We start from the raw sequence: 56,566 nt of genomic DNA, 5'->3' as shown, positions 1-56,566 counted from the left end.
CTTGACGAACGCACTCCAGAATTTACTCATGTTCACTTCCCTTCCTGATCGGCAACGATGCGGTATTCGGCGCTGCGGGCGTGGGCAGTCAACGACTCGCCGCGAGCCAGCACCGAGGCGGTCTTGCCCAGCTCGGAGGCGCCCGCTTCGGAGCAGAAGATGATCGACGAGCGCTTCTGGAAGTCGTAGACCCCCAGCGGCGAGGAAAATCGCGCGGTGCCGGAGGTCGGCAGCACGTGGTTGGGGCCGGCGCAATAATCGCCCAGGGCCTCAGAGGTGTGGCGCCCCATGAAGATCGCGCCAGCGTGACGGATCTGCGACAGCCAGGCTTGCGGGTCGGCCACCGACAACTCCAGGTGCTCCGGGGCGATGCGGTTGGCTACGTCGATGGCTTGTTGCATGTCACGCACCTGGATCAGTGCGCCACGACCGTTGATCGACGTCTGGATGATCTCGGCCCGCTCCATGGTCGGCAGCAGCTTGCTGATGCTCGCCGCCACCCGGTCGAGGAATTCGGCGTCGGGACTGACCAGGATGGCCTGGGCGTCTTCGTCGTGCTCGGCCTGGGAAAACAGGTCCATGGCAATCCAGTCCGGATCGGTCTGGCCGTCGCACACCACGAGGATCTCCGAAGGCCCGGCAATCATGTCGATACCGACCTGGCCAAACACGTGGCGCTTGGCAGTGGCAACGTAGATGTTGCCCGGGCCGACCACCTTGTCGACCCGCGGCACGCTTTCGGTGCCGTAAGCCAATGCGGCAACGGCTTGAGCGCCACCGATGGTGAACACGCGGTCGACGCCGGCGATGCAGGCCGCGGCCAGCACCAGCTCATTGATTTCGCCCCGTGGCGTCGGCACCACCATGACCACCTCGGGCACACCCGCGACCTTGGCTGGAATCGCGTTCATCAGCACCGAAGACGGGTAGGAAGCCTTGCCGCCTGGCACGTACAGGCCCGCGCGATCCAGCGGCGTGACTTTCTGGCCCAGCACCGTGCCATCGGCCTCGGTGTAGCTCCAGGAGTCCTGCTTCTGCTTTTCGTGGTAGCTGCGCACACGGGCGGCGGCGACTTCCAGCGCTTCGCGCTGAGGCACGGAGATGCGGGTGAGCGCCAGCTCCAGACGCTCGCGCGGCAGGATCAGGTCGGCCATGGACTTCACGTCCAGGCCGTCGAACTGGCGGGTAAAGTCCACCAGCGCCGCATCGCCGCGCTCACGCACGGCCTTGATGATGTCCAGCACCCGCTGATTGACCGAGTCGTCAGACACACTTTCCCAGCTCAGCAGATGATCCAGATGATGCGCGAAATCCGGGTCAGCAGCGTTGAGTCGGCGAATTGCAGTCGGTGCGGTCATAGCGAGAGCCTCATAGGAATGGCAAAAACTCAGGCGCCCTAAACTAGCAGTCGTTCCGCTTGGGCACCTGAGAATTCTGGCTATGAGGCGGATAGACGGGCGCGACTTAACGTCGCGCAAGTGAATCAGCCGCGGTGTCGCGACTCCACTGCCTGGCGCAGGGTGTCGATCAACGCCTGGATCCTGGCGTGTTGCATTTTCATCGAAGCCTTGTTGACGATCAGCCGGGAGCTGATCGCCGCAATGAACTCCTGTGGCTCCAGACCGTTGGCCCGCAGCGTGTTGCCGGTATCGACCACGTCGATGATCTTGTCCGCCAGGCCGATCAGCGGTGCCAGTTCCATCGAGCCATACAGCTTGATGATGTCGACCTGGCGGCCTTGCTCGGCGTAGTAGCGCTTGGCAACGTTGACGAACTTGGTGGCGATCCGCAGGCGGCCCTTGGGCTCGATGGCACCGACTTTGCCGGCGGTCATCAGCTTGCATTGGGCGATCTGCAGGTCCAGCGGCTCGTAGAGGCCCTGGCCGCCGTATTCCATCAACACATCTTTACCGGCGACGCCCAGGTCAGCGGCACCATGCTCGACGTAGGTCGGCACATCGGTGGCGCGCACGATGAGCAAGCGCACATCGGCCTGGGTCGTGGGGATGATCAGCTTGCGGCTCTTGTCCGGATTCTCGGTTGGCACGATGCCCGCTTCAGCCAGAAGCGGCAGGGTGTCGTCGAGGATGCGGCCCTTGGACAGTGCGATGGTCAACATGGGAAACGTCAGTCCTTATCAGGCAACGATGCCCGGTCGCAAACGGCGCCGGACACAGATCGAGCCCGTAACAGGCTCGACTTCAACAAATCTGTGGGCACCTCCCTGTGCCCTTGACGCAACGACTAGCCCGGTACGCGGCGGATCTTCGCGCCGAGCATCTGCAGCTTCTCTTCGATGCACTCGTAACCACGGTCTATGTGGTAGATGCGATCGATCAGCGTATCGCCTTCGGCTACCAGCGCCGAAATCACCAGGCTGGCCGAAGCACGCAGGTCGGTGGCCATGACTGGCGCGCCCTTGAGCTTGTCGATGCCGGTAACGATGGCAGTGTTGCCTTCGACCTGGATATGAGCGCCCATGCGGTGCAGCTCGTAGACGTGCATGAAACGGTTTTCGAAGATCGTCTCGATCACAGCGCCCGTGCCTTCGGCAATAGCGTTGAGGGAGATGAACTGCGCCTGCATGTCGGTCGGAAACGCCGGGTACGGAGCAGTACGCACGTTGACCGCTTTCGGTCGCTTGCCGTGCATGTTCAGCTCGATCCAGTCTTCGCCCGTGGTGATTTCAGCACCGGCTTCGCGAAGTTTTTCCAGCACCGCTTCGAGGATGGTCGGATCGGTGTCCTTGACCTTCACCCGGCCGCCGGTCACGGCTGCCGCGACCAGGTAGGTACCGGTTTCGATACGGTCCGGCATCACGCGGTAGGTGGCAGTGCCCAGGCGCTTCACGCCTTCGATGGTGATGGTGTCGGTGCCAGCGCCCTGGACGTTGGCGCCCATGGCGTTGAGGAAGTTCGCCAGGTCGACGACTTCCGGCTCACGAGCGGCGTTCTGCAGCACGCTGCGGCCGTTGGCCAGGGCTGCGGCCATCATGATGTTCTCGGTACCGGTCACACTGACGGTATCGAAGAAGAAGTTAGCCCCGCGCAAGCCGCCTTCTGGCGCCTTGGCCTTGATGTAGCCGCCTTCCACGTCGATGGTCGCGCCCATGGCTTCAAGGCCACGGATGTGCAGGTCGACCGGACGCGAACCGATGGCGCAACCGCCAGGCAGTGCCACTTCGGCCTCGCCAAAACGGGCAACCATCGGCCCCAGCACCAGGATCGAGGCACGCATGGTTTTCACCAGTTCGTACGGCGCGATCAGGGTCTTGATGGTACGTGGGTCGATTTCGACGCTGAGTTTTTCGTCGATCACAGGCTCAATGCCCATGCGACCGAACAGCTCGATCATGGTGGTGATGTCGTGCAAGTGCGGCAGGTTGGCAACCGTCACCGGGCCATCGCACAGCAGCGTTGCCGCCAGGATCGGCAGGGCAGAGTTCTTTGCCCCGGAGATACGGATTTCGCCATCAAGACGAACGCCGCCGGTAATAATCAATTTATCCATAAGAATCTCGACGCCCTTGGGCTCAGGTGCGCTCGGCCCAGGCCGCGCTGCTGAAAAATTTCATAGTGACCGCGTGGATGCTGCCATCGGCGATCCATGGGTTCAAATGGGCATAGATGCTCTGCTGACGCTTGACCGGGCTCAAAGCCACCAGTTCATCGCTAATCACGTTCAGCTGAAAGTTGCAGCCTTCGCCTTCAACTTCTACCTGAGTTCCGGGAAGCTTTCCCTCAAGGAAGCTCTTCACTTCTACGGCCTGCATGCTAAACCTCAATCGGCGCCCTGTGCGCGCGGGTCGGACATCATACAAAAAAGCCCCGCGCCTGCGAACCCCGCATAGCAGGACTCTGACGGGGGGCTTCTTTATAGATGGTAGTTAAGGGTGCGCCAAAAGCTCGGTCAAACCCGAGACCTGAGCAATTTCACGCATATCGTCAGGCAGGGCACGGATGCTCACCGCCTTGCCCGCCGCTGCCGCATCACGAATGAACGCCAGCAGCAAGGACAAGCCAACGCTGCTGGATTTCTCCACACCGGCGCAATCGAGCACCACGGCAGGTGCCGTGCTCGATTTGATCAAGGCCTGGCCCTGCTTGCGCAGGACTGGCCCGGAGCGGTAATCGAGGACTCCGCTGAGCAGCAGCTCACCAGCCTCCCCCAAACGCACGGCCGAGTCACTCATTGGCTTTGCTTCTCGGTGTTTTCCTTGGCCTTGGCCACTTCACCGGCCCAACCATTGATGGTCTTGTCCAGGTCGTTGCCGTTGCGTTGCATGGCGTCGGCGAACTGGTCACGGAACAGCTTGCCAATGTTGATGCCATTGATGATCACGTTGCGCAGTTTCCACTCGCCATTGATCTTTTCCAGGGTGTAGGACACTGGATAGATCGCGCCGTTGCTGCCCTTGACGGTCATGCCGACGCTGGTGCGGTTGCCCGACTCGTCCTTGGCCGGGTCCACGGTGATGCCCTGGTTGTTGTACTCAAGCAGCGCATTGCCATAGAACTGGAACAGGCCAGTCTTGAAGTTCTCTTCGAAGGTCTTCATCTGCGCCGGCGTGGCTTTGCGCGAATACTTGACGGTCATGATGCTCTTGGAGATGCCTTCGGCATCCACCACGGGCCCGACAATGCTGTTCAACGCGGCGTAGAAGTCTTTCGGGTCCTGCTTGTACTTTTCCTTGTTGGCCGCCAGATCGGCGAGCAACCGGCTGGTCGTATCCTGCACCAGATCATGCGCAGAGGGCGCAGCCACGGCGTTAGCCACCAGCGGCAAGGCCGCGAGCAGTACCAACAGGCCACGTCGCAAGGTAGAGATCATGGAAAAACTCCTCATTTAGCTTCTTTACTAACAGTATTGAGCAGGAATTTACCGATCAGGTCTTCGAGCACCAGCGAGGACTGCGTGTCATGGATGGTCCCGCCATCCTTGAGCAAGGATTCTTCGCCGCCCACGCTGATACCGATGTATTTCTCGCCCAACAGGCCAGCGGTGAGGATAGATGCAGTGGAGTCGGACGGCAGGTTATCTACCCGTTTTTCCAGCTGCAGCGTCACACGTCCGGTGAAACTGTCGCGATCCAGATCGATTGCCGTGACCTTGCCGATGGTCACACCGGCCATGGTCACTTTCGATCTGACAGTCAAACCGGCGATATTGTCGAAATACGCATAAAGTTTATAGCTGTCGGTGCTCGACACCGGGGACAGTCCACTGACCCGCAGGGCAAGCAACAGTAAAGCCAGGATGCCAGCCAGCAAGAAAAGGCCGACACCGATTTCCAGGGTGCGGTTTTGCATCAGAAATCTCCAAACATCAAGGCGGTCAGAATAAAGTCCAGGCCGAGAATGGCCAATGAGGCATACACCACGGTCTTGGTGGTGGCACGACTGATCCCCTCTGAAGTGGGCTCACAGTCATAGCCTTGGAATACGGCGATCCAGGTCACGACAAAGGCAAAGACCATGCTTTTAATGACACCATTGAGCACGTCGCCATTGAACGTCACGCTGTTTTGCATGTTCGACCAGTAAGAGCCTTCATACACGCCCAGCCAGTCGACAGCCACCCAGGAACCACCCCAGATACCAACCACGCTGAAAATCATCGCCAGCAGCGGCAGGGAAATGAAGCCGGCCCATAGTCTTGGGGCAATGATGTACTTGAGCGGGTCGACGCCAATCATTTCCAGGCTGGACAACTGCTCGGTGGACTTCATGTTGCCGATTTCCGCGGTCAGCGCCGAACCGGCGCGCCCGGCAAACAGCAGCGCAGTCACCACCGGCCCCAGCTCGCGCAACAGGGTCAGCGCCACCATCTGCCCAACCGCCTGCTCCGAACCGTAGCTGGAGAGGATGTTGAAGCCTTGCAGCGCCAGCACCATGCCGATGAAGATCCCCGAGACCACAATGATCACCAGGGACATCACGCCAACCGAGTGCAGCTGCTTGATCAGCAGACTGAACCCGCCGCCGACGCTGCCGCGCCCGAGCAAGGCGTGAAACAGGAACAATGACGAACGGCCAAGCACCGCGACGCTGTCGATGGCGGCCTGGCCGAATCGACGCACTCTCTCTATCAGTGAAGTCTTGCGCATCAGCGCTTCCCCAGAAGATCTGCGCGGTAATCCGTCGCGGGAAAATGGAAGGGTACCGGCCCGTCCGGATCACCTTTCATGAATTGGCGGATCCGCGGATTATCGGAATCCATCAGTTCGGCGGGCGTGCCCTGCCCCAATACCTGGCCATCACCGACCACATACAGGTAATCAGCGATGCTCGCGGTTTCGGCCAGGTCATGGGAAACCACGATGCTGGTGATCCCCAGAGCATCGTTGAGCAGGCGGATCAGGCGTACCAGCACCCCCATGGCGATGGGGTCCTGGCCGACGAAGGGCTCGTCGTACATGAGGATGCCCGGGTCCAGGGCAATCGCCCGGGCCAGCGCGACACGACGCTTCATGCCGCCGGACAGTTCGTCAGGCATCAACTCGGTAGCCCCGCGCAAACCCACCGCCTGCAGTTTCATCAGGACGATGTCGCGGATCATTTCTTCGGGCAGCTGGGTATGCACGCGCAGCGGAAACGCGACGTTCTCGAATACATCGAGGTCGGTGAACAACGCTCCGCTCTGGAACAGCACGCCCATATGCTTGCGCGCATCGAACAGATCGCTGCGCGACAGCTTGGGCAAATTCTGGCCGTTGACCCACACTTCGCCACTGGAAGGACGCAACTGCGCGCCCATCAGGCGTAGCAGCGTGGTTTTCCCGCAACCGGAAGGCCCCATGATGCCGGTGACCTTACCGCGTGGTATGCGAATATCGACATTGTTGAAAATGCTGCGCGCGCCGCGCTTGAAGGACACTCCCTTAAGCTCGACCGCGTAGGCGTTATCGGCACTCATCTAAACTCCTTGCGATGCAAGCCTCTCACTCGGACGCCGCACCCTCCGACGAGAGCACATATCATCCTTGGCAGGCCGGACAGGCGACGAACTATATCACTGCCCAGCCACGGCGCCCAAGGCCGAAGACCGCCGCATTCAGCTTCAATTAAGGTTAAAGCCGGTTAATCGCAGGGTTCCCGTGACGCAGCCCGCACAAAGCGTGACGAACTAACGTGAGGGAATTGATCATTACCGTTATAATCGCCACCTTTTCCCAGGCTATTCGACTTCAGACATGAGCCAGCCCAGCGACCCGATCAAATCGGCACAACGTACGATCCGCCTCGAGCTGGAAGCCGTCAAAGGCTTGCTGGCCCATATCGACGCAGACTTCGTACGCGCTTGCGAGTTGATTCTGTCCAGCAAAGGCCGAGTGGTGGTAGTCGGCATGGGCAAGTCCGGGCACATCGGCAACAAGATTGCCGCGACCCTGGCCAGCACCGGCACCACGGCCTTTTTCGTGCACCCCGCCGAAGCCAGCCACGGCGACATGGGCATGATTACCCGCGATGACATCATCCTGGCCCTGTCCAATTCCGGCTCGACCCACGAAATCATCACCCTGCTGCCGCTGATCAAGCGCATGGGGATCCAGTTGATCAGCCTGACCGGCAATCCTGACTCAGCGCTGGCCAAGGCCGCCGATGTCAATCTCAATGTGCATGTCGAGCATGAAGCCTGCCCGCTGAACCTGGCACCCACCTCATCGACCACCGCCGCGCTGGTGATGGGCGACGCCCTGGCAGTGGCCCTGCTGGAAGCCCGGGGCTTTACCGCCGAAGACTTCGCCTTTTCCCACCCGGGTGGCGCGCTGGGTCGCCGCCTGCTGCTGAAGGTCGAAGACGTCATGCACATCGGTGCCGACTTGCCGCAGGTGGCGCGCGGCACGCCGCTCAAGGACGCTTTGCTGGAAATGACCCGCAAGGGCCTGGGCATGACCGTGGTCCTGGAAGCCGATGGCACCCTGGCCGGGATTTTCACCGACGGCGACCTGCGCCGCTCCCTGGACCGCGCGATCGACTTCCAGCAGGCCAAAATCGAGCACGTGATGACCCTTCACGGCAAGACCGCCCGGGCCGACATGCTCGCCGCACAAGCCCTGAAGATCATGGAAGACAACAAGATCAACGCCTTGGTGGTGGTCGACGACAACGACCGCCCGGTAGGTGCCCTGAACATGCACGACTTGTTGCGCGCAGGGGTGATGTAATGGCTGACGACCTGCTCGAACGCGCCAGGCCCGTCAAGCTGGCGGTCTTCGACGTCGACGGCGTACTCACGGACGGACGCCTGCATTTCCTCGAGGATGGCAGCGAGCTCAAGAGTTTCAGCACCCTCGACGGCCAGGGCATGAAAATGTTGCGAGCCAGCGGTGTGACAATGGCCATTATCAGTGGTCGAACTAGCCCGGCAGTCCAGCATCGCGCCAAAAACCTGGGGATTACCCACCTGTATCAAGGCCGCGAGGACAAACTTGCGGTGCTCGACGAGCTTCTCGCGCAACTGGGCCTAAGCTATGAACAGGTCGCCTATCTGGGCGACGATCTGCCCGACCTGCCGGTGATTGTGCGGGTCGGCCTGGGCATGGCCGTTGCCAACGCCGCGAGTTTTGTCCGCGAACACGCCCACGGCATCACCGAGGCCCGTGGTGGTGAAGGTGCTGCTCGAGAATTCTGTGAATTGATATTACGCGCCCAAGGCAATCTGCAAGACGCCAACGCCGCGTACCTGTGAGTCATTTATGCTGAGTAAAAAGTTTCGCAACATCGTGTTTTTCGCAGCCATCGCCGCGCTGTTTGCGGCAGTCGGCTACTGGAACATCAGCCCCGAGCGCTTTCTCGACAAGCCGGTAGCCGCAGTCAACGAGAGCGAGATCGACTACTACGCCATCAACGCCCACAGCGTGCAGTTCCTGCCAGATGGCAAGTTGCAGTACGACATGACGTCCGACAAGGTCGAGCACGTCAAGGCCAGCGAAGTGACCTTGCTGACCAAACCGGACCTGCAGATGTATCGCGGCAGCGAATTCCCCTGGCACGTGCAGAGCGAACGTGGCGAGGTCAATCCTGACGGCACCGAGGTCGAGCTGATCGACTCGGTGCGCATTGCACGCACCGATGCCAAGAATCGCCCAATGGTCATCACCACCACACGCATGACGGTATTCCCCAAGCAACAATATGCGCAGACCCAGCAAGCCGTTAGAATCGACGGCGCTGGCGGTGTATCGACTGGTACCGGAATGAAGGCGTATTTGAAAGACAGCAGGATACACCTGCTATCGAACGTAAGAGGACAGTATGAGGCTCGTTAAAACCCTCCCTATTTTGCTCAGTCTGGGCGCAGCACTGGGAAGCGTGAGCGCCTGGGCCCTGCCGACCGATAGAGATCAACCTATCCGCATCCAGGCCGACGACGCCCAACTGGACGACAAGAACGGTATCGCCACCTACAAGGGCGACGTGATCATCACCCAGGGCTCGATGAAGGTCACCGGCAACACCGTGACCATCACCCGCACCGCGGCTGGTGATATCGACGTCGTGACCTCGGTCGGCAACCTGGCCTACTTCGAGCAGATGCAGACTGCGGGCGACTCCAAGCCCGTGCAGGGCTACGGGGTGACCATCCAGTACCACGCCTCGCAAGACCGCGTCGTGCTGATCGATCGGGCCAAAGTCGTCGACAAGGACGGCAACATTACCCAGGGCGAGAAAATCGTCTACGACACCAACAAAAAGCTCGCCAGCGCCGGTCGCGCCACGGGCAGCAAGGTCACTGAGCAACGTCCGCGGATCGACATGGTCATCCAGCCGAAAAAGAAAACTGACGAGCAAAAGGCCCAGTAATGGCAACTCTCAAAGCCCAGCACTTGGCCAAGAGCTACAAGAGCCGTCAGGTCGTGCGTGACGTCAGCCTGTCCATCGACAGCGGCCAGATCGTCGGCCTGCTTGGCCCTAACGGTGCCGGCAAGACCACCTGCTTCTACATGATCGTCGGCCTGGTGCAGGCCGATCAGGGTCGCGTACTGATCGATGACCTGGACGTCAGCCACCAGCCCATGCACGGTCGCGCGCGGGCAGGTATCGGCTATCTTCCACAGGAAGCGTCGATCTTCCGCAAACTGTCGGTTGCCGACAACATCATGGCCATTCTCGAAACCCGCAAGGAACTCGACAAGGCCGGTCGGCGCAAGGAACTCGAAAGCCTGTTGCAGGAGTTCCACATCAACCACATCCGCGACAACCTGGGCATGAGCCTTTCCGGTGGCGAACGACGCCGCGTGGAAATTGCCCGCGCCCTCGCCACCGCGCCGAAATTCATCCTGCTCGACGAACCTTTCGCCGGCGTGGACCCGATTTCGGTCGGCGACATCAAGCAGATCATCCATCACCTCAAGGCCAAGGGCATTGGCGTGCTGATCACGGACCACAACGTGCGTGAAACCCTGGACATCTGCGAAACCGCCTACATCGTCAACGATGGTCAACTGATCGCGGAAGGTGACGCTGAAACCATCCTGGCCAACGAACTGGTCAAGGAAGTGTACCTGGGCCATGAGTTCCGCCTTTAAGCTGCGAGGCGTCTGGTCTGCCGGCAGAGCGGATTGTCAATGAAAGCCTTAATATTTTTATTGTCATGACGCTCTAGGCAAACACTTCAGTTTCAGGCATATAATTTGCTTAAGTTTGGCGCTCCGGCGCCCTGTAGTGGATGGCGCACGTGCGCCGGCGAATAAGGTGTTAAGCCCCAGCCATGAAACCATCGCTAGTCTTGAGAATGGGCCAGCAGCTGACGATGACACCGCAGCTGCAACAGGCCATCCGCCTGCTCCAATTGTCGACCCTGGACCTGCAACAGGAAATCCAGGAAGCCTTGGAGTCAAATCCAATGCTCGAACGCCAGGAAGAAGGCGACGACTTCGATAACGCCGACCCGATGGCGGACAACATCGAGCACAAACCCAACACCGACGTCCAGGAACCCTCCTACCAGGAAACCGCCCCCACGGTGGATAACCTCGAGGAAGGAGAATGGAACGAGCGCATTCCCAATGAACTACCGGTCGACACCGCCTGGGAAGACGTCTACCAGACCAGTGCCAGCAGCTTGCCCAGCAACGATGACGACGAGTGGGACTTCACCACCCGCACCTCCGCCGGGGAAAGCCTGCAGAGCCACTTGCTCTGGCAATTGAACCTGTCCCCGATGTCCGACACCGATCGCCTGATCGGCGTGACCCTGATCGACTGCATCAACAACCAGGGTTACCTGGACGAAACCCTTGAGGAAATTCTCGAGGCATTCGACCCGGAACTGGACATCGAGCTGGACGAAATCGAAGCCGTCCTGCACCGCATCCAGCAATTCGAACCCGCCGGCATCGGCGCCCGCAACCTGGGCGAGTGCCTGTTGCTGCAATTGCGCCAGCTGGCCGCCAAGACCCCTTGGCTGGCAGAAGCCAAGCGCCTGGTCAGCGATTACATCGACCTGCTCGGCAGCCGCGACTACAGCCAACTGATGCGGCGCATGAAGCTCAAGGAAGACGAACTGCGCCAGGTCATCGAACTGGTCCAGAGCCTCAACCCGCGACCTGGCTCGCAGATCGAGTCCAGCGAAGCCGAGTACGTGGTGCCGGATGTGATCGTGCGCAAGGACAACGAGCGCTGGCTGGTGGAACTGAACCAGGAGTCGGTACCGCGCTTGCGGGTCAACCCCCAGTACGCCGGATTCGTCCGTCGCGCTGACACCAGCGCCGACAACACCTTCATGCGCAATCAGTTGCAGGAGGCGCGCTGGTTCATCAAGAGCCTGCAAAGCCGCAACGAAACCCTGATGAAAGTGGCCACCCAGATCGTCGAGCACCAGCGCGGCTTTCTCGAATATGGCGACGAGGCGATGAAGCCGCTGGTCCTGCATGACATTGCCGAAGCGGTAGGCATGCACGAGTCGACGATTTCCCGGGTCACCACGCAAAAATTCATGCATACCCCGCGCGGTATCTATGAGCTGAAATACTTTTTCTCAAGCCACGTCAGCACCTCCGAAGGCGGCGAATGCTCGTCCACGGCGATCCGCGCGATCATCAAAAAACTGGTTGCCGCGGAAAATCAGAAAAAGCCGTTGAGTGACAGCAAGATCGCTGGTTTACTGGAGGCACAAGGTATTCAGGTAGCCCGTCGTACCGTCGCCAAGTACCGTGAATCCCTCGGGATCGCGCCTTCGAGCGAACGCAAGCGATTGATGTAACGGGCCACGCCACAGCGTTCCAGGGTGTTTTCGAAATCTTTCGCAGACACCCTAGTGGCAGGCAACTCGGCCTGCCGCCTTATGCACTGGCAACGAAGGAGAAGCTGTATGCAAGTCAACATCAGTGGACACCAACTGGAAGTTACCGAACCTCTGCGCACCTACATCGGCGAAAAACTCGACCGACTGGAGAGGCATTTCGACAAGATCACCAACGTGCAAGTCACGATGAACGTCGAGAAGCTGTTGCAGAAAATCGAAGCCACGCTGCATATCCCCGGCGGAGAAGTAGTCGCCAATGCCGAGCATACGGACATGTATGCCGCCATTGACCTGCTGACCGACAAGCTGGACCGTCAACTTAAAAAGCATAAGGAAAAGACCCAGAGCCTCCTCCAGGGCGCAACCGGTCGCTAACACCCCCATCCCATGATCCGACTTGAAAGCATCCTGACCCCCGGCCGTTCTTTGGTGAACGTGCCGGGCGGCAGTAAAAAACGCGCCCTCGAACAAATTGCCAACCTGATCGCCCGGGAAGTCCCGGATCTGGAGATGCAAGATGTCTTCGAGAGCCTGATCGCCCGTGAAAAACTCGGCTCGACCGGTTTTGGCAACGGCATCGCCATTCCTCACTGCCGCCTCAAAGGCTGCGAGGCGCCCATCAGCGCCCTGATGCACCTGGACGCACCCATTGATTTCGACGCCATCGATGGCGCTCCGGTCGACCTGCTGTTTGTTCTGCTGGTCCCGCAAGCCGCCACCGATGCCCACCTGGAGCTCCTGCGCCAGATCGCCAGCATGCTGGATCGCAAGGAAGTGCGCGATCGCCTGCGCAGCGCCAGCACCAGTGAAGCCCTGTACCAGGTTGTCCTGGACGAGCAAAACGGTCACTAATCATGCGCTTGATCATCGTCAGCGGCCGCTCCGGCTCCGGTAAAAGCACGGCCCTCAATGTACTGGAGGACAACGGCTACTACTGCATCGACAACCTGCCCGCCGGGTTGCTCCCTGAATTGGCCGAACGCGCGTTGATTCACAACGACATGGCCCAGCCACTGGTGGCCGTGTCGATCGATGCGCGCAACCTGCCGAGCCATCTGTCACGCTTCCCTGATCTGCTCGAAGAAGTGCGTAGCCGGCACATCCAATGTGATGTGCTGTACCTCGACGCCGATGAAGAAACCCTGCTCAAGCGCTTCTCGGAAACCCGTCGGCGCCACCCACTGAGCAACTCGCAACGTTCGCTGGCCGAAGCCATCCAGGACGAGACCCGCCTGCTGGAGCCGATCTCCGACCTCGCCGACCTCAAGCTCAACACCACCAACCTGAACCTCTACCAGCTGCGTGACACCATCAAGTTGCGCCTGCTCAATCAACCCGAGCCGGGCACCGCATTCCTGGTCGAGTCGTTCGGGTTCAAGCGCGGCATGCCGGTGGATGCAGACCTGGTGTTCGACGTACGCTGCCTGCCCAACCCCTACTGGAAACCGGAACTGCGCGCGCAATCCGGGCTGGACCAGCCGGTTGCCGAATACCTGGCCGCTCAGCCGGATGTCGAAGAAATGTTTGAAGACATCTCCAGCTACCTGCTCAAATGGTTGCCGCGCTTTGCCGCCAGCAATCGGGCCTACGTGACCATAGCCATTGGCTGTACGGGCGGGCATCACCGCTCCGTCTACCTGACCGAGCGCCTGGGCCAGGTCCTGCAAAAAACCCTGAAGAACGTCCAGGTTCGCCACCGCGACCTTAGCTAAAGGATTCACACCGCGATGCCTGCTCTGGAAATTGAAATCATCAACAAACTGGGCCTGCACGCCCGCGCTTCAGCCAAGTTCGTCGGCGTTGCAGGCCAGTACCCGTGCCAGATCCGTGCAGGACGCACTCCAGAGTCGATGGTCGACGGCAAGAGCATCATGGCTATGATGATGCTGGCCGCAGGCAAAGGCACCCGCATCCACCTGAGCACCGAAGGCGAGCAGGAACAAGAAGCGCTGGATGCACTGGTAGCACTGATCAACAACTACTTCGACGAAGGCGAATAAGACCGCAGCAGCCCCCTACCCCAACGCCGTATCCATCACCATCATCAAGCAAAACCCGATCAGCAAGCCCAGGCTGGCAAGTTTCTCGTGACCATTGCGGCGCGATTCGGGGATCACCTCATGAGTCACCACCAGCAGCATCGCACCCGCAGCCAGGGCCAGGCCCAACGGCAGGATCACCTCGGCCAGGCTTACCAGCCAGGCACACAGCAATGCAAACACCGGCTCGACCAACCCTGATGCGGCGCCGATCAGGAAGGCCTTGACCCGCGACATCCCGGCTCCCGCCAGTACCAGCGCGATTACCAGCCCTTCCGGCACATCCTGCAAGGCAATGCCCATGGCCAGGCTATCTGCGTCCGCCATGCCACCACCGGCCGAAACTCCCACTGCCATGCCTTCAGGAATGTTGTGGGCAATGATGGCGAACACGAACAGCCAGATGCGTGGCGGGATGACCGGGCGCTCCTGGGTGCCCACCAGCATCTCGGGGGTCGCACCGGACATCTGCCGATCCACCACAAACAGCCCGAACGCCCCCAGCATGATGCCGCAGCACATCAGGCCGCTGGCAGCCCAGGATGACAGCCCCAGACTTTCAGCAGCGGCGATTCCCGGCACAATCAGCGAAAAGGCCGTCGCCGCCAGCATTACCCCGGCGCCAAAACCCAGCAAGGTATCGCTGAGCGCCACTGGCATCCGCCGGATCACCAGCACCGGCACCGCCCCAAGGGCCGTGCCCAGCGCGCAGATCGCCCCGCCCTGCAGGGCCCGCATCAACTTTGGCTCAAGGTCGAGCCACGCCAGGCCATGGGCAACCAGCAAGGTAGTACCTGCCAGCAGCAGGAGCGAACCCAGCGCATAACGAAACATTCGCCCACTGCTGATCGTCAGTGTTTCAGTGCCCATAAGTGGCCTTAGGTCTTTTTATAGTGAAGGCTCAAGCCAGCGCAGCCTGATAGCGCTGCGCAACTTGCGGCCAATGGATCACGTTGTAAAACGCATTGATGTATTCCGGGCGGCGGTTCTGGTAGCGCAGGTAATACGCGTGCTCCCAGACATCCAGACCGAGGATTGGCGTATTGCCATTCATCAACGGGCTATCCTGGTTGCCACTGCTTTCCACCACCAGGGTCTTTTCCGGGGTAACGCTCAACCACGCCCAACCACTGCCGAAACGGCTCAACGCGGCCTTGGTGAAGGCCTCCTTGAAGCTGTCGAAACCACCCAATTGAGCATCGATCGCCTTGGCCAACTCGCCTACTGGCAGACCACCACCGTTGGGTACCATGACCGCCCAGAACAACGAATGGTTGGCATGCCCGCCACCCTGGTTGATCACCGCTGCGCGCAGCTTTTCCGGCAATTGCTGGACACTGGCCACCAAGCGCTCCACTGGCCACTCGGCAAACTCGGTGCCCTCCACTGCAGCATTGAGGTTGTTGATGTAAGTCTGGTGGTGCTTGGTGTAGTGGATCTCCATGGTCTGCGCATCGATATGCGGTTCCAGGGCATCGTAGGCGTAAGGCAGGGCCGGCAGGGTAAAAGCCATTTTAATGAGCTCCATAAAAAGCGCGCGCAGCATTAGGCTGCGCTGCGGTATCGATGTGCAGCAGACGGTGGGTACGCGGGTACTCGCCGTACTCGCTGATGAAAGTGAGCAGCTCGACATAAGTCTTGCTGCTTTGACGCAGTGCCGCCTCGCGCAAGGCCGGTGCCTGGCGCGGGTCCTGCAGGGTCTGCAACAGCAATTGATGGATGGCGCACAGGTATTCGGCGCTCTCCTCCGGCTGGTTCAGGCGCAGATGCAGGTCGGCGAGGTTGTGATGGGAGATCACACAGGCGGCGACCGCCTCGTCCGCGTCCGCCCAGCGAGCGAACAGCACCTGCGCCAGTGCCAGGGCCTGCAGGTAGGCCTCGCGAGCATCGACCAACTCGCCCAGCATGAAGCAGCGGTTGGCCCTTTCGATCGTGCGTTTCCAGTGCTCCATGGTGAGCCTCCTATGCGGTGACAGTGATTACACGCCGCCTGCGGTGAGCTTTTCCGGATTAAGCAGCTCTTCCAGTTGGCTTCGCGACAGGTCGGTGTATTCGAGGGCCACGTCGATCACCGGGCGACCTTGCTGATAGGCGGTCTTGGCGATTTCGGCGGCCTTCTGGTAACCAATGATCGGGTTGAGCGCAGTGACCAGGATCGGATTGCGCGACAGTGCTTCCTTGAGCTTGGCCTCATTGACCTTGAAGCTGGCAATGGCCTTGTCCGCCAGCAGGCGACTGGAGTTGGCCAGCAACTCGATGCTGCTCAGCAGATTCTGGGCAATGATCGGCAGCATCACGTTCAGCTCGAAGTTGCCCGACTGCCCGGCGACGGTGATCACGCTGTCATTGCCGATCACTTGCGCGGCCACCATCGCGGTCGCTTCTGGAATCACCGGGTTGACTTTGCCCGGCATGATCGATGAGCCAGGCTGCAGCCCTTCGAGCTCGATTTCACCGAGGCCGGCCAAGGGGCCCGAGTTCATCCAACGCAGGTCGTTGGCGATCTTCATCAGCGATACGGCAGTCGCCTTGAGCTGCCCGGACACCGCCACGGCGGTATCCTGGGAGCCGATCAAGGCAAACAGATCCTTGCCCGGGGTGAATGGCACCTTGGTCAGGCTGCTCAGTTGCTGGCTGAAACGTGCCGCGAACTGCGGGTGCGCATTGATCCCGGTGCCCACCGCCGTGCCGCCCTGGGCCAGGGATTGCAGGGCTGGCAACAGGTTGTGCAAATGGCCGATGTTGGCCTTGAGCTGCTGCGCCCAACCGTTGAGTACCTGGCTCATGCGCACGGGCATGGCGTCCATCAGATGGGTACGCCCGGTCTTGATGAACGGGTGAACCTGCTCGGCCTTGCGCTCGATCACCTGCACCAGGTGCTCGAGCGCCGGCAGCAGTTGTTCGTGCAGCGCCAGCGCGGCGCTGACGTGGATGGTGGTGGGAATGATGTCGTTGCTGCTCTGGCCGCAATTGACGTGGTCGTTGGGATTGATCGGCTCGCCCAACAGGCGACTGGCCAGGGTGGCCAACACTTCGTTGGCGTTCATGTTGGAACTGGTGCCGGAGCCGGTCTGGAAAATATCCACCGGGAAGTGCGGCATGAAATCCCCTTCAAGCAGACCCTGGGCCGCATCGACAATGGCCTTGCCCTGGGCTTCGCTCAGTTGCTGGAGCTCCACGTTGGCCTTGGCTGCCGCCGCCTTGGCGAGGATCAGCGCGCGAATGAACTGCGCAGGCATGCGCTGGCCACTGATGGGGAAGTTGTCCACGGCACGCTGGGTCTGTGCGCCGTACAAGGCGTCTACCGGGACTTGCAACTCACCCATGCTGTCACGTTCGATACGGGTATTACTCATCGGGAAATCCTTGCACCAGTTCAATGAGGGGAATGGAGGGCAGCAACTCGCAGGTCGCCAGTTGCCAGGTGTAGCTTTGCCAGCGCTTGAGCCGGCATTTGCACAAAGACAGGCGCTCCAGGTCGCGCAGCGGTCGCCAGGCCTGGTCCAGGCAGAGGCTGCGCCAATGCCAGGGCAAGGCGACATCGGCAGCGGTGTCCAGGAGCAATCGAAATGAGGTTTCAGCGACGGTCCAGGCCGAAGTAGCCGTACAACAGGACAGATACCGGCCTTCGGCCAGGTAATGTTCGATCAGGCGCGGTTCGTCAGGATCCAGCGCACAGCGGATCTGACGACTCATCCAGCGCCAGCTTTCGAGGTAAGGCTGCTCGTGCAAGGCAGAACTCATGACCCAGGCTCATTCGATAATGAGATTTATTATTATATGATAATGAGAACCAAAACAACCCCGCCATCAATATAGAACTCATTGTGCGAGCCCGAGCAAGGCCCATAAAAAAGGCGCGCCATCCGATGGGATGGCGCGCCTTTTTGGCAACGGTATGGTTTAGCTACCCGCCACCGTCATCCGCTCGATCAGTACCGAGCCGGTGCGAATGTTGCTGCGCAGTTCCAGGTCATTACCGACGGCCACGATCTGCTTGAACATATCGCGCATGTTGCCGGCAATCGTCACCTCCTGGACCGCGAACTGGATTTCGCCGTTCTCGACCCAGAACCCCGCCGCACCCCGGGAGTAGTCGCCGGTCACCATGTTCAGCCCATGGCCCATCAACTCGGTCACCAGCAGGCCGCGGCCCATGCGCCGCAACAGCGCTGCCTGGTCTTCATCACCATGGGTGACGAAGAGGTTGTGCACGCCGCCTGAGTTGGCGGTGCTCGGCATACCGAGCTTGCGGCCGGAATAGGTACCCAGCACGTACGATACCAACTCGCCGTTTTCGACGAACGGCTTGGCGTAGGTGGCCAGGCCATCACCGTCGAACGCCGAACTGCCCATGGCGCGCATCAAGTGCGGGCGCTCATCGATGGTCAGCCACTCAGGAAACAATTTCTGCCCCAATGCACCCTCGAGAAACGACGACTTGCGGTACAGATTGCCGCCGGAGATCGCCCCCAGAAAACTGCCAAACAGGCCACCCGCCAGTTCGGCGGAAAACAGCACTGGCACTTCACAGGTCGGCACCGGCCGTGCGCCCAGGCGGCTGGCGGCACGCTGCGCAGCGCGTTGGCCAATGCTCAACGGATCGGCCAGCAAGTTGCCCTGGCGATTGACGTCATACCAGTAGTCGCGCTGCATCTGGCCATCCGCCTCGGCGATCATCACGCAACTGAGGCTGTGGCGGGTAGACGCATAACCACCGATGAAACCATGACTGTTGCCATACACCCGGCAGCCCTGATGGGTGCTGAGGGTGGTGCCATCGGCATTCTTGATCCGGCTGTCGGCGGCAAAGGCGGCGGCTTCGCAAGCCAGGGCCTTTTCGATCGCCTGCTCAGGCGTGATGTCCCAGGCGTGGAACAGGTCGAAGTCCGTCAGGTCCCTGGCCATCAGCGCGGCATCGGCCAGGCCCGAGTGTTCGTCTTCGGAGGTGTGCTTGGCGATCGCCAGTGCCGCGGCAACGGTTTCACGAATCGCCTCGGCGCCACTGGCCGAGGTGCTGGCCGAGCCTTTGCGCTGGCCAACATACAAGGTGATGCCAAAGCCCTGGTCGCGGTTGAACTCAACCGTTTCGACTTCCCGCTGGCGTACCGATGTCGACAGGCCCTGCTCCAGAGACACAGCCACTTCGCAGGCACTGGCACCCTGGCGCTTGGCTTCGGCGATGATCTGCTCGACTTGCTCTTGCAGTGCCGGCAACGCTTGTGGGCCGACGCTTTCAACTGCACTCATGCTGTTCTCCACTCAAATTCTGCTTTCGGTTAAGGCCATCGAGCGACCGGGCCGGACAAGCGGCCCCCGACTGGTTATCATGGCGGCGTTTCTTTGCGGACGGCCACCATGGTTGATTCTTACGACGACTCCCTCGATACGGGAGAAAAAAGCAAATCCCAGGTCAAACGTGAGCTGCATGCTCTGGTTGACCTTGGCGAGCGCCTTACAACACTCAAGCCTGACTTGCTGGCAAAACTGCCTTTGACCGACGCCTTGCGCCGGGCACTGGCCGATGCGCCCAAGCACACCGCGAATATCGCGCGTAAACGGCACCTGCAGTTCATTGGCAAGCTGATGCGCGATCAGGACACCAGTGCCATTCTGGTACTGCTGGACCAACTCGACGCCTCCACTCGCCAATACAACGAACGTTTCCACGGTCTGGAACGCTGGCGTGATCGCTTGATCGCCGGCGACGACGCTGTCCTGGAAAAATTCGTCATCGAGTACCCGGACGCGGACCGCCAGCAATTGCGCTCCTTGATCCGTCAGGCTCAGCACGAGGTTGCGCAAAACAAACCTCCTGCTTCCAGCCGTAAAATCTTCAAGTACATCCGCGAGCTGGACGAGACACAACGCGGCCTGCGTTGAACCTCGTCGCGGATGGGTTGCCTGGCAACCCATCCGCAGCTCCATCCCTTACGCGCCCGTGCCACCCACGGTGATCGCGTCGATTTTCAAGGTTGGCTGGCCGACACCCACCGGCACCGACTGCCCATCCTTGCCACATGTCCCTACCCCACTGTCCAGCGACAGGTCGTTACCGACCATCGACACCCGACTCATGGCTTCCGGCCCGTTGCCGATCAGGGTTGCGCCCTTGACCGGTGCGGTAATCTTGCCGTCTTCGATCAGGTACGCTTCGCTGGTGGAAAACACGAACTTGCCACTGGTGATGTCGACCTGGCCACCGCCGAGGTTGGCGCAATAGATGCCCTTCTTCACCGAGGCGATGATTTCTGCCGGATCGCTTTCGCCACCGAGCATGTAGGTATTGGTCATGCGGGGCATCGGCAGGTGCGCATAGGATTCGCGACGACCGTTGCCGGTGCGTGCCACGCCCATCAGGCGCGCGTTGAGCTTGTCCTGCATGTAGCCCTTGAGCACGCCGTTTTCGATCAGCGTGGTGCACTCGGTCGGTGTGCCTTCGTCATCGACGCTCAACGAGCCACGGCGACCGGCCAGGGTACCGTCGTCGACAATGGTGCACAGCTTCGAGGCGACCATCTCGCCCATGCGGCCGCTGTAGGCCGAACTGCCCTTGCGGTTGAAGTCGCCTTCCAGGCCGTGGCCCACCGCTTCGTGCAGCAACACCCCGGACCAGCCCGAGCCCAGCACGACGGGCAAGGTGCCGGCCGGCGCCGGAATCGCTTCCAGGTTCACCAGCGCCTGGCGCAGGGCCTCGCGGGCGTAACCCATGGCACGGTCTTCGGCCAGGAAGTAGCGGTAGTCGGTACGCCCGCCACCACCGTGACCACCGCGTTCACGACGGCCGTTCTGCTCGACGATTACGCTGACGTTGAAGCGCACCAGGGGCCGCACATCCGCCGCCAGGCCACCGTCGGTGGAGGCCACCAGGATCCGCTCCCAGACCCCGGCCATGCTCACGGTGACTTGCTGGATGCGTGGATCGAGCGCGCGCGTGGCCACGTCGATGCGCTTGAGCAGCTCGACTTTTTCCGCACGGCTCAACACTTCCAGCGGGTTATCCGGCGCGTACAGCTGGGCGACGTCCTGGGTGGTAAAGGCCTGCACCGTGCCGTTCTGTCCGGCGCGGGAGATCGAACGGGCCGCACGAGCGGCCAGGCCCAGGGCTTCCAGGGTGATGGCATTGCTGTAGGCAAACCCGGTCTTCTCACCCGATTGCGCCCGCACACCCACACCCTGGTCCAGATTGAAGCTGCCTTCCTTGACGATGCCGTCTTCCAGCGCCCAGGACTCGGAGATCTGGCCCTGGAAATACAGGTCGGCGGCATCGATGCCCGGCCCCGCCAGGTCACCCAGCACGCTTTGCAGGTTCTCGATGGTCACGCCGCCTGGCGCTAGCAGATGTTCACTGACTGAGGACAACAACTCGCTCATAGGTTTACGCCTTAATTCAACGTTCTGAGGCAGGTCGCTGTGCGCCCTGCGAGAAAAAGCGCCGGTGACTGGACACCGGCATCCGCGCCCTGATGGACGCCTGTTCGCTGCTATCACGTGTGGCCAGCAGCACGGCCTCGCCTTGGTCCTGCTGGGCCAGCACGCGCCCCCAGGGGTCGACAATCGCGGCGTGACCAAAGGTCTCGCGCGGCCCCGGGTGCGTGCCGCCCTGTGCGGCCGCCAGCACATAACACTGGGTCTCGATGGCGCGTGCCCGGATCAGCACCTCCCAATGGGCCGCACCGGTCACCGCGGTAAACGCCGCAGGGGCGGTAATCAGCTCAGCCCCGGCGGCGCGCAATTCGCTGTACAACTCGGGGAAGCGCAAGTCGTAGCACACCGTCAGGCCAACCCGGCCTACCGGTGTCTGGGCAACCACCACCGCACTGCCATGAGCATAGTCATCGGATTCACGGTAGCGCCCCCGATTGTCCGCCACATCGACATCAAACAGATGCAGCTTGTCGTATCGCGCTACGGTTTCGCCATGCTCGTCGACCAGCAACGAGCAGGCATTGGCCTTCGCATGGGGTTGATCCCGCGGCGGCAACGGCAGGGTGCCCGCTACTATCCATAACTTGAGGTCGCGGGCGGTCTGTTTCAACCACGGCAGGATCGGACCATCGCCCAACGCCTCGGCGCGGCCAAGGTCAGCGACGTCGCGCCGCCCCATGGCGGCGAAGTTTTCCGGCAGCACGGCCAGGCGCGCACCACCCTCGGCGGCCTGCTCGAGCAACTTGCGGGCCTGGGCAAGATTGGCCAGCACATCGCTCTGGCTGACCATTTGAATCACCGCAAGAGACATGGCGCACTCCGTTTCAGGTATGCGGCCATGCTACTCCATAGGCCCTTTGCGTGCGGGGGGAAAAAGCGCCTCAAAAAGGTTTTTCAAAGGTGATCTTCGGCTCTTTCACCGGACCTTTGACGGTGTATTTGACGCTGGCAAATCGCGCCACACGATCACCGATCAGTTTGTCGATCAGGAACAACGCACCACCCACCGCCGGCGCGCCGACGATCAGCGCGGCGATTGGCAGGTTATTGGTCAGCGGCAGGGTCACCAGCACCTTGGCATCAATACGGTCAGCGACCATGTCCAGGGTGCCGTTGAGCTCCAGGTTGCTCGAGGGCCCGGTCAAGGTAATCGGCTCGCGGGTGACAAACACCCCGTTGCTGGCGACCAGCAGGCCCTTGACCCGGTCGTAGCTCAAGCCCTTGTCGAACAGGTCGGAGAAGTCCAGGCGCAAGCGTCGGCCAATCGAGTTGAAGTTGAGCAGGCCGAACACCCGCAGCGCCTGGGCACCGCCTTCGACTTCGACCATCTGCCCCTTGTTCAGCGTGGCATCCAGGCTGCCGGAGTAACGTTTCAGCCCGACCCAGGCCGGCGAACCGGGCCACCGCCCGTCGATATCCAGGTGGAAGTTGTCACTGGTCACCGTCGGCGCGAACCCCCAGCCCTTGAGCACATCCGCGAGGTTCTTGCCCTCAAGTCGGCCTTTGTACCAACTGCTAGTGGTGCCCGGTACGCCTTCCCAGCCGCCCGCACCCTGCAACTGCATGCCCTTGAGCCCCAGGTTCATGCTGTTGAACGCCAGCCCCTTGGCAGTCGGCCGCACTTTCAAGGACCAGGCGCCGACCAGGTCCTTGCCCTGGAACAGCTGAGCGATGTTGATATCCAGCGCCGGCACCTTCGTCGGGTCGACCGAAGCCAGCGGATCCGGGGCGTTTTCGTCGGCCTGCACCGCTGGGTCCGGTGCTGGCAGGCGCACGTACTGCAGGTTCACGGCAATCGGTGCGCCCTTGGCATCCGGTAGCCCGACCGTGCCCTTGACCTGCTGGCTATCGAGCTGCAGTCCCCAGGCCGCAGGCTTGCGATCCAGTTGTACCCGCGCCTGGTCCAGGGTGGTGCCGAATCCCGTGAGCTTGCCGACCCGGAAGTCAGCACCGCTGAGCAACTGCTTGGCGCTGCCCCCCGGATCCTGCCCGGCATAACGATCGACCAGGGCCTTCCAGGGTTCCACATCCAATTCCGAGAGCACACCACGAATACGCAGGCCCTTGGCGCCCGGCAGTACCGCGTTGCCGCTGCCGAGGAACAACTCACCGCGACCCTCGGCAAAATTGCTCGCCGGCGCGGCGAAGGTGAAGTCCGCAAGGTCGCCGTAGTCGAGCCAATAGCGCCGCTCGGCGCCCTGCAGGGTCATGCGAAACACCGTGTCGCGGCCTTGTGCCGCCGGCATGCCAAAGGGTGCTGGTAAATCAACCGCGACGCCCTTGAGGCTGGAGCTGACCATCAACTGGCTGTCGGCGCCGTCGAGGTTGAGCTGCAACTGATAGGGAATGTCGCCGGAAACCGGCAGCGACTGGCTGACTTTGAGCCAATCAGTGAGCTTTTTCACCGTGACCTGGCCGGACGCGACGACCCGGGTATTGATCTTGCCACCCTTGCCATCGGCGAAGATCTGCGCGCTCACCGGCCGGTCGAAAGCCCGCGCGGTAATGCCCTGGCCACTCAGGCCCTTGCTGCTGTCAAAGCGGAAGTCGCCCTTGAGCTGAGTCAATTCCAGTTCCGGCTCGCTGAGCTTGAGGCGTGCCTTGGCAGTCTTGAAGTCCACCAGGATCTTCGGCTCCTCACCCTTTTCCAGGGGGATATCGAGCTTCAGCTTGCCTTGCAGGTCACCCTCGCCCTGCCAACCGGCAAAGGTCGGACCGGTGCCGATCGGCGCCTCCTGCAGAATCTTCACGCCATCGCCCAGACCACCGGCAAAGGCGCCGTCGATGTACATGTGGCTGTTCTTGCCCGCTGGCACATGGGGAATGTTGACGAAGACATCGCGCACCTGGGTATCGAGCAGTTGCCCTTGGCTTGCCAGGATGCGCACGCCACTGTCCTCGACGAACACATCGCCGCTGATCTTGCTCAGGTGCGGCCAGCCCGGCTGGAATGCCAGCTGCGCGTCGTGCACCTTGAAGAATAAGCTGATGCTGCGTGCGGCCTCGACCGCATCATGATTCAGCGAGCCCTGGTACTGGAAGAAGCCCTCATCGACCGCGCCCTTGAGAATGGCGGTGCGCAGCCATTCGTCCAAGCCGGGACTGAGGACCGTGGGCAAGTACTTGGCGGTGTAGCGCCCATCACCCTCCAGCAGGCCGACCCGCAGGTCCATGTAGTCTTCCTGGGTGGGATCGAAGTGCAGGCGGATCAGGAAGTCACCAGCAATCTTGCCCTCCTCCCCCAGCACTTTCAGGTACGGTGCGATCAGCGTGAAGGCTTGCTTGTCGAGCTTCCAGGTCAACCGCGCATTGGCCTGGATGTACTGCCATGGCTTGGCGAAGATCGGGTCCAGGTGCAGGGAGAAGTCCTTGCTGTCCATGCGCAGCTCGCCCTGCCCGAGGTCGCCGCTGATGCTCCCGGACACGTTACGAGCCGCGGGCGCACCGTGATAGGCATCAAAACCGACCTGCTGCAGATTGGCGGCGAAGCTGAACTTGCTGTCGTCGGTGGCTTCGGGGCGGATATCGAGCAACACGTTGCGCAAGGTACCGGTAACCTTGAGTCGCTCCACCACCGTGGCAAAGCCTTCGGGCAATGGCCCCAAGGCATTGAGGATCGGGGTGATGGGGGTCAGGTCGAGGCGATCGGCCTGTAGGTGCCAGAGCTCCTGGTTTTTTTCCGTGGTGGCCGTCTGCTGCAATTGCAGGCGGGTTTCCCAGCGAGTCTCACCGAGGTTCAGGGCCAGCGAATCCAGGCTCAACTTGAAGCCTTCGGCGCTGCGCTGGAAATAACCGTTGAGCGCCAGATTGTTGATCTGCACCGGCTTGCGCTCGGCGTAGGCGCCCTTGAATTGCGGGGCATTGAGGCGAATCGCGGCGCTCTGCAAGACGCCCTTGCCCCAACTCGCCCACAACTCGCCACCGGCCCTGATCTGGGAAAACTGCCATTGCTGGGTGATTCTCGCCGGCAACCAGCGCGCCCAGTCACTTTGCGGCAGGCTCAGATAGGCGTCGACCTCGGCGTCTTGCCACTGACTGGCGCGAATCCGGCTGCGCAGGCTCATGGCCAGCGGTTGGCCGTCGGGCAGGGTCAACCGCGCGTCGAGGCGCTGCCGGCTACTGCCAGTCTTGAGGCTCAGGCCCACGTAAGTCAGGGTCAGCGGCGGCTGATCCAAAGGTTGCAGGGTGATCTGGCTGTCGAGCACCGACAGCTGGGAGACCATCTGCATCTGGTTCAGCAGTTGCTCGGGGTCCAACGGCTTGTCCTGCTGCACCGGCAGGCCTTCGAGCGACCATTGACCGTCGGCACCTTCCTTGAGGCTGATCTTCAGGCCATTGAGCTCCAGGTGCTGGACGCGAACCGCGCGCGACAGCAGACTGTCCCAGACATTGGGCACCACCCGCACCTGATCCAGGTGCAAGGCATTGACGCCCTCCCCGACCGTTACGTCGTGGGCCAACAGGACCGGCGACATACCGCTCCAGCGCCCTTCCAGGCTGCCGATTTGCAGGGGCATGCCAAGCGCTTCACGGGCCTTGGTCTCGACCTCGGTCCGATACTCGGCCACCAGCGGAAACAACTCCCGCCCCAGGTTGACGTAAAGCGCGACCAGCACCAGCAGCAACGCGCAAAGCCCCAGCCCCCAGCGGGTCAGCGCGCCCAGAATGCGGATCAGACGTTCCATGTCAGTGGGTCCCCATGGAAAACAGGTTTCGCGAGTACAGGCCCGCCATCAGTCGCACAACGCAGCGATTCAGAGCAACACCACGTCGTATTGTTCCTGGGAGTACATGGTCTCCACCTGGAACCGGATGGTACGGCCGATAAAACCTTCCAGCTCGGCGACGTTGCCCGACTCTTCGTCGAGCAGCCGGTCGACCACTTTCTGGTTGGCCAGCACCCGATAACCTTCGGCCTGATAGGCCCGCGCTTCCCGCAGGATCTCGCGGAAAATTTCATAGCACACGGTTTCCGGCGTCTTCAGCTTGCCCCGGCCCTGGCAACTGCTGCAAGGCTCGCACAGGACCTGCTCGAGGCTTTCACGGGTGCGCTTGCGCGTCATCTGCACCAGGCCCAACTCGGTGATCCCGATGATGTTGGTCTTGGCGTGATCACGCTCCAGTTGTTTCTCCAGCGTGCGCAACACCTGGCGCTGGTGCTCCTCATCTTCCATGTCGATGAAGTCGATGATGATGATCCCGCCCAGGTTGCGCAGGCGCAGTTGCCGGGCAATCGCAGTCGCCGCTTCCAGGTTAGTCTTGAAGATAGTCTCTTCGAGGTTGCGGTGCCCGACGAATGCACCGGTGTTGACATCGATGGTGCTCATGGCCTCTGCCGGGTCGACCACCAGATAGCCGCCGGACTTGAGCGGCACCTTGCGCTCCAGGGCTTTCTGGATTTCGTCTTCGACGCCATACAGGTCGAAGATCGGCCGCTCGCCGGGGTAGTGCTCCAGGCGGTCGGCAATTTCCGGCATCAATTCGGCGACGAACTGTGTGGTTTTCTGGAAGGTCTCCCGCGAGTCGATGCGGATCTTCTCGATCTTCGGGCTGACCAGGTCGCGCAGGGTACGCAGGGCCAGGCCGAGATCCTCGTAAATCACGTTGGGTGCACCGACGGTCTTGATCTGCGCACCGATCTGGTCCCACAGGCGCCGCAGGTAGCGGATGTCCATCAGGATCTCATCGCCCCCCGCGCCTTCGGCGGCGGTGCGCAGGATGAAGCCGCCCGCTTCCTTGATACCTTCCTTGGCCACGCAATCGGTGACCACCTGCTTGAGGCGCTCGCGCTCGGCTTCGTCCTCGATCTTCAGCGAAATACCGACATGGGCGGTGCGCGGCATGTACACCAGGTAGCGCGAAGGAATCGACAGCTGGGTGGTCAGGCGTGCACCTTTGGAGCCGATCGGGTCCTTGGTGACCTGCACCACCAGGCTCTGGCCTTCATGCACCAGGGCGCTGATGCTCTCGACCGCCGGCCCCTCGCGCAGGGAGATTTCCGAGGCGTGGATGAACGCCGCGCGATCCAGGCCGATATCGACGAACGCTGCCTGCATCCCCGGCAACACTCTGACCACCTTGCCTTTGTAGATGTTGCCGACGATGCCGCGCTTCTGGGTACGCTCGACATGCACCTCTTGCAGGACACCGTTTTCGACCACCGCCACGCGTGATTCCATCGGCGTGATGTTGATCAGAATCTCTTCACTCATGGCAGGATCTCGTTCAGGCATGTTCACGATTATGGCCGCATCAAGTCAGTACGGCGCAGAGCGCGCGATAAGGGTTTGCCAACAGGGTATGCCGAAATGGCCGAGCAGCTCGCAGGTTTCGCACAGGGGCAGGCCAACCACGGCCGAGTAGCTGCCATTGAGCCCGCAGACGAATACCGCCCCGAGCCCTTGAATACCATAGCCGCCAGCCTTGTCATGGGGCTCGCCGCTGGCCCAGTAGGCGCTGGCCTCGGCCTGGTCGATGGAGCGAAAACGTACCAGGCTGCGCACCACGCGCGACTCGCAACGCTGACCATCAAGCACGGCAACCGCAGTTAACACTTCATGTTCGCGCCCGGCCAGGCCCAGCAACATCGTCTGCGCCTCGGCTTGATCCCGCGGTTTGCCGAGAATCCGCCCGTCGAGCACCACGGCGGTGTCGGCGCCCAGCACGCACGCCGGGGCGGCGGATTGTTCGCTGCTCAGCGCGGCGTAACCCGCCTGGGCCTTGCCGCGCGCCAGGCGCTCGACATAGGCCGCAGGGGATTCGTCTGTCAGAGGGGTTTCATCGATGTCCGCGCTGATGGCGGTGAATGGCACGCCGATCTGCGTCAGCAGCTCACGCCGGCGTGGCGAACCTGAGGCGAGGTAGAGCGCAATCATCAAGACATCTCCCTGTCGAGGTGCGGGCAAATGCCTGACCGAATTAGTTGATTTTGTAGCGGCGGCTCAACCCACGCAATCCGAAGCTGACCCAGGGCCAGAGCAACGCGCTGATCAGCGCAGGCAACAGCACAGCCAGGGTCTGGCGGTTTCCGGTCAAGGCGCTGAGCCACAGCTGCAGCAACTGCGCGAGCCCCAGGATCACCATGATCACTAGGCTTTGCTGCCACATCGGGAACATCCGCACCCGCTGTTGCAGGGTCAGGATCAGAAAGGTGATCAGGGTCAGGATCAACGCGTTGTGTCCCAGCAACGTGCCAAACAGCACGTCCTGGGCAATTCCCAGGCAGAAGGCCGTAAGCATCCCGACTTTCTGCGGCATCTCCAGCGCCCAGTAGGCCAGCGGCAAGGCGAGGAACATCGGGCGCAAGATCTCGACATGGGGAAAGGGCACGACGCTGAGCAGCAAGCCAATGGCGAATGTCAGCCAGATCATCCAGCCATTACGGGAACGGGTACTGGCCATTATTCTCTACCCTGGGTCGTGGCTGCGGGTGTCGTCGCGGGCGGCTTGGGGACTACTGGCTTGACTGGCGCTGCCTGGACCGGCGGTTTTGCTGGCTTGGCCGGCGTCACCGGCTTGGGCGCAGTTGCGGGCGCCGCTACCGGTGCTGCAGGCGCTGCCGCCGGGGCAGCAGCAGGTGCTGGCGCCGGCACGACGACAGCGCTGCCGAGGTGCTGATCCTGCACGTCCTGAGCTTGGGCGGCTTCGTTGGCGCGCTCTTCCGGGGTACGGCTATCGCTGAAGACCAGCAGCATGTAGCGGCTGCGGTTGAGCGCCGCCGTCGGCACCGCCCGCACAATGGCGAACGGCTGGCCCGAGTCGTGGATCACTTCCTTGACCGTGGCCACCGGATACCCTGCCGGGAAACGCTGGCCCAGGCCGGAGCTGACCAACAGGTCGCCTTCCTTGATGTCGGCGGTGTCCGCCACATGGCGCAACTCCAGGCGCTCCGGATTGCCGGTGCCGCTGGCGATGGCGCGCAAGCCGTTACGGTTGACCTGCACCGGAATGCTGTGGGTGGTGTCGGTCAGCAGCAACACCCGCGAGGTGTAGGGCATCAGCTCGACCACCTGGCCCATCAGGCCCCGGGCATCGAGCACCGGCTGTCCCAGCACCACGCCGTCGCGCTCACCCTTGTTGATGATGATGCGATGGGTGAACGGGTTGGGATCGACGCCGATCAACTCGGCCACTTCGACCTTTTCATTGACCAGTGCGGAGGAGTTGAGCAACTCGCGCAGCCGAACGTTCTGCTCGGTCAAGGCCGCCAGCTTCTGCATGCGTCCCTGCAACAGCAGGTTTTCGGTCTTGAGTTTTTCGTTTTCGGCGACCAGCTCGGTGCGGCTGCCAAACTGGCTGCTCACGCCTTGCCACAAACGCTCAGGCAGGTCGGTGACCCAATAGGCGTCCATCAAGACCAGCGACATCTGACTGCGCGCAGGCTTGAGAACGTCAAAACGGGCATCGACCACCATCAAGGCGACCGATAGCACAGCCAGCACCAGAAAGCGCACGCCCAATGAGGGGCCCTTGGTGAAAAGCGGTTTAATAAGCCGCTCCTCCCAGGCAAATGTTCTGTTTATTCATACGGCATCAAACCGGCCTGGATGCAGACTGACAGAAGATAAACGCCAACAGGCAGCACTGCAAAGTGCTGCCTGTGCGTGAACAGCATAGAGGCGTCCGGCGAACTTACTCGCTGGAGAGCAGATCCATGGTGTGCTTATCCATCATTTCCAATGCACGGCCACCGCCGCGAGCAACACACGTCAGCGGATCTTCGGCGACGATCACCGGCAGCCCGGTTTCCTGGGCCAGCAGCTTGTCGAGGTCACGCAGCAAGGCGCCACCACCGGTCAGTACCAGGCCACGCTCGGCGATATCGGACGCCAGTTCCGGCGGCGATTGCTCCAGCGCGCTTTTTACCGCCTGGACGATAGTCGCCAGCGACTCTTGCAGGGCTTCGAGCACTTCATTGGAGTTCAGGGTAAAGGCACGTGGAACGCCTTCCGCCAGGTTACGGCCGCGAACATCGACTTCGCGTACTTCACCGCCTGGATAGGCAGTACCGATTTCCTGCTTGATGCGCTCGGCGGTGGACTCACCGATCAGGCTGCCGTAGTTGCGGCGCACGTAGGTGATGATCGCTTCGTCGAAACGGTCGCCGCCAACCCGTACGGATTCGGCGTAGACCACACCATTGAGGGAGATCAGCGCGATTTCAGTGGTACCGCCACCGATATCGACCACCATCGAACCGCGAGCTTCTTCAACCGGCAGGCCGGCACCGATGGCCGCGGCCATTGGCTCTTCGATCAGGAATACTTCACGGGCACCAGCCCCCAGGGCCGACTCACGGATGGCGCGGCGCTCAACCTGGGTGGATTTGCAAGGAACGCAGATCAACACGCGAGGGCTAGGCTGCAGGAAGCTGTTTTCGTGAACCTTGTTGATGAAATACTGAAGCATCTTTTCGCAAACGCTGAAGTCGGCGATCACGCCGTCCTTCATCGGACGAATGGCAGCAATGTTGCCCGGTGTACGGCCCAGCATGCGCTTGGCTTCCGTGCCGACAGCAACAACACTTTTCTGGTTACCGTGCGTCCGAATGGCCACAACCGATGGCTCATTCAGGACGATACCGCGCTCACGCACGTAAATAAGGGTGTTGGCAGTGCCCAGGTCAATGGAAAGATCGCTGGAAAACATGCCACGCAGTTTCTTGAACATGGGAAAGGGACCCTAGGCAACGCGTGGGTAAAAAAGTGCGGCAAACTCTAACAACGACAGGGATTTTGGGCAAGGCGCCAATATGTTAAATTGGCAGCTTTTCCGTGCACCAACCCCCACAATCGCGGCCTTATGACCGTAGAAATGCGGTAGTGTTCCGACAATCTAACACACGGACGACCTCCGTTTTGTTTTCCACTGGAGAATCCCATGGCGCTTGAACGCTCCGACGTGGAAAAAATCGCTCATTTGGCCTGTCTTGGCCTCAATGAAGCCGATCTTCCACAAATCACTTCGGCCCTGAACAGCATTCTCGGGCTGGTCGACGAAATGCAGGCGGTCGATACCGACGGTATCGAACCGCTGGCCCACCCCCTGGAAGCCAGCCAGCGCCTGCGTGCAGACGTTGTGACCGAGTCCAATCACCGCGAGGCCTATCAGTCCATCGCACCAGCGGTCGAAAACGGCCTGTACCTGGTTCCGAAAGTCATCGACTAAAGGGAAAGAGCCTGCAATGCATCAATTGACTCTGGCCGAGATCGCCCGCGGACTCGCCGACAAGAAGTTTTCCTCCGAAGAGCTGACCAAGGTTCTGCTGGCGCGTATCGCCCAGTTGGACCCGCAGCTCAACAGCTTCATCAGCCTCACCGAAGAGCTGGCGCTGCAGCAGGCGCAAGCCGCCGACGCACGCCGCGCCAAGGGTGAGACCGGGGCCTTGCTGGGCGCGCCGATCGCCCACAAGGACCTGTTCTGCACCCAGGGGATCCGCACCAGCTGCGGCTCGAAGATGCTCGACAACTTCAAGGCCCCGTACGACGCCACCGTGGTCGCCAAGCTGGCCGCCGCCGGCGCCGTGACCCTGGGCAAGACCAACATGGACGAATTCGCCATGGGCTCGGCCAACGAGTCGAGCTACTACGGCGCCGTGAAGAACCCGTGGAACCTGGAGCACGTGCCAGGCGGCTCGTCCGGTGGGTCGGCCGCCGCCGTTGCCGCGCGCCTGCTGCCAGCGGCCACCGCCACTGACACCGGTGGGTCTATCCGACAGCCGGCAGCCTTCACCAACCTCACCGGGCTGAAACCGACGTACGGTCGTGTTTCGCGCTGGGGCATGATCGCCTACGCATCCAGCCTCGATCAGGGTGGCCCGTTGGCCCGCACCGCCGAAGACTGCGCAATTTTGTTGCAAGGTATGGCTGGCTTCGATGCGAACGACTCCACCAGCATCGACGAACCCGTGCCGGACTACAGCGCCAGCCTCAACGGCTCGCTGCAAGGCCTGCGCATCGGCGTGCCGAAAGAGTACTTCAGCGAAGGTCTCGACCCGCGTATCGCCGAACTGATCCATAACAGCGTCAAGGAGCTGCAGAAGCTCGGTGCCGTGGTCAAGGAAATCAGCCTGCCGAACATGCAGCACGCGATCCCTGCGTACTACGTGATCGCGCCCGCCGAAGCCTCTTCCAACCTGTCGCGGTTCGACGGCGTGCGCTTTGGCTATCGTTGTGAAGACCCGAAAGACCTGACCGACCTATACAAGCGTTCGCGCGGTGAAGGTTTCGGTCCAGAAGTCCAGCGCCGGATCATGGTCGGTGCCTACGCCCTGTCGGCCGGTTACTACGACGCCTACTACCTGAAGGCGCAAAAGATCCGTCGCCTGGTCAAGAACGACTTCATGGCTGCGTTCAATGAGGTCGACATCATCCTCGGCCCAACCACGCCGAACCCGGCCTGGAAACTCGGCGCCAAGAACAGCGACCCGGTCGCTGCGTACCTGGAAGACGTCTACACCATCACCGCCAACCTCGCGGGCCTGCCAGGCCTGTCGATGCCAGCCGGTTTTGTCGATGGCTTGCCGGTCGGCGTGCAACTGCTCGCCCCGTACTTCCAGGAAGGCCGCTTGCTCAACGTTGCGCACCAGTATCAGTTGCACACTGACTGGCACACCCGCACCCCGACAGGCTTCTGAGGAGAAACACATGCAATGGGAAGTTGTGATCGGGCTGGAGATTCATACCCAGCTCGCCACCCAATCGAAGATTTTCTCCGGCAGCGCCACCACCTTCGGTTCCGAACCGAACACCCAGGCCAGCCTGGTAGACCTGGGCATGCCGGGTGTACTGCCGGTGCTGAACCAGGAAGCGGTGCGCATGGCGGTGATGTTCGGCCTGGCGATTGACGCCGAGATCGGCCAGCACAACGTGTTCGCCCGCAAGAACTACTTCTACCCGGACCTGCCCAAGGGCTACCAGATCAGCCAGATGGAACTGCCGATCGTCGGCAAGGGCTACCTGGATATCCCCCTGGAAGACGGCACCATCAAACGTGTCGGCGTGACCCGCGCGCACCTGGAAGAAGATGCTGGCAAGAGCCTGCATGAAGAGTTCAACGGCGCCACCGGCATCGACCTGAACCGTGCCGGCACCCCGCTGCTGGAGATCGTTTCCGAGCCGGACATGCGCAGCGCCAAGGAAGCCGTGGCCTACGTCAAGACGATCCATGCACTGGTACGTTACCTGGGCATCTGCGATGGCAACATGGCCGAAGGCTCGTTGCGTTGCGACTGCAACGTCTCGGTGCGGCCAAAAGGCCAGGTCGAGTACGGCACCCGCTGCGAGATCAAGAACGTCAACTCGTTCCGCTTCATCGAGAAGGCGATCAACACCGAAGTACGTCGCCAGATCGAACTGATCGAAGACGGCGGCAAGGTGATCCAGCAGACGCGCCTGTACGATCCGAACAAAGACGAAACCCGCGCCATGCGCAGCAAAGAGGAAGCCAACGACTACCGTTACTTCCCCGATCCGGACTTGTTGCCAGTGGTGCTCGAGGACTCGTTCCTCAACGACATCCGCGCCACCTTGCCAGAACTGCCGCCGCAAAAACGCGAGCGCTTCCAGGAGCAGTTCGGCCTGTCGGTCTACGATGCCAGCGTCTTGGCTTCGAGCCGCGAGCAAGCCGACTACTTCGAAAAAGTGGTGAGCATTGCCGGCGACGCCAAGCTGGCGGCCAACTGGGTCATGGTTGAACTGGGCAGCCTGTTGAACAAGCAGGGCCTGGAAATCGACGCAGCCCCGGTAACTGCCGAGCAACTGGGCGGCATGCTGTTGCGGATCAAGGACAACACCATCTCCGGCAAGATCGCCAAGACCGTGTTCGAAGCCATGGCCAACGGCGAAGGCAGCAGCGACGAGATCATCGACAAGCGTGGCCTCAAGCAAGTCACCGACAGCGGCGCGATCTCGGCGGTGCTCGATGAAATGCTCGCGGCCAATGCCGAGCAGGTTGAACAGTACCGCGCGGCAGACGAAGCCAAACGCGGCAAGATGTTCGGCTTTTTCGTCGGCCAGGCCATGAAAGCCTCCAAAGGCAAGGCCAACCCGCAACAGGTCAACGAACTGCTGAAAAGCAAGCTCGAAGGCTGATAACAATGGAGCCAGCAGTCAACACTGGCTCCACTCCCCGTGGGAGCGAGCCGGCTCGCGATAGCGGTTCGGCATTCAACTTTGCGTTGACCGCCGAACCGCTATCGCGAGCAGACGAAGCTCCCACGCTTGTTGCAGAGTCCCTTTTGATGAAACGTCTGCTTAGCGCCTGCGCCCTGCTCTCCCTGCTGGCCGGCTGTGCCAGCCACGACGTCGACCCCCGGGGCTACGACGAAACCGGAACCGCCTCCTATTACGGCGCCAAACACCATGGCAAACGCACCGCCAGCGGCGAGCCGTTTGACCAGTACGCCATGACCGCCGCCCACCGCCAGTTGCCCTTCGGCACACGGGTGAAGGTCACCAACCTGAAAAACGACAAGAGTGTGGTGGTCCGCATCAACGACCGCGGCCCGCATACCCGTGGCCGTCTGATCGACTTGTCACGCGGGGCCGCCGACAAGCTGGGCATGCTGCGCAGTGGCACCGCGCGGGTTCGCGTACAAGCCCTGAACAACTGACCGGGAGCCACGACCATTTCCGGATTAGCCCAATTACCCCTGCCCAACGTGCTGCAACTGCTCTGCGCCCTGCTCCTGCTGGTCGCCGGCGCCGAGTTGCTGGTGCGTGCCGCCGTGCGCCTGGCCGCTCACCTCAGGGTCCGGCCGCTGGTCATCGGCCTGAGCATGGTCGCCTTCGGCAGCAGCGCGCCACAAATGGCCGTGAGCCTGCAAGCCGCCCTCGGGCAGAGCAGCGACATCGCCGTCGGCAGCGTGATCGGCAGCAACATCTTCAACATCCTGGTAACCCTCGGCCTGTCGGCACTGATCATCCCCTTGCGGGTTGCCCGGCAACTGGTGCGCCTCGACATCCCGTTGCTGATCGGCGCCAGCCTGCTGGTGTTCGCCCTGGCCTGGAACGAACAACTGAGCGCCCTCGATGGTGGTGTGCTGCTGGCTGCGCTGGCGCTGTACCTGGGCCTGCTGTGGCGCCAGTCGCGGCCCACCGCGCGTCCGTCTCGGCCGACAGCCGACGCGCCGCGCACGCCCTGGTTGAGCAGCGTCCTGCTGATGCTTGCCGGGCTGGGCTTGCTGGTGTTCGCCGGGCACTTGCTGCTCGATGCGACGGTAGCACTGGCCAGCGAGCTGGGCCTGTCCGAGCGCATCATCGGCCTGACCGTCGTCGCCGTCAGCACCTCCCTGCCCCAGCTCGCCACCTCGCTGATTGCCGCGCTGCGCGGCCAGCGTGACATCGCCGTGGGCAACGTGATCGGCGGCAACCTGTTCAACTTGCTGGGCGTCCTGGGGATCACCGCCCTGCTGGCACCGGTGCCGCTGTCGGTCTCCCCCAATGCCCTGGATTTCGATTTGCCGGTGATGCTCGGTGTCACCTTGCTGTGCTTGCCCGTGTTCTATTCCGGCTACCGCATCACCCGCGCCGAAGGCCTGCTGTTCCTCGCCCTGTACCTGGCATACGGGCTGCATGTGGTGTCGTTCACCACCGGCATGCCGCTGGCCGGCAAGCTGGAACAACTGATGCTGCTGTGCGTGTTGCCGGCCCTGCTGGCATTTTTACTGTTCACCTCAGTGCGCGCCTGGCGCCGCCAACACAACAAAAGAGAATCGCCATGACCGACTCCGCAAGCTCCAGCAAACCCACCGGTATCGAAGTCCGCCGCCAGGTCATGGGCGACGCCTTTGTCGACCGTTCCATGGGCAATGCCACCGACCTGACCCGACCGTTCCAGGAGTTCGTCAACGAACACGCCTGGGGAGCGGTATGGAATCGAGGTGGCCTGGAACTGAAGACCCGCAGCCTGATCACCCTCGCCGCCCTTACTTCGCTCAAGTGCCCTCAGGAACTCAAGGGGCACGTGCGCGGGGCGCTGAACAACGGCTGCACGGTGGACGAGATTCGCGAAACCCTGATGCATTGCGCGGTCTACGCCGGGGTTCCGGCGGTGATGGAGGCGTTCCGCGCAGCGCAGGAAGTGATCGACAGCTACCAGAAGCCGGAGTGACCCTGTTGCGTTGAAGTGGACAGGCCCTTCAGATCCAGCCGCCCCACTGCAGCAGGAAGATCCCGACGTTAGTCGTCACCGCCGCCATCAAGGTGGTGATGACAATGATCGCCGCCGCCAGCTCATGATTGCCATTGGCCGCCCGGGCCATGACAAAACTTGCAGCGGCGGTCGGGCTGCCGAAGTACAGGAACAGAATCCCCAGCTCCGCCCCACGAAAGCCCCATAGCCAGGCACCCAGCGTCGCCAGTATCGGCAAGCCGATCATCTTCACCAGGCTCGAGCTCAAGGCCATGTTGCCGCTTTTACGCAGTGCCGCCATGGACAGCGTGCCGCCGATACAGATCAGCGCCAGCGGCAAGGTGGTTTGCGCCAGGTACTGCCCGGAAGTTTCCAGCCATCCCGGCAAGCCGATCTTGAAATAGGCGAACGGTGCGGCCGCAATCACGCTGATGATCAGCGGGTTGCTGAATACGCTTTTGCAGATGCTCCACGGATCGGACTTGATCACTGGGCTGTACACCGCCAGCACGATGGTCGACAGGGTGTTGTAGAACAGGATCACCAGCGCCGCGAGAATCGCCCCCAGGGAAATTCCGTAGTCGCCATACATGCTCGCCGCCAGCGCCAGGCCGATGACCCCGTTGTTGCCACGAAACGCTCCCTGGGTGTAGATCCCGCGGTCTTCGCGCGGGCACTTGAAAATCGCCCAGCCCCAGGCAATGGCAAAGCACACCAGGGTCGCGAGGGAAAAGTAGATCAGCAGCGCCGGTTGCAACGCCGCATGCAGGTCGGCATGCAGGATGCCCAGAAACAGCAACGCCGGCATGGTGACGTTGAACACCAGTGCCGACGCCGTGTGGATGAAGTTGTCGTTGATCCAGTCGATGCGCTTGAGCAGTACACCCAGAAACAGCATGGCAAAGACGGGCGCGGTGATGTTCAGGGTTTCAAGAAAGATGGCCAGCATGCCGGGTGAACCTTGAGGGCGTCGTTAGGGGGCTAATGATAAGCCACCAAGGACATCGGCGTCTGCGAGCTCGCCATCGCGAGCAAGCTCGCTCCCACAGGATCCTCGGTGTTCACGCGTTTTATGCAACGCAAAAGATCACTGTGGGAGCTGGCGCCCGCTTGCGGCTTGCCAGCGATGAACGATAACGCGGTCTTAGGTTATGGGCGCCGGATTGAACAAGGTGATGTCATTATGCAGCTTGTGCTTTTCAGCCCACGTCTGCTGTTTGCCGCTGGCCACGTCCAGGTAGTAGTGGAACAGCTCCCAGCCCAGTTCTTCGATGGACGCACGCCCGGTGGCGATGCGCCCAGCATCGATGTCGATCAGGTCTGGCCAGCGTTGCGCCAGTTCGGTGCGGGTCGAAACCTTCACCACCGGTGCCATGGCCAACCCGTAGGGCGTACCCCGGCCGGTGGTAAATACATGCAGGTTCATCCCCGCCGCCAGTTGCAGCGTCCCACAGACAAAGTCGCTGGCCGGGGTCGCGCAGAAGATCAGCCCTTTGCGCTTGAAGCGCTCGCCCGGACCGAGCACGCCATTGATCGCACTGCTACCGGACTTGACGATCGAGCCCAGGGACTTCTCGACAATGTTCGACAACCCGCCCTTCTTGTTGCCCGGCGTAGTGTTGGCACTACGATCCGCCTCGCCCTTGGCCAGGTAACGGTCGTACCAGTCCATTTCCCGCACCAGTTCCTGGGCCACGTCCTGGTTTTCCGCGCGCGAGGTCAGCAGGTAAATGGCATCGCGCACTTCGGTGACTTCGGAAAACATCACCGTGGCACCGGCCCGCAGCAGCAGGTCCGAGGCATATCCGAGCGCCGGGTTGGCGGTGATCCCGGAAAACGCATCGCTGCCGCCACACTGCATGCCGAGGATCAACTCCGACGCCGGCACGGTTTCCCGACGCCTGCGATCGAGCTTCTTCAAGCGCGTCTCGGCCAACTCCATGATCTGCTCGATCATTTCGGTGAAGCCGTGACTGGAATCCTGCAAGCGGTAGAGCCATGGCTCGCTCAAATCCACCGAGCTGTCGTCCTCGTGCATCACCTGCCCGGCCTGCAATTTCTCGCAGCCGAGACTGATCACCAGCGCTTCTCCACCGAGGTTCGGGTTGCGCGCCAGATTGCGCACCGTGCGAATCGGGATGTACGCGTCGGTGGCGGTGATGGCCACGCCGCAGCCGTAGCTGTGGGTCAACGCCACCACATCATCGACGTGCGGGTACTTGGGCAGCAACTCGTCCTTGATCCGCTTGACCGCGTGATCGAGTACCCCGGTGACGCATTGCACGGTGGTGGTGATCCCGAGAATGTTGCGCGTGCCGACGGTACCGTCGGCGTTGCGATAACCCTCGAAGGTGTAGCCTTCCAGCGGTGCCTGGGCTGCCGGCACCTCGGTGGACAGCGGCAGGCTATCCAGCGGCGGCGCGGTCGGCATGCGCAGTTGATCTTCCTTGACCCAGCTACCTCGGGGAATCGGCTGCAAGGCGTAGCCAATAGTCTGGCCGTAACGAATCACCTGACCACCTTCTGGAATGTCCTCCAGGGTGACCTTGTGGCTCTGTGGCACGAAGTCCACGGTGACCAGACCGTCCGCAAATTCGGTACCGGCCGGTACGCCCTGATCGTTGACCACGATCACTACGTTATCCCGCTCGTGCAGGCGGATGTAGCGCGGCGAGTCGGAATGTTCAATCAACTGCATGACGCCGCTCCTCAGGAATGCGCTTGGGATAATTTGCCGGAGGCTTCAGGCCCGTTGACCGGCGGCTCCTTGAGCACTACGCGCTTGATCGGACCAACGATCACCAGATAGCTGAACACCGCGACCAGCGCGTTGCAGCCGACAAACACCAGCGCCCACTTGAACGAGCCGGTGGAGCTGATGATGTAGCCGATGACAATCGGTGTGGTGATCGAGGCAATGTTGCCAAAGGTGTTGAACAGACCGCCACTGAGACCGGCAATCTGTTTCGGCGAAGTGTCGGATACCACCGCCCAACCCAGGGCGCCAACGCCTTTGCCGAAGAACGCCAGGGCCATGAAGCCCACCACCATCCATTCCACGTCCACATAGTTGCAGGCCACGATACTGCTGGAGACCAGTAGGCCGGCAATGATCGGCGCCTTGCGGGCGAAGGTCAGGGAATGGCCTTTGCGCAGCAGGTAGTCGGAAATCACCCCGCCGAGTACACCACCGATAAAGCCGCAGATCGCCGGCAACGAGGCAATGAAACCGGCCTTGAGAATGGTCATGCCACGTTCTTGGACCAGGTACACCGGGAACCAGGTCAGGAAGAAGTAAGTGATGCCGTTGATGCAGTACTGGCCCAGGTAGACGCCGAGCATCATGCGGTTGGTCAGCAACTGGCGAATGTAGTCCCACTTCGGTCCGTCGGCTTTCTTGCCCTGGCCCTTGTCGTGATCCATGTCGACCATGCCGCCATTGTCGGCAATGTGCTTGAACTCGGCCTCATTGATCATCGGATGCTGGCGTGGGCTGTAGATCACCTTCAGCCAGATACCGGAGAAGATGATGCCGATTACGCCCATGACGATGAACACGTGCTGCCAGCCGAAGCTGTAGACGATCCAGCCCATCAGCGGTGCAAACAGCACCGTGGCGAAGTATTGCGCGGAGTTGAAGATCGCCGAGGCCGTGCCACGTTCCGCAGTCGGGAACCAGGCCGCAACGATGCGGGCGTTACCCGGAAAGGATGGCGCTTCGGCCAGGCCCACCAGAAAGCGCAGCATGAACAAGGCGACGACCGCGGTCGACATGCCAAATTCACCGACATAGCCTTGCAGCACGGTGAACAGCGACCAGGTGAAGATGCTCAGGGCGTAGATTTTTTTCGAACCGAATCGGTCCAGCAGCCAGCCACCGGGAATTTGCCCGGCCACGTAGGCCCAACCGAATGCGGAAAAGATGTAACCGAGGGTGACCGCGTCGATACCGAGGTCTTTCTGCAGGCTGGAACCTGCGATGGCGATAGTGGCACGGTCGGCGTAGTTGATCGTGGTCACCAGAAACAGCATGAGCAGGATCAAATAGCGGACGTGGGTCGGCTTGGTCGCTTGCATGTACGTGTACTCCCACTGATTATTTTTATGCGCGGGTGAATCTGTCAGTGCGGTATCCGGTGGACCCGGATACCGCGGTGCAGCGGGTTACGATCCGATGTAAGAAGTTTTTACGACCGTGTAAAACTCTTGTGCATAGCGACCTTGCTCACGAGATCCATAGGATGAACCTTTTCGCCCACCAAACGGAACGTGGTAATCCACACCGGCGGTCGGCAGGTTGACCATCACCATCCCAGCCTGGGAGTGGCGCTTGAAGTGGTTGGCGTGTTTCAGCGAGGTGGTGCAGATACCTGCCGACAAGCCGAACTCGGTGTCATTGGCCATGGCCAGCGCCGCCTCGTAGTCGGCGACCCTGACGATATTGGCCACCGGACCGAAGATTTCTTCACGGCTGATGCGCATGCCTGCTTCGCTGTCGGCAAACAACGTCGGGGCAAGGAAATAGCCTTCGGTGTCGCAAGTCACCAGCGACCCGCCACTGACCAGGCGCGCACCTTCGGACTGGCCGATGTCGATGTATTTCAGGTCCTGTTCAAGCTGGGCCTGGGACACCACCGGACCAATGTCGGTGCCGGACTGCAGCGCATGGCCGACCTTGATCGACTTCATTCTTTGCGCCATGGCCGCGACGAACCGGTCGTGAATCCCGGCGGTGACAATCAACCGGCTCGAGGCCGTGCAACGCTGGCCAGTGGAGTAAAACGCGCTCTGTACCGACAACTCGACCGCCTGCTGCAGGTCGGCGTCGTCGAGAATGATCTGCGGGTTCTTGCCCCCCATTTCCAGCTGCACCTTGGCTTGGCGCGAAACACAGTTGACCGCAATCTGCCGGCCCACACCCACCGAGCCGGTAAAGCTGATGCCATCGACTTTCGGGCTGTTGACCAGCGCCTCGCCGACCACACGACCGCTACCCATCACCAGGTTGAACACCCCGGCCGGGAAACCGGCACGGGAGATGATTTCCGCCAGCGCCCAGGCGCAACCCGGTACCAGGTCAGCCGGCTTGAGCACCACACAGTTGCCATAAGCCAGGGCCGGGGCGATTTTCCACGCGGGGATCGCGATCGGGAAGTTCCACGGAGTAATCAGGCCAACCACGCCGAGGGCTTCACGGGTGACTTCAACGTTGACCCCCGGGCGCACGGACGGCAGGTAGTCGCCGGACAGACGCAGGCATTCACCGGCGAAAAACTTGAAGATGTTGCCCGCGCGGGACACCTCGCCAATGGCTTCGGGCAGAGTCTTGCCCTCTTCACGCGCCAGCAGGGTGCCAAGCTCTTCGCGACGCGCGAGGATTTCGCTACCGACTTTGTCCAGCGCATCGCTGCGGGCCTGGATACCTGAAGTCGACCAGGCCGGGAATGCAGCGCGTGCAGCATCGATGGCGGCGTGCACCTGGGCCTGGTCGGCCTTGGCGTATTCGCCCACCACATCGGACAGGTCCGAGGGGTTGATGTTGGCCGAATAGTCCGCACCGGCAACCCATTGGCCAGCGATGTAGTTGTCGAATCTTTTTACGTCTGCCACGGCAATCTCCTTACGCAAAAGGCCGCTGATTACTCAGCGGCCTTGTTTAATCGGTTTGTTACTGCGCACCTTGCTTGTCGATCAAGGCGGCCAGTGCTTCGTATTCTTCAGGCAGCAGATCGGTCAGCGGGGCACGTACAGGACCTGCGTCGTAACCGGAGATTTTCGCGCCAGCCTTGACGATGCTCACTGCGTAACCGGCCTTGCGGTTGCGGATATCCAGGTACGGCAGGAAGAAGTCATCGATGATCTTGCCGACGGTGGCGTGGTCTTCACGGGCAATGGCGCGGTAGAAGTCCATCGCGGTTTTCGGGATGAAGTTGAACACCGCCGACGAATAAACCGGTACACCCAGGGCCTTGTAGGCCGCGGCGTAGACTTCTGCGGTTGGCAGGCCACCGAGGTAGCTGAAGCGATCACCGAGGCGGCGACGGATCGACACCATCAACTCGATATCACCCAGGCCGTCCTTGTAGCCGATCAGGTTCGGGCAGCGTTCGGCCAGGCGCTCGAGCAGCGGCGCGGTCAGGCGGCAAACGTTACGGTTGTAGACCACCACACCGATCTTCACCGATTTGCACACGGCTTCAACGTGGGCGGCAACGCCATCCTGGCTGGCTTCAGTCAGGTAGTGCGGCAGCAGCAACAGGCCCTTGGCGCCCAGACGCTCGGCCTCTTGTGCATATTCGATGGCCTGGCGGGTGGAACCACCCACGCCGGCCAGGATCGGCACGCTGGTTTCACAGGTGTCGACGGCGGTCTTGATGATTTCCGAGTATTCGCTGGCGGCCAGGGAGAAAAACTCGCCGGTGCCACCGGCGGCGAACAGTGCCGAGGCACCATACGGGGCCAGCCATTCCAGGCGCTTGATGTAGCCAGCGCGGTTGAAGTCGCCCTGGGCATTAAAGTCAGTCACCGGGAAAGACAGCAGGCCGGAAGAGAGGATGGACTTCAGTTCTTGTGGATTCATTATTCGAACACCCTAAGTAGCACGTTGTGATGAAAGCCGCTCAGCGTCATGCTGATGTTGTATGTCATCGTACAACTTAAAATACAACCGTCAACTGCATTTCATCATCCACAGGCCAAGCCAGCCCTTCGCGAGACCACGAACGATGTCTAAGTGATTGATTTAAATCTGATAAATGCGAAAACAAAAAACATCCCTGAAGCAGCTAATCAGCGCTTCTGCTTTTTCTGTTATGGGATGTCCTACGGCAAACACCGGCAATTGCGATGCGAACCTCACAACAGTGGGCATTGCGCCCACTGTGGGTTACGACGAGCTGTTTAGCCGCGCTGGGCCTGGGCCTCTTCGTGGGCATGGCGCAGCCGCTCACGGCTGTTGGTCAGGTGCAGGCGCATGGCGGCGCGGGCTGCATCCGAATCCTGGCGCGCGATGGCGTCGTAGATTTCATCGTGCTCACGGGCCAGCCGGCTCATGTAGTGCTGGTGGTCATCATGGGCCAGGCGTGCCGAGTTGAGACGGGTACGCGGGATGATGCTGGTACCCAGGTGGGTCATGATGTCGGTGAAGTAGCGGTTGCCGGTGGCCAGGGCAATCTGCAGGTGGAACTGGAAGTCCGAAGCCACCGCGTCCCCGGCATGCGCAGCGCTCTCATTCAGCGCATCCAGCGCCGCTCGCATCAAGGCCAGTTGCTCGGGGCTGCGGCGTTGCGCGGCCAGCCCGGCAGATTCGACTTCCAGGCTGATGCGCAACTCCAGTACTGCCAGCACGTCACGCAGGGTGACCACGGTGGCCGGATCGATGCGAAATCCGCTAGGGCTTGGGGTGTCGAGCACAAAGGTGCCGATCCCGTGGCGGGTTTCCACCTGCCCCGCAGCCTGCAAGCGCGAGATTGCTTCACGGACCACCGTACGGCTGACGCCGTGGGCCTCCATGATCGCGGACTCAGTGGGTAACTTGTCGCCACGCTTGAGCAAGCCGTCGCGAATCTGCTCGGACAGCACCGTCACCAGTTCCTGCGCGAGGCTACGGCGCTTGCGGGGCAGACGAGGGACGTCGATCGGGTTTTCCATGGTCAAGATCAATCTCAGGCAAGCAGTGATACGCACATCATAGCGCAGGGCGGTTGTACGATCACTGTTGACCTACATTTGCAGTGGGATCAGGCCGTCACGGTCTGCTCCTGCAGATGGCCGTTGTCGATCCGCACATGGCGCGGATGGAACCGTTTCAGGCTGCTGCGGTGGCCGACGCTGACGATGCTCAAGCCCGGCAGTTGATCGATCAGCGCCTGGTACAGCGTGGCCTCGTCTTCCTCGTCCATCGCCGAAGTGGCTTCGTCCATGTACAGCCATTGCGGTGCATAAAGCAGCGCACGGGCGAACGCCAGGCGTTGCTGCTCACCCGGCGACAGCATGCGCTGCCAGTGGTTGGCTTCATCCAGGCGCGGCACCAGATGGGGCAGGCGACAGGTCTCCAGCACCTGCACGTAGCGCTCATGCGGATAGGTATCGCCGGACTGTGGATAACTCAAGGCTTCACGCAGCGTGCCAATCGGCAGGTAGGGTTTCTGCGGCAGGAACAGGTAGCGCGCACTGGGCAGGCGAATGGCCCCATGCCCGGCCGGCCATAAACCGCCCATGGCCCGCAACAGGGTACTTTTGCCGCTACCCGAGCGACCGCTGAGCATCAGCCTGTCGCCCTGCTCCACGGTCATGTCGGCGCTGGTCAGCAGATGACGACCATCCGCCAGGTCCAGGCCCACCTGCTGCACTTGCAGCTCAGCGCCCTCCTGGCGTACATCGATGGCCGGCGCCCGCTCTTCGTTTTCGCTCATGGCCTGGCGAAAACTCAACAACCGGTCACAGGTGGCACGCCAGGCTGCCAGGTCGGCGTAGGCGCTGATGAACCAGCTGAAGTTCTCCTGCACGTTGCCAAAAGCCGAGTTGATCTGCATCAGTTCCCCCAGCTCGATCTTGCCGGAGAAATACCGTGGCGCCGCGACGATGAACGGGAAGATGATCGCGATCTGACCGTAACCCGCGGTGAAGAAAGTCAGGCGCTTGGACACTTTCATGATGTCCCAGAAGTTGTGCCAGACCTTGCCGAACCGCGTACTCAAGCGCTGGTTTTCATTCGCCTCGCCGTTGTACAGCGCAATGCTCTCGGCATTCTCGCGGACCCGCACCATGGAGAACCGCAGGTCGGCTTCAAAGCGTTGTTGCTGGTTGTTCAGGCCGATCAGGCGGCGACCGATCAGGTGGGTGATCCAACTGCCCACCAGCGCGTAGACCAGGGCGCACCAGAACATATAGCCAGGAATGGTGTAGCCAAATACTTCGATACTGCCGGAAACGCCCCACAGGATGATCGAGAACGACACCAGGCTGACCACGGTGCGAATCAGCCCCAGGCCCAGGCTCAGGGTGTTGCTGGTGAAACTGTTGAGGTCTTCGGAGATTCGCTGGTCCGGGTTGTCGGTGTAACCGCCCTGCTCCAGCTGGTAGTAGTTCTTGTGTCCGAGCCAGCGGGCGAAGTGTTTCTCGGTGAGCCAGGCACGCCAGCGGATGGTCAGCATCTGGGTCAGGTACAAACGGTAGACCGCCCCCAGGATCGCCACCGCGGCAATCCCGCAGAAATACAGGATCAGGCTCCAGAACGCGGCATCGTCCTTCTTTTGCAGGGCGTTGTAGAAGTCCTTGTACCAACTGTTGATCCACACGGAGATCGCCACGCTGAACAGCGACAGGCCGATCACCGCAATCAACAGCAACCAGGCCTTGCCCTTCTCTTCACTGCGCCAATAAGGCGTGATCATCTGCCAGACACGGCGGAAAAACTGACCGCGCACCGCATCGTTGACCGCGCAATATTCAGCGTTCTGATTCATCGTTCAGGCTCGGTAGGAAACACAGGAAGTACGAACCGATCATAGATGATCGGTTCATTTTGTCCGGGTGGCTGGCGATTTTCGTTCAGCGACGGTTCAGCGGCGAACCGGACGCTTCTGCAGTTTGCGCTGCAGGGTGCGCCGATGCATGCCCAGGGCGCGGGCGGTGGCGGAGATGTTGCCTTCGTGCTCGGTGAGGACGCGCTGGATGTGTTCCCACTGCAGGCGGTCCACCGACATCGGGTTTTCCGGCACCAGGGTATCGAGGTCGGCGTGCTCGGACAGCAAGGCGGCCAGCACATCATCGGCATCGGCCGGTTTGCACAGGTAATTGCAGGCGCCGCGCTTGATCGCCTCGACGGCAGTGGCAATGCTCGAGTAACCGGTGAGGATTACCACGCGCATTTCCGGGTCGAGCTCCAGCAGCTTGGGCAGCAGCACCAGTCCCGAATCGCCATCCATTTTCAGGTCCAGTGCGGCGTAGTCCGGCAGGTCCTGCTGAGCGATGACCAGGCCTTCCTCGGCGGAACCGGCGGTGCTGACGCGAAAACCGCGGCGGCTCATGGCGCGAGCCATGACGCGGGTGAAAGTAGCGTCGTCGTCTACCAGCAATAAATGCGGCAGGTCTTCGCCTTCGACTTGGATCTCGTCACTCATGGTCGTCTCCTCGTGCGGCACGGGGCAGGCGCAGCTCGGTGAGCGTACCGCCTTCCTCATGACTATAGAGTTTCACTGAGCCGCCGGCGCGTGTCACGCTGGCCTTGCTCAAAAACAGGCCCAGGCCGAAACCTTTGCCCTTGGTGGTAAAAAATGGCTTGCCGATCTGCTCGGCAATGGCCAACGGCACACCGGCACCGTGGTCGCGAATACTGATGGTCAGCTCCACGGCGTCCCAGTCCAGCGTCACTTCCAGTCCTTCCGGGCAGGCGTCGGCGGCATTGTTCAGCAGGTTGAGCAAGGCCTGGGTCAGGTCCGGCGGCGGTGCCAGGCGCGGTTCGCTGCCTTCCCCCTTCCGCTGCAGGCGGTAAGTGGCTTCCGGACGCATCAGGTGCCAGCGGTCGAGCGCTTCGTTGAGCCAGACGCTGACGTCCTGCATGTCCACCGCCAGGCGGCGATTGTTCTCGGCGGCGCGCACCAGTTGCTGCAAGGTCTGCTTGCAGAGCTTCACCTGGTCCTGCAGCACGCTCAAGTCCTCGCGCAGCAGCGGGTCATGATGATCTTGCAGCATCTCGTTGATCAACACGCTCATGGTCGCCAGCGGGGTGCCCAATTCATGGGCGGCGCCAGCAGCCTGGGTAGCCACGGCCAGCAACTGTTGATCGCGCAGCCCCTCTTCCCGGCGGATCGCCCGCAGCTCTTCCTGGCGGCGCAGCTCTTCGGCCATGCGCGCGGCAAAGAAGGTGATGACCGCCGCCGCCAGGGCAAAACTCAGCCACATCCCATAGATCTGCATCTTTTCCCGGTACATCGGGAAGGTTTCCAGGGGGTAGAACTGCGCCAGCAGCAAGGTGTACATGGTCAGCGCAATGCCCGACAGAATCACCGAATAGCGCCACGGCAAGGTCACGGCAGCGATGGTCAGCGGCACCAGGTAATAAGAGACGAACGGGTTGGTCGAACCGCCCGAGAAATACAGCAGCGCACTGTGGATAAACAGGTCGCAGGCCAGTTGCACGGCGTACTCGAGCTCAGTCACCGGCCACGAGGTGCGCAGCCGGATGGCGGTAAAGGCGCACAGCAGCATCGAGCAACCGAGGGTCGCGGCCAGTTCCAGCCAGGGCAGCGGCAGCAGGTCGAACCAATAGGCGAGCCCCACCGAACCGGCTTGGGCGGCCAGCACCAGGGTGCGGATGAACGTCAGTCGCCAGAGGTTTTGGCGAGTCGCGGAAAGTAGTTGTACGGGGGCGAGCATGAGCTCTCCTGATGAGCGCTCCAGGCGGATCGCGTCGAGTATAACCAAGCAGGGGGCCTGACAGGCAAAACTGCGGCAAAGCGACACAGGGCAATTGACCGCGCTGCGACCACCTGGCGCGAACTGTATAGAAGTTGTAACCGGCTGAACCGGACAATAGCAGCTAGAGTCTGATGGTTTTACGCAGGCTCGCAACCTTACCCCTGCGCACCACCCAAGGAGCTTTGATGAACACATTTCGCCGCAGTGCCGCCCTTCTCGCCCTCAGTGCCGGCACCCTGGCCAGCCTCCCGGCCCTGGCCGCGGACGAGCTGCACTACAACCAGATTTCCCTGCGCGCCGAAGTCAGCCAGGAAGTGGCCCGCGACCTGATGATCGTGACCCTCTACACCGAAGAGCAGAATGCCGACCCGGCCAAGCTGGCGGCCGTGGTGAGCACCGCGATGAACAAGGCACTGGGCCAAGCGCGGCAGGTCAAGGACGTGACCCTGCGCCAGGGCAGCCGCAACAGCTACCCGATCTACGACGACAAGGGCCAGAAGATCACCGGCTGGCGTGAGCGCGCCGAACTGCGCCTGGAAAGCTCGGACTTCGCCGCCCTGTCCAAACTCACCGGTGAACTGCTCGGCGACCTGAAGATGGCCGGCATGGACTTCGCCATCGCCACCCCGACCCGCAAGGCCAGCGAGGATGCGCTGCTCAAGGAAGCGGTCAACGCCTTCAAGGCCCGCGCCCAACTGACCACCGAGGCCCTGGGTGGCAAGGGTTACAAAATCGTCAACCTGAACCTCAACAGCAACGGTTATCCACAGCCTTACCTGCGCGCGCCGATGATGATGAAAGCGGCCGCAATGGATTCCGCCCCGGTGACCCCGCAAGTGGAAGCCGGCACCAGCCAGGTCAGCATGTCGGCCGACGGCTCTATTGAAGTGTTGATGCCGTAACGCTTGTGGAAGCTGGTCGGGCGGCGTTGATGCAGTTTACGTGAGACCGCATCAACGCCGTTCGCAGGCAAGCCTTGGTCATACAGATCTACCCTGCGCCAATCCCCCCTCGTCATCGCGAAAAACCCGTCTAGGCTGTACGTATGGCTGGGTAACATCGCGCCTCGGCAAGGTGCGCCAACTGTGCTATCAGCACACATTTGGTGCGCCTATCGCACCGAAATACCCCCGCGCAAACGATCAAATGCGTCAAAGTTTATAGGAATGCGACATTAAGGTACGTTCGTACCACTGTTTAAGACTTGTAGCCGCTCTGGATCTTGCATTGGGTATAGGCCCTGCATAAGTATCCGCAGGTCGACTCACGAGGTCGTCCTCTAATTCCAAAAATGACAACAATCATGAGGCCACCATGCTCAAACACGCGGTCATTCCGTTTTTAGTCGGCGCCAGCTTGCTTGCTAGCGCACCCTTCGCCTCCGCGGCGACTAACCTGGTGTTTTGCTCCGAAGGGAGCCCGGCCGGTTTTGATCCTGGCCAGTACACCACCGGAACCGACTTCGACGCCTCGGCAGAGACCATGTTCAACCGCCTGAGCCAGTTCGAACGTGGCGGCACCGCTGTTGTTCCAGGCCTGGCCACCAGCTGGGACGTGTCCCCGGATGGCCTGACCTACACCTTCCACCTGCGCGAAGGGGTCAAGTTCCACACCACGCCCTACTTCAAGCCGACCCGTGAATTCAACGCCGACGACGTGCTGTTTACCTTCAACCGCATGATCGACAAAGACATGCCGTTCCGCAAAGCCTACCCCACCGAGTTCCCGTACTTCACGGACATGGGGATGGACACCAACATCAAGAACATCGAAAAAATCGACGACAAGACCGTCAAGTTCACCTTGGGCACGGTCGACGCCGCGTTCATCCAGAACCTGGCCATGAGCTTCGCCTCGATCCAGTCTGCCGAGTACGCCGACAAACTGTTGAAGGAAGGCAAGCCGGGCGACATCAACCAGAAGCCGATCGGCACTGGCCCGTTCGTGTTCAAGAGCTACCAGAAAGACTCCAACATCCGTTACACCGGCAACAAGGACTACTGGAAGCCTGAAGACGTCAAGATCGACAACCTGATCTTCGCCATCACCACCGACCCGTCGGTGCGTATCCAGAAGCTGAAGAAAAACGAATGCCAGGTCACCCTCTTCCCACGTCCGGCCGACCTCAAGGCCCTGGGTGAAGACAAGGACCTGAAACTGCCACATCAGGCGGGTTTCAACCTCGGCTACATTGCCTACAACGTGATGCCGGTCCTCAAGGGCCGTACCGACGCCAACCCACTGGCCAAGCTGGAAGTGCGCCAGGCGCTGGACATGGCGGTGAACAAGCAGCAGATCATCGACTCGGTCTACCAGGGCGCTGGCCAACTGGCCGTCAACGCCATGCCGCCAACCCAGTGGTCCTATGACGACACCATCAAGGACGCCAAGTACGACCCTGAAAAGGCCAAGGAACTGCTGAAAAAGGCTGACATCAAGCCGGGCACCGAAATCACCCTGTGGGCCATGCCGGTCCAGCGTCCGTACAACCCGAACGCCAAGCTGATGGCAGAAATGCTGCAGTCGGACTGGGCGAAAATCGGCCTCAAGGTCAACATCGTCAGCTACGAATGGGGCGAGTACATCAAGCGTTCCAAAGGTGGCGAGAACCAGGCCATGATCATTGGCTGGAGCGGTGACAATGGTGACCCGGACAACTGGCTGAACGTGCTGTTTGGCTGCGACTCCCTGAGCGGCAACAACTTCTCGAAATGGTGCGACAAGCCGTACGACACCATCATCAAGGAAGCCAAGGCCACCACCGACGTCGCCAAACGCACCGAGCTGTACAAGCAGGCGCAACACCTCCTCAAAGATGCAGTCCCGATGACACCTATCGCGCACTCGACGGTGTATCAACCCATGCGCAACACCGTGCAGGACTTCAAGATCAGCCCGTTTGGCTTGAACTCCTTCTACGGCGTCAGCGTCAGCAAATAAGGTATTGCCGCGGCGACCTTGCTGAGGTCGTCGCGGCGCTATCTGCCAAGACAGCGGAATTGACCTACATCCCAAATCACTGCGGCCTACTGCCACGGGTTTAGGACGTGTCGCCTTTTCTTACCTGTATTTAAGGCCTTTCGCATTTACCGCCCGACACTCGACTCACTAACGTCGAGGGTCCGACCGTACTGCGCCTGGAATGGCAATCGCTGAAACCCGTGGTTCTGTGCCCGCACGTCCCCGGACGGGACGAGGGCTCATGGTTTATTTCCAATAAGAGAGGGAGTGTCATGCGCCATACCTTGGTTTTATCCGCCCTACTGGGCAGCGGCCTGTTGGCCGCCACCTCCATCAGCCAGGCCGCCAGCAACAGCCTGGTTTTCTGCTCCGAAGGCAGCCCGGCGGGCTTCGACACTGCGCAATACACCACCGCCACCGACAACGATGCCGCCGAGCCACTGTACAACCGGCTGGCCGAGTTCGAGAAAGGCGCCACCAGCGTCGTTCCGGGCCTGGCGACCAGCTGGGATATTTCCGCAGACGGCCTGACCTACACCTTCCACCTGCGCGAAGGGGTGAAATTCCACACGACCAAGTACTTCACCCCGAGCCGGGATTTCAACGCCGACGACGTGCTGTTCACCTTCAACCGCATGCTTCACACCGACCACCCTTTCCGTAAGGCCTACCCCACCGAGTTCCCGTACTTCAACGGGATGAGCCTGAACAAGAACATCGCCAAGGTCGAAAAAACCGCGCCCCTGACCGTGGTCATGACCCTGAACTCAGTCGACGCTGCGTTCATCCAGAACCTTGCCATGAGTTTCGCCTCGATTCTCTCGGCCGAGTACGCCGACCAGTTGCTGGCCTCGGGCAAACCCAGCGACATCAACCAGAAGCCGGTCGGCACCGGGCCTTTCGTGTTCCAGCGTTACCAGAAGGACTCGCAGATTCGCTATGCGGGCAACAAACAGTACTGGGACCCGAGCCGAGTCAAACTCGACCAACTGATTTTTGCGATCAACACCGATGCCTCGGTACGGGTGCAGAAACTCAAGGCGGGCGAGTGCCAGGTCACCCTGCATCCGCGCCCGGCCGATGTCGAGGCGCTGAAAAAAGACCCGAAGCTGCAACTGATCGAAAAACCCGGGTTCAACCTCGGCTACATCGCCTACAACGTCCAGCACAAACCCTTCGACCAGCTCGAAGTGCGCCAGGCGCTGGACATGGCGGTGAACAAGCAAGGCATCCTCAACGCCGTGTACCAGGGCGCCGGGCAACTGGCGGTGAACGCCATGCCACCGACCCAGTGGTCCTACGACGACAGCATCAAGGATGCCGCCTATGACCCGGAAAAAGCCAAGGCACTGCTCAAGGCTGCGGGCGTCAAGGAAGGCACCGAAATCACCCTGTGGGCCATGCCGGTGCAGCGCCCGTACAACCCGAACGCCAAGCTGATGGCAGAAATGCTGCAGTCTGACTGGGCGAAAATCGGCTTGAAAGTGAAGATCGTCAGCTACGAATGGGGCGAGTACATCAAGCGCACCAAGAACGGCGAACACGACGTCAGCCTGATCGGCTGGACCGGGGACAATGGCGACCCGGACAACTGGCTCGGCACCCTGTACAGCTGCGACGCGATTGGCGGCAACAACTACTCCATGTGGTGCGACCCGCAATACGACAAGCTGATCAAGCAGGCCAAGATCGTTACCGACCGCGAACAGCGCACGGTGCTCTACAAACAGGCCCAGCAGTTGCTCAAGCAGCAAGTGCCGATCACTCCTGTCGCCCACTCCACGGTCAACCAGCCGTTAAGCGCCAAAGTCGAAGGATTCAAGGTCAGCCCCTTCGGTCGTAACGTGTTCTCGGGTGTCGGTATCGAGCAATAACTGATTAGCAGAACCTTGGGGGCGATTTTCGCCCTCACAGCAGACTGTTGCCTGAATTCGGCGATTTCGCCCCATGCAAACGTTTGCGATGCCTTGTATGAGTTCCACCCTCAATAGCCGGCTCAGTACAGGAGACCGGCAATAACAAGAGAAAAAAAGGAGCTTCACTGATGAAACTGAGCAACTCCGCCCTGTTGGCCCTGGCCATCAGCAGCATCACCGCAACCGCGTATGCCGAACCCCAGAGCCAGGCGTTCAACCCGGTGACGGTCAATACCAGCAATGCTCAATCCGAGGCCACCGGCTTCATCGAAGGCCAGACGATTAGCGGCAGTACCCGTAACTGGTACTCCAACGAACAACTCAAGCGTGGCGGCAAGTTCGCCTACAAGAAAAACGGCGTATCGACCCCCACCGATCGCCGGATCAACTGGGTCCAGGGCACCATCCTCAAGTACAACTCCGGCTTCACCGAGGGCACCGTCGGTTTCAGCACCGAGCTGGCGGCCTACAACGCAGTCGCGCTGGAACGTGATCGGGAAAACCTGGCCTCCAACAACGGCGGCGCTCCCGGCACTCGTCCTGGCGCCGGCAACAACCGGACCCTGACCAAAGAAGGCGGCGACGCCCAGGGGCAATGGAGCAAACTGGGCCTGGCCAACGTCAAGGCCCGTATCTCCAACACCACCCTGACTGCCGGGCGCATGAACTTCAGCAGCCCGCAAGTCGACGTCATCAGCAACCGTGCCCTGCCTTCGAGCTTCCAGGGCGTGGCCTTGCACAGTGAAGAGCTGAGCAACCTGGCCTTCGACGTGGCCACCTTCGATCGCAACTCGCCGCGTACCGAAGAAAGCCTGAGCAAATTCCGCTCCGTGTACGGCGCCATCGATGCCGAAGCCGATCACGTCAACACCGCAGGCATCAGCTACTCGCCGTTCGCCAGCCTGACCACCAGCCTCTGGGCCACCCAGGCCGAAGACATCTGGAACCAGTACTACTTCGGCGCCACCCACGTGCTGGGCGACAGCTCGGTGCTGAGCCTGACCACCGGCCTGAACTACTACAAGACCCAGGAAGAAGGCAAAGCCAAGCTGGGCGACATCGACAACGACACCTACTCCCTGTCGTTCGGCCTGACCCACCAGGCTCACACCCTGACCTTCTCCTACCAGGAAGTGAACGGTAACGAGTACTTCGACTACCTGCACGAAACCAACGGCATCTACCTGGCCAACTCCCTGCTGTCGGACTTCAACGGCCCGAACGAGAAATCCTTCCAGGTTTCCTATGGCCTGAACATGGCCGAGTACGGCGTACCGGGTCTCAAGTTCAACATCTACCAGGCACGCGGCTGGGGCATCGACGGCACCCACTACACCGGCACCGGCTACGACGGCATCCAGTCGCAAGACGGCGAACACCACTATGAATATGGGATTGGCAGCACTTACGCCATTCAAAGCGGTCCGCTGAAAGCCACCACCGTTCGCGCCACCTACACCGCGCACCGGGCGAGCGAAAACCAGGCTGACGGCAGCATCAACGAGTTCCGCCTGGTTACCACCATTCCGTTCAACGTCCTCTAAGGCGTGACAACCGCGGGGCCGATTCGACGAATCGGCCCCAACGACTAATCTGGCTCATGGAATACGGAGGGTTTATATGAAGATGCTTCCCTTGCGTGCGGTGGTCGCAGCCACCGTGCTGATGACAGCCATTGGTGCTTCGGCCAAACCCTTGGTGGTCTGCACCGAAGCCAGCCCGGAAGGTTTCGACCCGGTGCTCTACACCACCGCCGTAACGTCCGACGCAGCGGCGGAAACCCTGTTCAATCGGCTGGTGGATTTCAAGCCCGGCACCGCGCAGATCCAGCCGGCCCTGGCCGAAAGCTGGGAGATCAGCCCGGACGGCCTGCAATATACTTTCCACCTGCGCCCCGGCGTCGCGTTCCACACGACCGACTATTTCAAACCGACGCGCACACTCAATGCCGACGACGTGGTCTGGAGCTTCCAGCGTCAACTGGACCCCAACCACCCTTGGCACAAGCAATCTGCCGTCGGCTTTCCATACTTTGAAAGCATGGATTTCCAGAACCTGCTCAAGGCTGTCGAAAGAGTCGACGAGATGACTGTCAGGTTCACCCTGAACCGCCCTGAAGCTCCGTTCCTGCTGGACCTGGGCATGGCGTTCACCTCTATTCACTCGGCCGAGTACGCGGCGTTATTGCAAAAGGCCGACAAAATGGCCGACCTCAACAGCAAGCCGATCGGCACCGGTCCGTTCATCTTCCAGCGCTACGCCAAGGATGCCCAGGTCCGCTACAAGGCCAACCCGCAGTACTTCCGTGGCAAGCCGCCGGCTGATCCGTTGATTTTTGCCATCACCCCGGACAACAACACCCGCCTGCAAAAACTCAAGGCCAATGAGTGCCAGGTAGCGCTCTACCCTAAACCCGACGATGTCCCGAGCATCCAGGCCGACCCGGCCCTGCAAATCGCCACCATCGCGGCGATGTCCACCGGCTATACCGCGATCAACACCAGTCACAAATACCTGAGCGATGTGCGGGTGCGCCGTGCCATCGAGTTGGCCCTGGACAAACAGACCTATGTCGACACCCTGTACGGCAAGGGCAACGCGATTGCCGCGGTCAACCCTTACCCACCCGCGCTGCTGGGCTATAACACCACGCTGAAGAACCCGCCCCAGGACCTCGACCAGGCGCGTGCGCTGCTCAAGGAAGCCGGTGTTCCGCCAGGCACGGTGTTCACCCTGTACACCCGCAACGCCGGTGGCCCGACCAACCCGAACCCGCAACTGGGCGCCCAGTTGATCCAGGCAGACCTGGCCAAGGTCGGTATCACCATCGACATCCGTGTCATGGAGTGGGCGGAGATGCTCAAGCGTGCGAAGAAAGGCGAACACGACATGGTGTCTGCCGGCTGGAGCGGCGACAACGGTGACCCGGATAACTTCCTCGGTCCGCTGCTGAGTTGCGAAGCTGCCAAAAACGGCGAAAACTACAGCCGCTGGTGCAACCCGCAATTCCAGGCGCTGATCACCCAGGCTCGGGCCACGATTGATACTGCCGAACGCGCCGCTCTCTATGAAAAAGCCCTGGTTATCCTGCACGACGAAGTGGTGTGGGTCGATCAGGCTCATCCCAAGATGTTTACCGCCCTGCGCAAGAACGTCGACGGTTACTACATGAACCCGCTGACCACCAATAACTTCGCCACCACCCAGGTGAAGTAGAAAAAACGCCGGCCACAGCCCGATCCTGGGCTGACCGGTACGCCTAACCGGCTGATGAGGTACACCAGAAGATGTTTAGTTTTATTGCCCGCCGACTGGGGTTGTTGATCCCCACCTTTTTCGGCATCACCCTGCTGACTTTCGCGTTGATTCGCATGATTCCTGGCGACCCTGTGGAAGTCATGATGGGCGAACGCCGGGTCG

At 61.1% G+C, this 56,566-nt stretch carries 55 protein-coding genes and 1 pseudogene (1 of these 56 cut by a window edge); 23 read left to right on the top strand and 33 right to left on the bottom strand.

The window, feature by feature from the left end:
• From hisC to CKW24_RS17130, 10 genes are all read right to left on the bottom strand, one after another.
• A protein-coding gene (hisC, locus tag CKW24_RS17175) for a histidinol-phosphate transaminase (protein ID WP_095169364.1) crosses the window boundary here: on the bottom strand, positions 1-30 show its 5' portion. The gene continues 1,023 nt to the left of window position 1, outside the view; only the first 30 of its 1,053 coding nucleotides appear in the window; the start codon lies at positions 28-30; its stop codon lies beyond the left edge, outside the window.
• Positions 31-32: 2 nt separating this feature from the next.
• A complete protein-coding gene (gene hisD, locus CKW24_RS17170) occupies positions 33-1,358 on the bottom strand; it encodes a histidinol dehydrogenase (RefSeq protein ID WP_095169363.1) in 1,326 nt (441 codons plus the stop codon).
• A gap of 125 nt (positions 1,359-1,483) precedes the next feature.
• Positions 1,484-2,119 (bottom strand): ATP phosphoribosyltransferase, encoded by a 636-nt coding sequence (gene hisG, locus CKW24_RS17165; RefSeq protein WP_095169362.1) that lies wholly within the window; start codon positions 2,117-2,119, stop codon positions 1,484-1,486.
• A 125-nt stretch (positions 2,120-2,244) separates the two neighbouring features.
• Positions 2,245-3,510 (bottom strand): UDP-N-acetylglucosamine 1-carboxyvinyltransferase, encoded by a 1,266-nt coding sequence (gene murA / locus CKW24_RS17160; RefSeq protein WP_095169361.1) that lies wholly within the window; start codon positions 3,508-3,510, stop codon positions 2,245-2,247.
• 22 nt (positions 3,511-3,532) lie between these two features.
• Positions 3,533-3,772, bottom strand: a complete 240-nt coding sequence (locus CKW24_RS17155; protein ID WP_003439919.1) for a BolA family protein — start codon at positions 3,770-3,772, stop codon at positions 3,533-3,535.
• A 114-nt stretch (positions 3,773-3,886) separates the two neighbouring features.
• Positions 3,887-4,192, bottom strand: a complete 306-nt coding sequence (locus CKW24_RS17150; RefSeq protein WP_095169360.1) for a lipid asymmetry maintenance protein MlaB — start codon at positions 4,190-4,192, stop codon at positions 3,887-3,889.
• Positions 4,189-4,830, bottom strand: a complete 642-nt coding sequence (locus CKW24_RS17145) for a phospholipid-binding protein MlaC (RefSeq protein WP_095169359.1) — start codon at positions 4,828-4,830, stop codon at positions 4,189-4,191. The genes CKW24_RS17150 and CKW24_RS17145 overlap by 4 nt, the downstream gene beginning before the upstream one ends.
• 11 nt (positions 4,831-4,841) lie before the next feature.
• A complete protein-coding gene (gene mlaD / locus CKW24_RS17140; RefSeq protein WP_027618532.1) occupies positions 4,842-5,309 on the bottom strand; it encodes an outer membrane lipid asymmetry maintenance protein MlaD in 468 nt (155 codons plus the stop codon).
• Positions 5,309-6,106 carry a lipid asymmetry maintenance ABC transporter permease subunit MlaE gene (gene mlaE / locus CKW24_RS17135; protein WP_095169358.1) on the bottom strand — a complete coding sequence of 266 codons (798 nt, stop codon included), beginning with the start codon at positions 6,104-6,106 and terminating at the stop codon, positions 5,309-5,311. The genes mlaD and mlaE overlap by 1 nt, the downstream gene beginning before the upstream one ends.
• Positions 6,106-6,915, bottom strand: a complete 810-nt coding sequence (locus CKW24_RS17130; RefSeq protein WP_095169357.1) for an ATP-binding cassette domain-containing protein — start codon at positions 6,913-6,915, stop codon at positions 6,106-6,108. The genes mlaE and CKW24_RS17130 overlap by 1 nt, the downstream gene beginning before the upstream one ends.
• Positions 6,916-7,192: 277 nt before the next feature.
• On the opposite strand from CKW24_RS17130, the gene CKW24_RS17125 reads away from it, so the two are divergent.
• The 10 genes from CKW24_RS17125 to CKW24_RS17080 all read left to right on the top strand — a co-directional run bounded on the left by CKW24_RS17125 (position 7,193) and on the right by CKW24_RS17080 (position 14,249).
• On the top strand, positions 7,193-8,167 hold the full coding sequence (locus CKW24_RS17125; RefSeq protein ID WP_095169356.1) for a KpsF/GutQ family sugar-phosphate isomerase: 975 nt from the start codon (positions 7,193-7,195) through the stop codon (positions 8,165-8,167).
• Complete coding sequence (locus CKW24_RS17120; RefSeq protein ID WP_095169355.1) at positions 8,167-8,691, top strand: HAD family hydrolase; 525 nt, start codon at positions 8,167-8,169, stop codon at positions 8,689-8,691. The genes CKW24_RS17125 and CKW24_RS17120 overlap by 1 nt, the downstream gene beginning before the upstream one ends.
• A 7-nt stretch (positions 8,692-8,698) precedes the next feature.
• The gene (lptC, locus tag CKW24_RS17115; protein ID WP_095169354.1) at positions 8,699-9,271 is read left to right on the top strand and encodes an LPS export ABC transporter periplasmic protein LptC; all 573 of its coding nucleotides are present in this window, start codon (positions 8,699-8,701) and stop codon (positions 9,269-9,271) included.
• Positions 9,258-9,806, top strand: coding sequence for a lipopolysaccharide transport periplasmic protein LptA (gene lptA, locus CKW24_RS17110; RefSeq protein WP_095169353.1), 549 nt, complete (start codon positions 9,258-9,260; stop codon positions 9,804-9,806). Before lptC ends, lptA begins: the two co-directional genes overlap by 14 nt.
• Positions 9,806-10,531, top strand: coding sequence for an LPS export ABC transporter ATP-binding protein (lptB, locus tag CKW24_RS17105; protein ID WP_095169352.1), 726 nt, complete (start codon positions 9,806-9,808; stop codon positions 10,529-10,531). Before lptA ends, lptB begins: the two co-directional genes overlap by 1 nt.
• Before the next feature lie 182 nt (positions 10,532-10,713).
• The gene (locus CKW24_RS17100; protein WP_095169351.1) at positions 10,714-12,207 is read left to right on the top strand and encodes an RNA polymerase factor sigma-54; all 1,494 of its coding nucleotides are present in this window, start codon (positions 10,714-10,716) and stop codon (positions 12,205-12,207) included.
• A 108-nt stretch (positions 12,208-12,315) separates the two neighbouring features.
• A complete protein-coding gene (gene hpf, locus CKW24_RS17095) occupies positions 12,316-12,624 on the top strand; it encodes a ribosome hibernation-promoting factor, HPF/YfiA family (RefSeq protein WP_003178005.1) in 309 nt (102 codons plus the stop codon).
• 12 nt (positions 12,625-12,636) lie between these two features.
• The gene (gene ptsN, locus CKW24_RS17090) at positions 12,637-13,101 is read left to right on the top strand and encodes a PTS IIA-like nitrogen regulatory protein PtsN (RefSeq protein ID WP_095169350.1); all 465 of its coding nucleotides are present in this window, start codon (positions 12,637-12,639) and stop codon (positions 13,099-13,101) included.
• A gap of 2 nt (positions 13,102-13,103) precedes the next feature.
• Positions 13,104-13,961, top strand: coding sequence for an RNase adapter RapZ (rapZ, locus tag CKW24_RS17085; RefSeq protein WP_095169349.1), 858 nt, complete (start codon positions 13,104-13,106; stop codon positions 13,959-13,961).
• 15 nt (positions 13,962-13,976) lie between these two features.
• Positions 13,977-14,249 carry an HPr family phosphocarrier protein gene (locus CKW24_RS17080; RefSeq protein ID WP_095169348.1) on the top strand — a complete coding sequence of 91 codons (273 nt, stop codon included), beginning with the start codon at positions 13,977-13,979 and terminating at the stop codon, positions 14,247-14,249.
• Positions 14,250-14,264: 15 nt separating this feature from the next.
• Here the strand turns inward: CKW24_RS17080 and CKW24_RS17075 are convergent, their stop codons facing one another.
• The 6 genes from CKW24_RS17075 to pmbA form a co-directional block, all read right to left on the bottom strand.
• Positions 14,265-15,158: a ZIP family metal transporter gene (locus CKW24_RS17075; RefSeq protein WP_095169347.1), complete on the bottom strand. Its 894-nt coding sequence runs from the start codon at positions 15,156-15,158 to the stop codon at positions 14,265-14,267.
• A gap of 31 nt (positions 15,159-15,189) precedes the next feature.
• Entirely contained in the window at positions 15,190-15,801 is a 612-nt protein-coding gene (locus tag CKW24_RS17070) for a superoxide dismutase (RefSeq protein WP_095169346.1), read from the bottom strand.
• A gap of 1 nt (position 15,802) precedes the next feature.
• A complete protein-coding gene (locus CKW24_RS17065) occupies positions 15,803-16,240 on the bottom strand; it encodes a hypothetical protein (RefSeq protein ID WP_095169345.1) in 438 nt (145 codons plus the stop codon).
• A 27-nt stretch (positions 16,241-16,267) separates the two neighbouring features.
• Positions 16,268-17,644: an aspartate ammonia-lyase gene (locus CKW24_RS17060; protein WP_095169344.1), complete on the bottom strand. Its 1,377-nt coding sequence runs from the start codon at positions 17,642-17,644 to the stop codon at positions 16,268-16,270.
• Positions 17,637-18,032 (bottom strand): FagA protein, encoded by a 396-nt coding sequence (locus tag CKW24_RS17055; protein WP_095169343.1) that lies wholly within the window; start codon positions 18,030-18,032, stop codon positions 17,637-17,639. The genes CKW24_RS17060 and CKW24_RS17055 overlap by 8 nt, the downstream gene beginning before the upstream one ends.
• 159 nt (positions 18,033-18,191) lie before the next feature.
• A complete protein-coding gene (gene pmbA / locus CKW24_RS17050) occupies positions 18,192-19,538 on the bottom strand; it encodes a metalloprotease PmbA (RefSeq protein ID WP_095169342.1) in 1,347 nt (448 codons plus the stop codon).
• 108 nt (positions 19,539-19,646) lie between these two features.
• On the opposite strand from pmbA, the gene yjgA reads away from it, so the two are divergent.
• Positions 19,647-20,171: a ribosome biogenesis factor YjgA gene (gene yjgA, locus CKW24_RS17045; RefSeq protein WP_095169341.1), complete on the top strand. Its 525-nt coding sequence runs from the start codon at positions 19,647-19,649 to the stop codon at positions 20,169-20,171.
• A gap of 48 nt (positions 20,172-20,219) precedes the next feature.
• On the opposite strand, the gene tldD is transcribed toward yjgA, so the two are convergent.
• The 8 genes from tldD to mreB form a co-directional block, all read right to left on the bottom strand.
• Entirely contained in the window at positions 20,220-21,662 is a 1,443-nt protein-coding gene (tldD, locus tag CKW24_RS17040) for a metalloprotease TldD (RefSeq protein WP_095169340.1), read from the bottom strand.
• Positions 21,663-21,678: 16 nt separating this feature from the next.
• Positions 21,679-22,527 (bottom strand): carbon-nitrogen hydrolase family protein, encoded by an 849-nt coding sequence (locus tag CKW24_RS17035; RefSeq protein WP_095169339.1) that lies wholly within the window; start codon positions 22,525-22,527, stop codon positions 21,679-21,681.
• Positions 22,528-22,597: 70 nt separating this feature from the next.
• A complete protein-coding gene (locus CKW24_RS17030; protein ID WP_095169338.1) occupies positions 22,598-26,401 on the bottom strand; it encodes a YhdP family protein in 3,804 nt (1,267 codons plus the stop codon).
• Between the two features lie 69 nt (positions 26,402-26,470).
• Positions 26,471-27,928 carry a ribonuclease G gene (gene rng, locus CKW24_RS17025; protein WP_095169337.1) on the bottom strand — a complete coding sequence of 486 codons (1,458 nt, stop codon included), beginning with the start codon at positions 27,926-27,928 and terminating at the stop codon, positions 26,471-26,473.
• A gap of 45 nt (positions 27,929-27,973) precedes the next feature.
• Positions 27,974-28,591 carry a nucleoside triphosphate pyrophosphatase gene (locus CKW24_RS17020; RefSeq protein WP_095169336.1) on the bottom strand — a complete coding sequence of 206 codons (618 nt, stop codon included), beginning with the start codon at positions 28,589-28,591 and terminating at the stop codon, positions 27,974-27,976.
• Between the two features lie 43 nt (positions 28,592-28,634).
• The gene (gene mreD / locus CKW24_RS17015) at positions 28,635-29,117 is read right to left on the bottom strand and encodes a rod shape-determining protein MreD (protein WP_095169335.1); all 483 of its coding nucleotides are present in this window, start codon (positions 29,115-29,117) and stop codon (positions 28,635-28,637) included.
• Positions 29,117-30,205 carry a rod shape-determining protein MreC gene (gene mreC / locus CKW24_RS17010; RefSeq protein WP_095169334.1) on the bottom strand — a complete coding sequence of 363 codons (1,089 nt, stop codon included), beginning with the start codon at positions 30,203-30,205 and terminating at the stop codon, positions 29,117-29,119. The genes mreD and mreC overlap by 1 nt, the downstream gene beginning before the upstream one ends.
• A 142-nt stretch (positions 30,206-30,347) precedes the next feature.
• On the bottom strand, positions 30,348-31,385 hold the full coding sequence (gene mreB / locus CKW24_RS17005) for a rod shape-determining protein MreB (RefSeq protein WP_002555108.1): 1,038 nt from the start codon (positions 31,383-31,385) through the stop codon (positions 30,348-30,350).
• Positions 31,386-31,595: 210 nt separating this feature from the next.
• Here mreB and gatC point away from each other — a divergent pair, with 210 nt between their 5' ends.
• The 6 genes from gatC (at position 31,596) to CKW24_RS16975 (ending at position 36,827) form a co-directional block, all read left to right on the top strand.
• Positions 31,596-31,883, top strand: coding sequence for an Asp-tRNA(Asn)/Glu-tRNA(Gln) amidotransferase subunit GatC (gene gatC, locus CKW24_RS17000; protein WP_095169333.1), 288 nt, complete (start codon positions 31,596-31,598; stop codon positions 31,881-31,883).
• 16 nt (positions 31,884-31,899) lie between these two features.
• Entirely contained in the window at positions 31,900-33,351 is a 1,452-nt protein-coding gene (gene gatA / locus CKW24_RS16995) for an Asp-tRNA(Asn)/Glu-tRNA(Gln) amidotransferase subunit GatA (protein ID WP_095169332.1), read from the top strand.
• 10 nt (positions 33,352-33,361) lie between these two features.
• Complete coding sequence (gene gatB / locus CKW24_RS16990) at positions 33,362-34,807, top strand: Asp-tRNA(Asn)/Glu-tRNA(Gln) amidotransferase subunit GatB (protein ID WP_095169331.1); 1,446 nt, start codon at positions 33,362-33,364, stop codon at positions 34,805-34,807.
• Positions 34,808-34,956: 149 nt separating this feature from the next.
• Entirely contained in the window at positions 34,957-35,328 is a 372-nt protein-coding gene (locus tag CKW24_RS16985) for a septal ring lytic transglycosylase RlpA family protein (protein WP_095169330.1), read from the top strand.
• Positions 35,329-35,376: 48 nt separating this feature from the next.
• Positions 35,377-36,438, top strand: coding sequence for a calcium/sodium antiporter (locus CKW24_RS16980; protein ID WP_095169329.1), 1,062 nt, complete (start codon positions 35,377-35,379; stop codon positions 36,436-36,438).
• Positions 36,435-36,827: a carboxymuconolactone decarboxylase family protein gene (locus tag CKW24_RS16975; protein ID WP_095169328.1), complete on the top strand. Its 393-nt coding sequence runs from the start codon at positions 36,435-36,437 to the stop codon at positions 36,825-36,827. The genes CKW24_RS16980 and CKW24_RS16975 overlap by 4 nt, the downstream gene beginning before the upstream one ends.
• A gap of 28 nt (positions 36,828-36,855) precedes the next feature.
• Here CKW24_RS16975 and CKW24_RS16970 read toward each other — a convergent pair whose 3' ends face one another.
• From CKW24_RS16970 to CKW24_RS16930, 9 genes are all read right to left on the bottom strand, one after another.
• Entirely contained in the window at positions 36,856-37,797 is a 942-nt protein-coding gene (locus CKW24_RS16970; RefSeq protein WP_095169327.1) for an AEC family transporter, read from the bottom strand.
• Between the two features lie 195 nt (positions 37,798-37,992).
• Positions 37,993-39,546, bottom strand: coding sequence for a galactarate dehydratase (garD, locus tag CKW24_RS16965; RefSeq protein ID WP_095169326.1), 1,554 nt, complete (start codon positions 39,544-39,546; stop codon positions 37,993-37,995).
• A gap of 11 nt (positions 39,547-39,557) precedes the next feature.
• Positions 39,558-40,925 carry an MFS transporter gene (locus CKW24_RS16960; RefSeq protein ID WP_095169325.1) on the bottom strand — a complete coding sequence of 456 codons (1,368 nt, stop codon included), beginning with the start codon at positions 40,923-40,925 and terminating at the stop codon, positions 39,558-39,560.
• 87 nt (positions 40,926-41,012) lie between these two features.
• Positions 41,013-42,458, bottom strand: coding sequence for an aldehyde dehydrogenase family protein (locus CKW24_RS16955; RefSeq protein ID WP_095169324.1), 1,446 nt, complete (start codon positions 42,456-42,458; stop codon positions 41,013-41,015).
• Between the two features lie 58 nt (positions 42,459-42,516).
• Positions 42,517-43,428, bottom strand: coding sequence for a 5-dehydro-4-deoxyglucarate dehydratase (kdgD, locus tag CKW24_RS16950; protein ID WP_095169323.1), 912 nt, complete (start codon positions 43,426-43,428; stop codon positions 42,517-42,519).
• Positions 43,429-43,748: 320 nt separating this feature from the next.
• The gene (locus CKW24_RS16945; RefSeq protein ID WP_095169322.1) at positions 43,749-44,498 is read right to left on the bottom strand and encodes a FadR/GntR family transcriptional regulator; all 750 of its coding nucleotides are present in this window, start codon (positions 44,496-44,498) and stop codon (positions 43,749-43,751) included.
• A gap of 89 nt (positions 44,499-44,587) precedes the next feature.
• Positions 44,588-46,315: an ABC transporter ATP-binding protein/permease gene (locus tag CKW24_RS16940; RefSeq protein ID WP_095169321.1), complete on the bottom strand. Its 1,728-nt coding sequence runs from the start codon at positions 46,313-46,315 to the stop codon at positions 44,588-44,590.
• A 96-nt stretch (positions 46,316-46,411) separates the two neighbouring features.
• The gene (locus CKW24_RS16935) at positions 46,412-46,972 is read right to left on the bottom strand and encodes a response regulator transcription factor (protein WP_095169320.1); all 561 of its coding nucleotides are present in this window, start codon (positions 46,970-46,972) and stop codon (positions 46,412-46,414) included.
• A complete protein-coding gene (locus CKW24_RS16930; protein WP_095169319.1) occupies positions 46,965-48,227 on the bottom strand; it encodes an ATP-binding protein in 1,263 nt (420 codons plus the stop codon). Before CKW24_RS16930 ends, CKW24_RS16935 begins: the two co-directional genes overlap by 8 nt.
• A gap of 227 nt (positions 48,228-48,454) precedes the next feature.
• Here CKW24_RS16930 and CKW24_RS16925 point away from each other — a divergent pair, with 227 nt between their 5' ends.
• The 6 genes and pseudogenes from CKW24_RS16925 to CKW24_RS16900 all read left to right on the top strand — a co-directional run.
• The gene (locus tag CKW24_RS16925; protein WP_095169318.1) at positions 48,455-49,171 is read left to right on the top strand and encodes an SIMPL domain-containing protein; all 717 of its coding nucleotides are present in this window, start codon (positions 48,455-48,457) and stop codon (positions 49,169-49,171) included.
• A gap of 412 nt (positions 49,172-49,583) precedes the next feature.
• Complete coding sequence (locus tag CKW24_RS16920; protein ID WP_095169317.1) at positions 49,584-51,209, top strand: ABC transporter substrate-binding protein; 1,626 nt, start codon at positions 49,584-49,586, stop codon at positions 51,207-51,209.
• A gap of 293 nt (positions 51,210-51,502) precedes the next feature.
• A complete protein-coding gene (locus tag CKW24_RS16915) occupies positions 51,503-53,104 on the top strand; it encodes an ABC transporter substrate-binding protein (protein ID WP_095169316.1) in 1,602 nt (533 codons plus the stop codon).
• A gap of 170 nt (positions 53,105-53,274) precedes the next feature.
• Positions 53,275-54,690 (top strand): OprD family porin, encoded by a 1,416-nt coding sequence (locus CKW24_RS16910; protein ID WP_095169315.1) that lies wholly within the window; start codon positions 53,275-53,277, stop codon positions 54,688-54,690.
• Positions 54,691-54,766: 76 nt separating this feature from the next.
• Positions 54,767-56,362 carry an ABC transporter substrate-binding protein gene (locus tag CKW24_RS16905; RefSeq protein ID WP_095169314.1) on the top strand — a complete coding sequence of 532 codons (1,596 nt, stop codon included), beginning with the start codon at positions 54,767-54,769 and terminating at the stop codon, positions 56,360-56,362.
• A 71-nt stretch (positions 56,363-56,433) separates the two neighbouring features.
• Positions 56,434-56,566: pseudogene (locus tag CKW24_RS16900) on the top strand (peptide ABC transporter permease); the annotation flags it as partial.

It is taken from the genome of Pseudomonas sp. Irchel 3H3 (assembly GCF_900187635.1).
GTDB lineage: Bacteria > Pseudomonadota > Gammaproteobacteria > Pseudomonadales > Pseudomonadaceae > Aquipseudomonas.
Note: the sequence above shows the minus strand (reverse complement) of the source record. Positions and strands in the feature narration are given on the sequence as shown.

Bases quoted from the DNA above. Each gene is read 5' to 3' on its own strand.
- hisD (WP_095169363.1), bottom strand. From the start codon at position 1,358: ATGACCGCACCGACTGCAATTCGCCGACTCAACGCTGCTGACCCGGAT.
- hisG (WP_095169362.1), bottom strand. From the start codon at position 2,119: ATGTTGACCATCGCACTGTCCAAGGGCCGCATCCTCGACGACACCCTG.
- murA (WP_095169361.1), bottom strand. From the start codon at position 3,510: ATGGATAAATTGATTATTACCGGCGGCGTTCGTCTTGATGGCGAAATC.
- CKW24_RS17155 (WP_003439919.1), bottom strand. From the start codon at position 3,772: ATGCAGGCCGTAGAAGTGAAGAGCTTCCTTGAGGGAAAGCTTCCCGGA.
- CKW24_RS17150 (WP_095169360.1), bottom strand. From the start codon at position 4,192: ATGAGTGACTCGGCCGTGCGTTTGGGGGAGGCTGGTGAGCTGCTGCTC.
- CKW24_RS17145 (WP_095169359.1), bottom strand. From the start codon at position 4,830: ATGATCTCTACCTTGCGACGTGGCCTGTTGGTACTGCTCGCGGCCTTG.
- mlaD (WP_027618532.1), bottom strand. From the start codon at position 5,309: ATGCAAAACCGCACCCTGGAAATCGGTGTCGGCCTTTTCTTGCTGGCT.
- mlaE (WP_095169358.1), bottom strand. From the start codon at position 6,106: ATGCGCAAGACTTCACTGATAGAGAGAGTGCGTCGATTCGGCCAGGCC.
- CKW24_RS17130 (WP_095169357.1), bottom strand. From the start codon at position 6,915: ATGAGTGCCGATAACGCCTACGCGGTCGAGCTTAAGGGAGTGTCCTTC.
- CKW24_RS17125 (WP_095169356.1), top strand. From the start codon at position 7,193: ATGAGCCAGCCCAGCGACCCGATCAAATCGGCACAACGTACGATCCGC.
- CKW24_RS17120 (WP_095169355.1), top strand. From the start codon at position 8,167: ATGGCTGACGACCTGCTCGAACGCGCCAGGCCCGTCAAGCTGGCGGTC.
- lptC (WP_095169354.1), top strand. From the start codon at position 8,699: ATGCTGAGTAAAAAGTTTCGCAACATCGTGTTTTTCGCAGCCATCGCC.
- lptA (WP_095169353.1), top strand. From the start codon at position 9,258: ATGAGGCTCGTTAAAACCCTCCCTATTTTGCTCAGTCTGGGCGCAGCA.
- lptB (WP_095169352.1), top strand. From the start codon at position 9,806: ATGGCAACTCTCAAAGCCCAGCACTTGGCCAAGAGCTACAAGAGCCGT.
- CKW24_RS17100 (WP_095169351.1), top strand. From the start codon at position 10,714: ATGAAACCATCGCTAGTCTTGAGAATGGGCCAGCAGCTGACGATGACA.
- hpf (WP_003178005.1), top strand. From the start codon at position 12,316: ATGCAAGTCAACATCAGTGGACACCAACTGGAAGTTACCGAACCTCTG.
- ptsN (WP_095169350.1), top strand. From the start codon at position 12,637: ATGATCCGACTTGAAAGCATCCTGACCCCCGGCCGTTCTTTGGTGAAC.
- rapZ (WP_095169349.1), top strand. From the start codon at position 13,104: ATGCGCTTGATCATCGTCAGCGGCCGCTCCGGCTCCGGTAAAAGCACG.
- CKW24_RS17080 (WP_095169348.1), top strand. From the start codon at position 13,977: ATGCCTGCTCTGGAAATTGAAATCATCAACAAACTGGGCCTGCACGCC.
- CKW24_RS17075 (WP_095169347.1), bottom strand. From the start codon at position 15,158: ATGGGCACTGAAACACTGACGATCAGCAGTGGGCGAATGTTTCGTTAT.
- CKW24_RS17070 (WP_095169346.1), bottom strand. From the start codon at position 15,801: ATGGCTTTTACCCTGCCGGCCCTGCCTTACGCCTACGATGCCCTGGAA.
- CKW24_RS17065 (WP_095169345.1), bottom strand. From the start codon at position 16,240: ATGGAGCACTGGAAACGCACGATCGAAAGGGCCAACCGCTGCTTCATG.
- CKW24_RS17060 (WP_095169344.1), bottom strand. From the start codon at position 17,644: ATGAGTAATACCCGTATCGAACGTGACAGCATGGGTGAGTTGCAAGTC.
- CKW24_RS17055 (WP_095169343.1), bottom strand. From the start codon at position 18,032: ATGAGTTCTGCCTTGCACGAGCAGCCTTACCTCGAAAGCTGGCGCTGG.
- pmbA (WP_095169342.1), bottom strand. From the start codon at position 19,538: ATGAGTGCAGTTGAAAGCGTCGGCCCACAAGCGTTGCCGGCACTGCAA.
- yjgA (WP_095169341.1), top strand. From the start codon at position 19,647: ATGGTTGATTCTTACGACGACTCCCTCGATACGGGAGAAAAAAGCAAA.
- tldD (WP_095169340.1), bottom strand. From the start codon at position 21,662: ATGAGCGAGTTGTTGTCCTCAGTCAGTGAACATCTGCTAGCGCCAGGC.
- CKW24_RS17035 (WP_095169339.1), bottom strand. From the start codon at position 22,527: ATGTCTCTTGCGGTGATTCAAATGGTCAGCCAGAGCGATGTGCTGGCC.
- CKW24_RS17030 (WP_095169338.1), bottom strand. From the start codon at position 26,401: ATGGAACGTCTGATCCGCATTCTGGGCGCGCTGACCCGCTGGGGGCTG.
- rng (WP_095169337.1), bottom strand. From the start codon at position 27,928: ATGAGTGAAGAGATTCTGATCAACATCACGCCGATGGAATCACGCGTG.
- CKW24_RS17020 (WP_095169336.1), bottom strand. From the start codon at position 28,591: ATGATTGCGCTCTACCTCGCCTCAGGTTCGCCACGCCGGCGTGAGCTG.
- mreD (WP_095169335.1), bottom strand. From the start codon at position 29,117: ATGGCCAGTACCCGTTCCCGTAATGGCTGGATGATCTGGCTGACATTC.
- mreB (WP_002555108.1), bottom strand. From the start codon at position 31,385: ATGTTCAAGAAACTGCGTGGCATGTTTTCCAGCGATCTTTCCATTGAC.
- gatC (WP_095169333.1), top strand. From the start codon at position 31,596: ATGGCGCTTGAACGCTCCGACGTGGAAAAAATCGCTCATTTGGCCTGT.
- gatA (WP_095169332.1), top strand. From the start codon at position 31,900: ATGCATCAATTGACTCTGGCCGAGATCGCCCGCGGACTCGCCGACAAG.
- gatB (WP_095169331.1), top strand. From the start codon at position 33,362: ATGCAATGGGAAGTTGTGATCGGGCTGGAGATTCATACCCAGCTCGCC.
- CKW24_RS16985 (WP_095169330.1), top strand. From the start codon at position 34,957: ATGAAACGTCTGCTTAGCGCCTGCGCCCTGCTCTCCCTGCTGGCCGGC.
- CKW24_RS16975 (WP_095169328.1), top strand. From the start codon at position 36,435: ATGACCGACTCCGCAAGCTCCAGCAAACCCACCGGTATCGAAGTCCGC.
- CKW24_RS16970 (WP_095169327.1), bottom strand. From the start codon at position 37,797: ATGCTGGCCATCTTTCTTGAAACCCTGAACATCACCGCGCCCGTCTTT.
- garD (WP_095169326.1), bottom strand. From the start codon at position 39,546: ATGCAGTTGATTGAACATTCCGACTCGCCGCGCTACATCCGCCTGCAC.
- CKW24_RS16960 (WP_095169325.1), bottom strand. From the start codon at position 40,925: ATGCAAGCGACCAAGCCGACCCACGTCCGCTATTTGATCCTGCTCATG.
- kdgD (WP_095169323.1), bottom strand. From the start codon at position 43,428: ATGAATCCACAAGAACTGAAGTCCATCCTCTCTTCCGGCCTGCTGTCT.
- CKW24_RS16945 (WP_095169322.1), bottom strand. From the start codon at position 44,498: ATGGAAAACCCGATCGACGTCCCTCGTCTGCCCCGCAAGCGCCGTAGC.
- CKW24_RS16940 (WP_095169321.1), bottom strand. From the start codon at position 46,315: ATGAATCAGAACGCTGAATATTGCGCGGTCAACGATGCGGTGCGCGGT.
- CKW24_RS16935 (WP_095169320.1), bottom strand. From the start codon at position 46,972: ATGAGTGACGAGATCCAAGTCGAAGGCGAAGACCTGCCGCATTTATTG.
- CKW24_RS16930 (WP_095169319.1), bottom strand. From the start codon at position 48,227: ATGCTCGCCCCCGTACAACTACTTTCCGCGACTCGCCAAAACCTCTGG.
- CKW24_RS16925 (WP_095169318.1), top strand. From the start codon at position 48,455: ATGAACACATTTCGCCGCAGTGCCGCCCTTCTCGCCCTCAGTGCCGGC.
- CKW24_RS16920 (WP_095169317.1), top strand. From the start codon at position 49,584: ATGCTCAAACACGCGGTCATTCCGTTTTTAGTCGGCGCCAGCTTGCTT.
- CKW24_RS16915 (WP_095169316.1), top strand. From the start codon at position 51,503: ATGCGCCATACCTTGGTTTTATCCGCCCTACTGGGCAGCGGCCTGTTG.
- CKW24_RS16910 (WP_095169315.1), top strand. From the start codon at position 53,275: ATGAAACTGAGCAACTCCGCCCTGTTGGCCCTGGCCATCAGCAGCATC.
- CKW24_RS16905 (WP_095169314.1), top strand. From the start codon at position 54,767: ATGAAGATGCTTCCCTTGCGTGCGGTGGTCGCAGCCACCGTGCTGATG.